Here is a 56,613-nt window from a genome sequence, read left to right as displayed (position 1 = left end):
CTCGGTGCAGTCGGTGGCCGACGCCGGCAGCAAGGCGAAGATCGCCACCTTCGACCTCAACAAGGACCTCACCGGCGCCATCAACAAGGGAACGATTCAGTTCGCCGTCGACCAGCAGCCGTACCTCCAGGGCTACTTGGCGATCGACTCGCTGTGGCTCTACAAGAACAACGGCAACTACAGCGGCGGCGGCGAGCAGCCGGTGCTGACCGGTCCGGCGTTCGTGGACAAGAGCAATGTCGACGCCGTCGCCAAGTTCGCGGCGAACGGCACCCGGTGATGAGCACGGCCGAGCCGGCCGGACCGACGGTGACCGCGCCGCCGGCTCCCGGTCCCCGGACGACCGACGGACGGACGGCCCGGCGCCCCCTGGCGCTGCGGCTGCTCGCCCGGCCCGAGGTCGGGGTGTTCCTCGGCGCGGTCGCCGTGTTCGTCTTCTTCCTGATCGCGGCACCCTCGGTACGCTCCGGCGGTTCGATGGCGACGGTGCTCTACCAGTCGTCGACGATCGGCCTGATGGCACTGCCCGTGGCGCTGCTGATGATCGGCGGCGAGTTCGACCTGTCCTCCGGTGTCGCGGTGGTCAGCTCGGCGCTCACGGCGAGCATGCTCAGTTACCAACTGACCATGAACGTCTGGGCGGGTGTCGTCGTCGCGCTCGTCGTCTCGCTGGCGATCGGGGCGTTCAACGGCTGGATGATGGTCCGCACCGGGCTGCCGAGCTTCCTGGTGACGCTCGGGACCTTTCTGATCCTGCAAGGGGTGAACCTCGCCGTCACCAAGCTGGTCACCGGCAACGTCGCCACGGACGACATCAGCGACATGGACGGTTTCGCGCAGGCGAAGAAGATCTTCGCCTCGTCGTTCGACGTCGGCGGCGTCCAGCTGAAGATCACAATCGTGTGGTGGCTGGTCTTCGCGGCCCTGACCACCTGGGTGCTGCTGCGCACCAGGTACGGCAACTGGGTCTTCGCGGTCGGCGGCGACCAGGACAGCGCCCGCGCGGTCGGCGTTCCGGTGACCTTCACCAAGATCACGCTGTTCATGACGGTCGGCTTCGGCGCCTGGTTCGTCGGCATGCACGAGCTGTTCTCCTTCAACACCGTGCAGTCGGGCGAAGGCGTCGGCCAGGAACTGATCTACATCGCCGCGGCGGTGATCGGCGGCTGTCTTCTCACCGGCGGCTACGGCTCCGCGATCGGCCCGGTCTTCGGCGCCTTCATGTTCGGCATGGTGAACCAGGGCATCGTCTACGCCGGTTGGAACCCCGACTGGTTCAAGGCCTTCCTCGGCGTGATGCTGCTCGGCGCCACGCTCGTCAATCTGTGGGTCCGCCGCACGGCGACCCGGAGGTGAACCGTCCCATGACACACAACGGATCCGGAACCGCGGGCGCCGTCCTCCCGGACATCCCGCCCGGGGACGGCAGCGCCGCGATCGTCGAACTGCGCGGCGCCGGCAAGTCGTACGGCCATGTCCGCGCCCTGCACGACGTCTCCCTGTCCGTCCACCCCGGCCGGGTGACGTGCGTCCTCGGTGACAACGGGGCCGGCAAGTCCACCCTCATCAAAATCATCTCGGGGCTGCACCAGCACAGCGCGGGCGAGTTCCTCGTGGACGGCACGGCGGTGCGCTTCGCCACCCCGCGCGAGGCTCTCGCCAAGGGCATCGCCACCGTCTACCAGGACCTCGCGACGGTGCCGCTGATGCCCGTGTGGCGGAATTTCTTCCTCGGCTCCGAGCTGACCAAGGGGCCCTGGCCGGTACGCCGTCTCGACATCACGCGGATGAAGCGGACCGCCGACGAGGAACTGCGCGCCATGGGCATCGTTCTCGACGACCTCGACCAGCCGATCGGCACGCTCTCCGGAGGCCAGCGGCAGTCCGTGGCCATCGCCCGCGCCGTCCACTTCGGCGCCCGCGTCCTCATCCTCGACGAACCGACCGCCTCGCTCGGCGTCAAACAGTCGGGTGTCGTCCTCAAGTACATCGCCGCCGCCCGCGACCGAGGCCTCGGGGTCATCTTCATCACCCACAACCCGCACCACGCCTACATGGTCGGCGACCACTTCAGCGTCCTGCGGCTCGGCACACTCGAACTCAGCGCCGACCGCGGCGAGATCGGACTGGCGGAACTCACCGACCACATGGCGGGCGGTGCCGAACTGGCCGCGCTCAAGCACGAGTTGGCGCAGGTACGCGGGGTCGACGTACAGGAGCTCCCGGAAGCGGAGGACCTCCGGGCGCCCGCGCCCGCCTCCCCCGAAGAGACCTCCTGAACCGACTCGGTCCGTCCGCCGATGCCGCACAACCGGCGCCGCGGAGCCGGTGGACCGCCGTGCCTCGCCGAGCGCCGGAAGCCACGTCACCGGTCGGACGGTCGTCGTCGACGGGGGCTGGACCGCCCGCTGACCTTGGGCCGTGCGCCACTGCCCGGGCCGTGGCGGCGCCTCCCGCCGGACCCTGGCGGCACCCCCCGGCCCCGGACCGCACGCCTCCTGTCCTGAATCACCCTCCTGGAGGGGCGACGGTTACGGTAAAGGAGGAACGGTTACGCTGAGATCATGCCGTCCACACGTCGCACCGCCCGCCAGACCGACCTGCTCGAACGGCTGGTCGCGTTGCTGGTGGCGGAGGGCTTCGCGGCGTTCACCCTCGACGAGCTGACCGAGCGGCTGCACTGCTCGAAGACGACGCTGTACCAACTGGCGGGCAGCAAGCAGGAGTTGGTCCGGGAGGCCGTGAAGCACTACTTCCGGGAGGCCGCCCAGGCCGTCGAGAAGCGGGTCGCGGACACCTCCGCACCCTCCGAGCGTGTGGTGGTCTACCTGAACGCGGTCGCCCAGCAGCTGCGGCCGCTGTCCCGGCGGTTCCTCGACGACATGGCGCAGTTCGAGCCGGCCCGCGAGGTGTACGAGGCCAACACACGCCTCGCCGCGGGCAGGATCAGGCAGCTGATCGCGGACGGCGTGGCCGCCGGGGCGTTCCGTGATGTCCACGCCGCGTTCGTGGGCGAGGTCGTGGCCGCCACGATGCAGGAGATCCAGCGGGGCGAGGTCGCCGCCCGCACCGGGCTGAACGACGCCGAGGCCTACGCCGAGCTGGCGTCGCTCATCGTCCACGCCGTTTCGCCCTGACACCCGCCTGACGTCCGCGCGGCCCACGCGTTACGCGGCCCGCGCGTCCACGCTCCCGTCCCGCGGCAGCGGCGCAGCCATGTCCACTCCCGGCTCACCCAGGGCGGTCGCCCGCGGACCGGGCGTGCGGGTGAACCGCGGTCCGGGGGTGCCGGAGAACCGCGGGCCAGCGGTCCCGGGGAACCGCGGGGCGGGTAAGGCCGACCACTCCGGCCGGGGAGCCGGGCGGGGTCGAGACCGGCCGGCGCCATGACCGCGCGGGGAGGCGGCCCGAGCCTGCCGAGTTCCAGGACGCGCAAGCCGGCCGACGGCCCGGCAGGCCCACGGACCGGCAGGCCCACGGACCGGCAGGCCCACGGACCGGCAGGCCGACGGAACGGTGGATCCGTCGAGGGTCGGGGTCGCCATGGCCGGGCGGTACCAAAAACGATACTGTTGTATCGCCTGGCGTATCAAAATCGTCCAGCGAACTGCCACCACCGAGGACATGCCATGCCCGCGACCCGCACGCTCCCCACGCCGGAAGCCGTCGACCTGATCGCCCTGACCCGCGAGCTCGCCGAGAAGGAGCTCGCCCCGCGCGTCGCCGAGGCGGAGGCCGAGGGGCGTTTCCCCCGCGAGGTCTTCCGCACGCTCGGAAGGGCCGGGTTGCTGAGCCTGCCCTACCCCGAGGAGTTCGGCGGCGGTGACCAGCCCTACGAGGTCTACCTCCAGGCTCTCGAGGAGATCGCCGCCGTGTGGGCGAGCGTGGCGGTCGGTGTCTCGGTGCACGTGCTGTCCTGCTTCGCCCTCGCCTCGTTCGGCACCGAGGAGCAGAAGAAGGAGTGGCTCCCGGACATGCTCGGCGGCGAGCTGCTCGGCGCCTACTGCCTGTCCGAGGCCCACGCGGGCTCCGACCCCGGCGCGATGCGCACCCGCGCGGTCCGGGACGGCGACGACTACGTCCTCAACGGTGCGAAGGCCTGGACGACGCACGGTGGGTACGCGGACTTCTACACGGTCATGGCGCGTACGTCCGACGAGGGCTCACGCGCCATCTCCTGCTTCCTCGTCCCGGCCGACACTCCGGGTGTGGTGGCCGATCCCCCGGAGCAGAAGATGGGCCTGACCGGGTCCGCCACCGCCACCGTGCGCCTGGAGAACGTACGCGTCCCGGCCCGCCGCCGGCTCGGCGAGGAGGGCGACGGGCTCAGGATCGCCTTCGCCGGGCTGGACTGCGGACGGCTCGGCATCGCGGCGGTGGCCACGGGCCTTTCCCAGGGAGCGCTGGACCACGCGCTGCGCTACTCGCGGGAGCGGGAGACGTTCGGCCGGCCCATCATCGAGCACCAGGGGCTGGCCTTCGTCCTCGCCGACATGGCCGCGGCGGTGCAGGTCTCCCGGGCCACCACGCTGGCCGCCGCCCGCCTCAAGGACGAGGGGCTCCCGTTCCAGTCGGAGGCGTCGATCGCCAAGCTGATCTCCACCGACAACGCCATGAAGGTCACCACCGACGCGGTCCAGGTACTGGGCGGGGCCGGCTACACCCGCGACTTCCCGGTCGAGCGCTATATGCGCGAGGCCAAGGTCATGCAGATCTTCGAGGGCACCAACCAGATCCAGCGCCTGATCATCGGCCGGGCGCTCAAGGAGAACGAGCGCGGCAGCCTCCGGGTGCGGAACGCGGGGAAGTAGGCGCGGAGGTGGTACGCCCTCGGTCGTGGGAAGACGTACGCCCGCGACCGAGGGGAGGGAGTGCGTCAGGGCGCGTGGAACCGACGGGTGCGGCATGCGCAGTCACCGGAAGAACGTCCGCGCGGGTGACCATCGCCGTCCGAGCGCCGACACCTCACGGTGTCAGCGCCCCGCACGGCCGATCCGCTCGCCGGCCGGGCAGGCCGGTCGGCGAGCGGATCGGCGAAGCACGGACCCGGGCTCCGTCGCCCCGCTCGCCGAAGCGGTACCGCGCGGATGTCGACGGCCGCCCGGACCGCCTCCTGACGTCGGCATACCGGACAATGGCCCGGCGGCCGCCGGCATCCGTGTCATGGACGAACCGACCAGGCCTACACCTTGCCGAATCGCCCACCTGTTGACTCTCCTCGACCGTCTCGTCGACGCGGGCAGATCGATGACGGCATGATGGCCGACGCCGCTGACCGTCCGCTGCCGGCCTGACGGTCCGGGCCTACTTCAGGTGCCGGGCGAAGAAGCGAGCCCCGTCCTCCATCTCGGACCGCGGGACGCCGGTGTGCCCGCCGAGGTTGGCGTGCAGGGACTTCTCCTTGGAGCCGAAGGCGTCGAACAGGTCGAGGGCCGCCTGCCGGTCGTTCCCCTCGTCGTCCCACTGCAACAGGACCCGGAGCGGAATGGTGACCTGGCGGGCCTCCTCGAAGATGGCGGCGGGGATCAGACTCCCGGCGAAGAAGCCGGCAACCGCGATGCGCGGCTCGACCACCGCCAGGCGGATGCCGATGGAGATCACTCCTCCCTCGAACCCGACCGGGCCGCCGATCTCCGGCAGCGAAAGCAGCGCGTCCAGTGCGGCCTGCCATTCCGGGACCGCCTTTTCGACCAGCGGCAGGACGAGGGCGTCTACGATCTCCTCGCCAACCGGCTCGCCGGCCTGCATCGCCCGGCGCAGGTCGGCGCGGGCCTGCTCGACGGCGTCCCAACGGGGCCGGTCACCGCTGCCGGGGAGCTCGATGGTGGCCGCGGCGAAGCCGTACTCCGCCGCGTAGTACCGGGCCCGCCCCGCCAGCCGGGGGTACATCCTGCGCAGTCCCAGGGGAGGGTGGCCGATCAGGATCAGCGGCGCCGGCGCGGATGCGGATGGGGGCGTCCACAGGATGCCGGGGATCTCGCCAAGGGTGAACTCGCGCTCGAGGACGCCGTCATCGAGGCGCTGCTCAGACGTGAAGTGCATGGTCGTGCCTTTCGAGAGTGCGCATGTACGGCGCTCCCGGACGACCTATCGCCCGACCGTGACTCCGGAGGAGAGCACCCATGTCAATACGTTCACGGGTACCACCTCCTCGTTCTCTCGCACGGCCTCCCGAAAGCTAGCAGTGGTCCTCGTGATCCACCAAACGGTTTGTGCGGAGGCTCTGTGACCGGACGCCACGGAGCCACTCGACCAAGGACCAGAAGTTCCCCGCGCTGTATCCCCGACGGCGGGCAGGTCACGAGGGCGGTCACCGACACCGACCGCGAGGCCCCACACTCCGGCGCGCCGGAACACCCAACCGGGTCCGGCTGGAATCCTGTGCGGGATGACCGTCAGTTCGCCGTTGCCGCGCGCCGATTGGCGGCTGCCGCACCTGAAAACCGCGCGCGCAGCCTTCCAGCCGGTGGCGGACGGAGCCGGCTCTGCATCTTCGAAGCCCCATCGGATCCGGAATCCCTTCGCCTTCTGGGAACCCGATCCGAGGCGGCGCCCACGCCGAGGCGGTCGCGCCACGGCTGCCTGATGCGACCCGGCCGCGGCGGCAAGCGTCCCGGCCGCCGGACCTGTGGCACGGTGGCGCGCCCGGCTTCCATGCCCGCCCGGAGGGTGGCCCGTGGGTCACGACGGCGCTCCCGTGCCCGAACTGCGACAGGCTCACGCAGATGACGATCCGGCCATTCGGAAGAGCGCGCTCCGTCCGCGGATGTGCCGGTGTCCGGGGGCGCACGGGCGCTCGCCGACCTGCGGGCCCGCGAGCCGGGGCGCGCGCTTCCCGTGGACAGCTCAGTCAAATCGGCCTGTCCGTCCAGGCGTTCGCCGCCCCGGAGACGACGCCAGGTGCCAGGGCGGGCCTCCTCGGACCGCGCGAGGGCTGCGCCCGGTACGGGGGCGAAAACGCCGGCCCGGTGTGGGGCGACAACGCCGGCCCGGTGTGGGGCGAGAACACCGATCCGGTGTGGGGCTAGAACACCGATCCGTTCACGAACGCGGTGGCGGTGCACCTCGGTTGGCCGCACCCCACACTGAGCCGCCCGCCGTAGATCACGACCACGCAAGGGGTGGGGCGCCACATGAACGGGGGCCCGGCACGGCCATCGGTCGTGCCGCCCCGGCTCGCCTCAACGTCAGCGTTTCCAAAGGTGTCTTGAAGTCATGTCCTCGATTCTTCACTCCTGCCACGCCGTTGATCATGCATCCCTCACATCACATACTGCGCTGACCGGCGAGCGACGTTCCGTTCCACGGCCGGAAACGACCACTCGCCTTCATCTCAAGCTCCTGGGGGAGACTTGCGCTCAACAGTGCAGAGAGCACGGGCCTTCACGATCGCGGCGGCCACGTCGGTGGCCCTCGTGGCAGGCATGACCGGCCCCACGACAGCGATCGCCGCGAACACGACGACCACACCGGACAACGCGCGCTTCGACGGCGGCCAACGGATCCAGCTCATCACGGGCGACCGTGTGGTGGTCGGCACCAAGGGCCAGGTGGTGGGCTTCGAGCCCGCCAAGGGCCGTGAGCGCATACCCGTACAGGTGCAGCGCATCAAGGACCACACGCTGGTGGTGCCCAGCGACGCGCAGCGCCTGATCGCCACGGGGAAGCTGGACCAGCGGCTCTTCGACGTCGGTGAGCTCACCGCCCCGCTGCTGCGCAAGAGCCAGCGCGACGGGCTCAAGCTGATCGTGCAGTACGACGGGGGCGCCGGCGCCGCACGGGCCGAGGTGCGTTCGGCCGGTGACACCCAGCTGCGGCGCACGTTGCCCACCATCGACGCCGACGCCATCCGTACGTCGCGGGACGATGTGGCCAAGGTGTGGGAGGCGCTGACCGACGAGCGGAGGAGCGGCGTGCGCGCCACCGCCTCCGGCATCAAAAAGGTCTGGCTGGACGGGGTGCGCAGGGCCAGCCTGGACAGCAGCGTCCAGCAGATCGGCGCGGACAAGGCCTGGGAGGCCGGGTACGACGGCACCGGCGTCAAGATCGCCGTCCTCGACACCGGCGTCGACAGGACCCATGACGACCTGAAGACCCAGGTCATCGCGGAGAAGAACTTCTCCGGCTCGCCCGACACCGTGGACCACGTAGGGCACGGCACGCACGTCGCCTCGATCGCCGCCGGAACCGGTGCCAGGTCGGGCGGTACGTACAAGGGCGTCGCACCGGGTGCCAAGGTGATCAGCGGCAAGGTGCTGAACGACGAGGGATTCGGGGACGACTCCGCCATCATCGCGGGTATGGAGTGGGCCGCCGACGAGGGCGCGGACGTGGTCAACCTCAGCCTGGGCAGCTCGGACTCCCCGGGCGTCGACCCGCTGGAGGAGGAGGTCAACAGGCTGTCCGCCGAGAAGGGGATCCTGTTCGCCGTCGCGGCGGGCAACGACGGCGAGTACGGCGAGTCGACGGTGGGCTCGCCGGGCAGCGCTGACGCCGCGCTGACCGTCGGCGCCGTCGACAAGGACGACAAGCTGGCGTCCTTCTCCAGCATCGGGCCGCGCGTCGGTGACGGCGCCGTGAAGCCGGACGTGACCGCCCCCGGCGTCGCCATCACCGCGGCCGCCGCCTCCGGCAGCCAGTTCGACACCGACCCCGGTATCCCGCACCCGGCCCCCGGCTACCTGCAGCTCGACGGCACCTCCATGGCCACCCCGCACGTCGCGGGCGCGGCGGCGATCCTCAAGCAGCAGCACCCGACCTGGACGGCGGCCGAGCTCAAGGGCGCGCTGATCGCGTCGGCCAAAGGCGGCGACTACACCGTCTTCCAACAGGGCTCGGGCCGTATCCAGGTCGACAAGGCGCTGGCCCAGAGCGTGATCGCCGATCCGGTCTCGCTGAACTTCGGCGTCGCGCAGTGGCCGCACACCGACGACCAGCCCCTCACCAGGAAGATCGGCTACCGCAACCTCGGGAGCAGCGACGTCACCCTCGATCTGTCGGTGTCCGCGCTGGACGCGGCGGGAAAGCCGGCCCCGGCCGGGTTCTTCGCGCTCGGCACCACCCGGGTGACCGTGCCCGCCGGCGGCAGGACCGACGTCGACCTGACCGCCGACACCAGGATCGGTGACGCCGACGGCACCTACTCGGGCTACGTCACCGCCACCGGCGCGGGCCAGTCCGTCCGCACGGCCGTGGCGGCCGCCCGCGAGGTGGAATCGTACGACGTCACGCTCAGGACCATCGGCCGCGACGGCACCGACGCACAGAACTTCTCCAACACCCTGATCGGCGTCGCCGGCCCCGCCAAGGGCTTCCAGGCCCGTATCGGCAACGAGCCGGGCCCGCACACGATCCGCGTGCCCAAGGGCTCGTACATGTTCGACACGGCCGTCTACCAGGATCCGTCGGACTTCACCAAGGGCACCGACTGGATCTCCCAGCCGAAGCTGGACGTCTCCGGCGACACCACGGTCACCGCCGACGCGCGTACCACCGAGCCGGTGGACATCACCGTGCCCGGCCTCGACACGGCGGACCTCGGGGGGACCTACTACGAGCGCGCGACCGAGATCGGCTCCGTCGGCAACGGCTGGGTCCTCCGAGGTTTCACCGGCTTCCGCACCGCGCACATGGGTCCGGCCGTCACGGACGGCTCGCTCCTGCAGACCTGGGACGCGCACTTCCTCAAGGACACCACCACTCAGTACTCGGTGGCCTACGGCGGCAAGACGCGGGAGGTCGCGACCGGTTACACCAAGCATGTGAAGGCGGACGAGCTGGCGACGCTCAAGGTCGGCATCGGTGCCTCCGCCGCCGGGAAGACCGCTCTCGTCTCCCCTTACGCCCATCTGCCGGGTGCGCCGGAGGGCAACGGGTTCACGGCGCCGCAGGCGGCACCCGGCACGCGCACCTTCTACGTCTCCACCGCCGACGGCGTCAAGTGGCTGACCAGGATGAATCAGTTGGGCGAGCCCGACGAGTGGGGCTACCCGGCCCTGGACGGGTCCTACCAGACGTCTGAGCCGAGGCGCTTCGAGGCCGGCAGGACGTACCGCGAGAAGTTCAACACCGGCGTGTTCGGCCCGCTTCTGGGCGAGAACATGGGTGTCTTCCGCACCGCGCCCGACCCGGCGACGGGCGAGCAGCGGATCATCGGCTCCCTGCCGCTGTTCGCGGACGGCAAGGGCCACGTGGGTTCCTCGACGTACACCTCGGCCACGTCGGCGCTGTACCGCGACGGGGTCGAGGTCGGCGACAACGACGACCCGCTGAGCGGCGAGAAGCCTTTCACGGTCGACTCCGCCGACGCCGAATACCGGTTGACGGCCTCCGTCGAACGATCGGCGAAGGTCGCGGCTGCCTCCACCCGCATCGACACCAGCTTCACGTTCCGCTCCAAGGAGGTCGCGGCCACCACGGCGCTGCCGGTGTCCACGGTCCGTTTCGCGGCCCCCGTCGACCTCGCCTCGCGCGCCCCCGCGGGCACGTCGGTCCAGGTCCCGGTGACCGTGCAGGGCTCGGCGGCCGGGAAGAACCTCAAGTCGCTGGTCGTGTCCGTGAGTTACGACGGCGGAACGACCTGGCAGCCCGTGAGGGTCGAGAGCGGCAGCATCTCCGTGAAGAACCCGGCGAAGGGCGAGGGCATCTCGTTCCTCGCCGATGTCACGGACAAGCAGGGCAACGAGTCGACGCTGACGATCCACAACGCGTACTACGGCAAGTGACGTCGCCCCGGTGACGCATTGCGCGTGACGACGTGCTGGAAGGCGTTCAAGAACGCCTTCCAGCGCGTTCGTTCACCCGGCCCCGGTCACGTCCCCGACCATCACGACGGCCGGGTCGGCGCGCGGCCCACCTCCTGCGCGTCCGGAGACGGCGGAGACAGTGTCCGTCGTCGGCGTAGAAGGCTTCGAAGCCCTCTCGCATCACCATCCGATCGATCCGGCGAAGCACGTCTGCCCCGCCGTTGGTCTCGATGAGGGCATGATCGTCCGAGAATTTCCGCCATCCGGCGGTGCCGGGTGGAACCGCCGTGCGCCCGGCCACGAGCACATGTCACCCCTCGTCGCGCCCCACCCCCGGACGTGGACGGCAGAGAGCGGTTCAGGTACGCGCGCACCGCCCCGAGCGTCCACGCACGTGACCTTCGCTACCGCAAGGTCGATACTGGGGAGGACAGCACTCCCGCCGACCCGCATCCAACCGCCCCGCACACCTGGCAGACCGTCACGCACGTCGGCATCGGCTCAGCATGGCTACCGCCGCGGTCCGACGACGAGCACCGTGAAACGCCAAGATCAAGAACGACCCGCACCAGGCTTGACCAGGGAAAACGCAGATCAGAAACCCGACTGTTGATCTCGCCAGGAGGTTCCCATGAAGATGCTCATCAACGTGGCGGAGACGGTGGTGGCGGACGCTCTGCGGGGCATGGCGGCAGCCCATCCGGAGCTGACGGTGGACGTCGAGAACCGCGTGATCGTACGCAGGGACGCCCCGGTCGCGGGAAGGGTGGGCCTCGTCTCCGGCGGCGGCTCCGGGCACGAGCCGCTGCACGGCGGATTCGTCGGCCCCGGAATGCTGTCGGCCGCCTGCCCCGGCGAGGTCTTCACCTCACCGGTGCCGGACCAGATGCTCCGGGCGGCGGCCGCGGTGAACAGCGGCGCGGGCGTCCTGTTCATCGTGAAGAACTACACCGGCGACGTCCTCAACTTCGACATGGCGGCGGAGCTGGCCGAGGACGAGGGCATCCGGATCGCCAAGGTCCTGGTCAACGACGACGTGGCCGTCACCGACAGTCTGTACACGGCCGGGCGGCGCGGAACGGGCGCGACCCTGTTCGTTGAGAAGATCGCGGGCGCCGCCGCCGAGGAGGGCGCACCGCTGGAGGCGGTCGAGGCACTGGCCCGGAAGGTCAACGAGAGCTCCCGAAGTTTCGGCGTCGCGCTCAGCGCCTGTACGACCCCGGCCAAGGGCAGCCCGACGTTCGATCTGCCGCCCGGAGAGCTGGAGCTCGGCGTCGGCATCCACGGCGAGCCGGGCCGGGAGCGGCGCGCGATGATGACCTCGCGCGAGATCGCCGACTTCTCGGTGCACGCCGTCCTGGAGGACCTCGCACCACGCAATCCGGTGCTGGTCCTCGTCAACGGCATGGGCGCCACCCCGCTGCTGGAGCTGTACGGCTACAACGCGGAGGTGCAGCGCGTGCTGACCGAACGGGGTATCCCCGTGGCACGCACCCTGGTCGGCAACTACGTCACCTCCCTGGACATGGCGGGCGCATCGGTGACCCTGTGCGAGGTGGACGAGGACCTGCTGCGCCTGTGGGACGCGCCGGTGAAGACACCGGGACTGCGCTGGGGCGTGTGAAACCGGCCGACGGGCCGCGATACGCGAACCCGGCCGACGGACCGGCGCACGTGATCCCGGCCTGTGAACCGGTGCGGGTGAGCCCGGTCGACGAGAGGCCGGCCGCCGCTCGGCGTCAGCCGGCAGGCGCCAGGTCAACTTTCGTACCACGCAAGGAGATTCCGTGCTCGACGCCGATTTCTTCCGCCGTTGGATGACGGTGACCGCCGCCTCCGTGGACCGCGAGGCGGAACGGCTCACCGAACTGGACTCGCCCATCGGTGACGCCGACCACGGCAGCAATCTGCACCGCGGATTCACCGCCGTGACCGCCACCCTGGAGAAAGAGGCCCCGGACACCCCGGGCGCCGTCCTCATGCTCGCCGGGAGGCAGCTGATCTCGACGGTCGGGGGCGCGTCCGGGCCGCTGTACGGCACCCTGCTGCGCCGGACCGGCAAGGCGCTCGGGGACGCCGCCGAGGTCACCGAGGAACAGTTCACGGACGCGCTGCGCACCGGCGTCGACGCGGTGATGGCGCTGGGCGGAGCCGCGCCCGGCGACAAGACCATGATCGACGCCCTGGTGCCGGCGGTCGACGCGCTGGCCGAGTCGTTCGCCGCGGCGAAGTCCGCCGCCGAGGAGGGCGCCGTCGCGACGACGCCGCTGCAGGCCCGCAAGGGCCGGGCCAGCTATCTGGGCGAGCGCAGCATCGGGCACCAGGACCCCGGCGCCACGTCCTCGGCGCTGCTGATCGCGGCACTCGTGGAGGCGGCCGGTGAGTGACACCGAGGAACGACTCGTCGGCATCGTGCTGGTCTCCCACAGCACCGCCGTCGCCACGTCCGTCGCCGCACTGGCGACGGGCCTGGCGGGTGGCGGCGCGCTCGCTCCCGTCGCCGCGGCGGGCGGCACGCTGGACGGGGGGCTCGGCACCAGCGCCGAGCTGATAGCCGCCGCGGCGGCCTCCGTGGACCGCGGCGCCGGGATCGCCGTACTCACCGACCTGGGCAGTGCCGTGCTCACCGTCAAGGCGTTGCTCGCCGAGGGCGACGAACTCCCGGACAACACGAAACTGGTGGACGCCCCCTTCGTCGAGGGGGCGGTGGCCGCGGTCGTCACGGCCTCGGCGGGCGCCGACCTCGCCGCGGTGGAGGCGGCGGCAGCGGAGGCGTACTCCTACCGGAAGGTGTGAGGACGGAGGAATCCGCGGTCCGGGAGGTGGGACGAGCGGAGGTGCGTGGAGCGGGAAGCGTGAGGACCGAAGCGGGCGGGCGCCGAGGAGCGTGGACCGGGATCAGGAGATCCCTTCCGCCGCGACGATGAGAGCGGAGCGGATGGTCGCCGCCATCTCCGACTGGGCCGTCACGGGATCGGGCTCGTCCTCGTCGGCGCCCCACGCGTAGTGCTCGACCGCCGCGCGCAGAGCCGCGTTGAGCATGGCGGCCCGGATCTCCGAGCGCAGATCGACGGCGCCGAGCCCCGCGCGGTCGGCGAGGGCGCGGGCGAACGCCGGCTCGGCCTCGTCATGGGCCTGGAGCCAGACGGCCCGCAGTCCGGGCTCGGTACGGGTGAGTCTCAGCAGGGTGCGGACCCTCGGCGGCTGCGGCATCGCCATCGGGCCCTCGGCACTCGTGGACGCGCGCTCCAGGGCGTGCTCCAGGGGAGTGTCCAAGGGCCAGGCGCGCAGCGCCGCGGCGATCGCGTCGATCCCGGCCGCGAACATGGGGCTGACGCAGCTCTCCTTGCTCGGGAAGTAACGCCACAGGGTCCGCGTGGACACGCCGACGGCCTGCGCGATCTGATCCCCGGTGGTGGCGGCGACGCCCTGGTCCACGAAGAGTTCCACCGCGGCGCGGGCGATGTCCAGCCGGATCTCGGCCCTGCGCTCGTCGGTCAGCGGTGGCCGCCCGGTACGACCGCGGCCCGGGCCGGGGTGTTCGCCGATCGCGCTGTCCGGCACTGATGGCTCCTTGGTTCCGTCTGCGGATGCTGCACGGGACTGCGGCGATTCTAGCGATCTCCGTCATCACCCCCGAGACTTTCTGTCATTCAGCGACATTAAGTCGTACTGTGGCAGCGCGGCATCTCGGCCGCACCTGTACGCACCTCTGGGAGAACGTCATGACCACCACTGGACTGGACGGCCGCAGCGTCATCGTCACCGGCGCGGGCTCGGGCATCGGCCGTGCCACGGCCCTCGCCTTCGCGGCCCAGGGCGCGCGCGTGGTCGTGGCCGATCTGAACGCCGACGGCGCCGCGGAGGTCGTCAAGGAGATCGAGGCGGTCGGCGGCAGCGCCGTGGCCGTCACGGGCGACCTGAGCGAGCAGGAGGTCGTCGACCGGGTGGCCGCGACCGCGGTGGAGCGGTTCGGCGGAGTCGACGTGCTGGTGAACAACGCCGGGATCATGGACCGTATGTCGGCGGTGGCCGAGGTCAGCGACGCGGAGTGGGAGCGGGTCATCCGGGTCAACCTCACGGCCCCGTTCCTGCTCACCCGGGCGGTGCTGCCGCACATGCTCGCCGCCGGCAAGGGCGCCGTCGTGAACACCGCCTCGGAGGCGGGCCTGCGGGGCAGTGCCGCCGGCGCCGCGTACACCGCCTCGAAGCACGGCATCGTGGGGCTCACCAAGTCCCTCGCCGTGATGTACCGGGACAAGGGCATCCGCACGAACGCCATCGCCCCGGGCGGCACCAGGACCGGCATCACCGTGGACCTCGATGCCGGTGCCCACGGCCCCGCCGTCCTCGGCGCATACATGGGCAACGTGGGCCGGCCCGCCGAGGCCGAGGAGCAGGCCGCCGCGATCGTGTTCCTCGCCTCGGACGCGGCGAGCAACATCAACGGCGTGATCCTGCCCGTCGACAACGGCTGGGCCGCGGTCTGACGTCCGGGCCCGGGACCGGACGGCCGGTCCTGGGCGCCCGGGGTGCGGGGCGGGGTGCTCCGCCGCCCCCGGCCCGGCGTCGGCGGCGGCGCCGAACTCCGGACCTCGACACCGGACTTCGGCGCCGGACCTTGACAGCGGACTTCGGCGCCGGACCTTGACAGCGGACTTCGGCGCCGGGCTTCGGCGCCGGACTGGCGGCTATCCCTCGCCCAGGAGCTTCCGGGCCAGCCGCTCCCCCGCCGCCACGGCGGCGGCGTGGTCCTCGATGGGGGACACCCGGGAGTTCTTGAAAACGACATAGGTGACTCCGGAGGGCGTACCGCCGCCTCGCGGATCGGGACGGATACCGAGCGCGGCGGCCGTCGCGTACGAGGCCTCGCCGATGATGTCCTGAGGCCCGGTGTCACCGACGACGGCGTACTCGACGCGGTCCTGGTAGATCACGGCCGCCACCGAGCCGGGCTCGATGCCGTGGTCCCGGTAGTTCCAGATGTCACTGGTGGCCGGGACGACGATGTAGGGCAGGGTCTCGGCGCTCAGGTAGCGCCCGTCCGACTGCTGGAAGGCCGTGGATTCGGAGAAGAGCGGATCGGTGCGGCTGTTGCACAGGGGGCCCGGTCTGCCGTCGCAGTCGATGTCCATGTCCGCCTTCCAGAAGACGGCGTCCGGGGTACCGCAGACCGGGATGTCGGCACGGGTGCCGTCGTCGCTGCGGTAGCGCCCGTTCGAGACGGCGGCACAGCCACCCAGCCTCGCCAGCAGGTCGACGGCCCGGACGGAGCCCTCCCGCCCGGGCGCGACAGGGCTTCCGGGGCGGCCCGTGGTGGGGGTGGTGGTCAGCATCGCCGGGGCCGACACGAGCAGGGCGGCTGTCGCGGCCGCGGCCAGCGTCAGCGACTGGACACGCACGATGGGAGACCCTCTCCTGGGGGACTTGGACGCTCATTTGCCCAAATCTGGTGGGCGTCCGGCAGTGCGTCCACCGGGAGGGGGCCGGACGGTGCACGGCCGCATCCGCGGGAGCCGCGCGGCCGAGGGCCCGAGCCACAGTCGGCTCCGGCCACTCGACCGCACGGGTCGGCGCGGGATCAGCGACGACAGCGTTCCGCGCCGTGGGCAGGAACTCCCCTTGGATTGGGGCGAGTTCACACCACGTCAGGGATCAGCATACGTACCTCCGGGACGGACCGGCGAACGACGTCCAGCCTCTTGATGTGACCGCGTCACCCGTGTCTTATAGGTACAGACCAATCCCGTCGAGGGAGGGCTGACCCGTGCGACGCGTTCCCCCCACCGTCCTGCGCGCGCTGGTGTGCGGCGCGCTGCTCGCGCTCACGTCCTGCGGATGGGGCGCCTCTCCGTCCGGTCAGGGCGAACGGCTGCCCGCCGCGCCGATGGGCGTGACCGCCGCCGCGGGGAGTTCCACGAGCGTGCACGTCATGTGGAACCTGGCCACCGAGGACCCGAGGATCACCCGCTACGAGGTATATCGCGGCACCACCAAAGTGAAGGAAGTGCCTGGTTCGGAGCACATGGTGGACGTCACCAGACTCGTACCGTCCACGTCGTACGTCTTCAGGGTCCGGGCCCGGAACGCCGCCGGAGTCCCGGGGCCGCCCAGCAAACCGGTGCGCGCCACCACCCCGGCCGCGGTCGCGGCCGACGCCACTCCGCCCAGCCGTCCCGGCAGCCCGCGCGGCAGGGCGGTCGGCAGCCGGGCGGTCCAGTTGTCCTGGGCGAGGTCGTCCGACGCGCGGGGCGTGGTGTCGTACAACATCTACCAGGGCAGTTCGAAAATCCACAGTGTGGGTGGCTCACAGACGGCCACCGTCGTCACGGGGCTGCGGCCGGGCACGGCCTACGCCTTCACCGTGCGGGCCCGCGACGCCGCGGACAACCTCTCGCCGCCGAGCGGGACCGTCCGGATCACCACCGCGCCAGGCGCGGACGACGGCCGGGGCACGGCGCCGACCGGCTTCCGGGCGACGACCCACCGGAGCGACGGGGCGTACTACATCGACCTGGCCTGGACCGCGCCCGAGGTCGACGGGGTGATCACGGAGTACCGGATCCATCTCGACGGGCAGGCCGTGACCTCACTCGTCTGGGGCGGCAGCCCGCCCCGCGGCACCTGTACGTACAGCTTCTACATCGGCCGGGAGGCGGACGTGACACACCGGGTACGGATCCGGGCGAAGCTGCCCGACGGCACCTGGGGCGGTCTCTCCCCGGAGCGCTCTGTGACGACGCGGTAGCGGCGACCCCGCCGGGACAGCGGACCGGCCCCTGCGTCCGACGTGTCGGCTTCCTCGGCTGCGTCGGCAGTCCGCCGGACGATGGAATTCATCACCTGCCCGGTCCCCGTCCGCATGCGGGCCGGGCCCGGGGCGCATTGGCTCGCACTGAGGCAGCACGGGCCCTCCGATCCTCGGCGGCGCATGGGATGTACCGCCAACCGTGCCGCTGGAGGGCAGTTCCTATGCGTACCACTCAGTCTCTTCTCCGCTCCGGCCTGACCGTGGCCGCCACCGCTGCGCTTCCGCTCGCCCTGGCCGCCCCGGCGGCCGTCGCATGGGGTTCCGGGATCTCCGTGAGCACCAGTGGCACCTCGGTCTCGGTCACCACCAGCGCCTGCCCGAGCAACGGAAGCAGCTTCGGCGATGCCTCGCTGCTCTCCAGCGGGCAGTCGAACTTCGCCCAGGGGCGGCAGATGTCGCTCACCGGGACGAGCAACAACCAGTCGGCGGCCTGGACCGGCGTGAGCCCCGGCACCTTCACGGTCATCGTCGTCTGCCAGGACGGCACGACGGCGGGCACCCAGTCGATCATCGTCGCGCCCAGCGCGGCCCCCGCGACCCCCACGATCTCGACGACGGTCTCCCCCTCGCCCTCCCGCGGTGTCATGGGCGGCCTCGGCGGGGCCGTGAAGGACTACGGCACGGCCACGGTCGTGGGCGGCGCGGCCCTGGTCGTGACCGGCACGGTGGCGGCGGCCTGGTTCCTGCGCCGCCGGTCCAAGCCCCACCGGCTCTGATCCGGAGTCTGTGGCCACGAGCGGCCGTCTCGTCGACCCCGGTCGAGGGCGGCCGCCCAGGGCCGTCCGGCCGATCGTGGCGCGGAGGTCCTAGTCGCGCCCCGGCATGCCGTCGAACTCCGTCAGGGCGTGGGTCAGCCACTGGGTCCAGAAGGTCTCCAGGTCGATGCCGGCCCGCAGGACGAGGTGGCGCAGACGGTCCTCAGGGGTGCTCTTCTCCGGGGGGAAGTCCCGGTCCTGGATCTCCTCGTACTCGGCCAACTGACGCCGGTGCAGAGCGAGATGGCGGCGCAGGTCGGCCTCGACGCCCTCGGTGCCGACGACGGCCGCGGCGCGCAGACGCAACAGCATGGTGTCGCGCAACGGCTTCGGGTCCTGCGAGGTGGCGGTCCAGCGGGCGAGTTCGGCGCGGCCTGCGGGCAGGACTTCGTAGCTCTTCTTCTGTCCCCGGGCGTGCTGCTCCGGGGGCAGGGCCCGGATGTACCCCTCGGCCTCCAGTTTTCCCAGCTCGCGATAGATCTGCTGATGCGTCGCCGACCAGAAGTAGCCGATCGACTTGTCGAACCGCCGGGTCAGTTCGAGGCCGGACGAGGGCTTCTCGAGCAGGGCGGTGAGGATCGCGTGCGGGAGTGACATGGGGTCATCCTAGGGAGGGCCGCTGGCGCCGCCCGGTGTCCGGCCGAGCTCGGCCGGACACCGCGACAGCCCTCACGCGGTTCGCTTCTTACGGTGTCCTAGAGCGCCGCCGCCAGTTCGGTGCCCTGCTTGATGGCGCGCTTCGCGTCCAGCTCGGCGGCCACGTCGGCGCCGCCGATGAGGTGGACCCCGCGGCCGGTGGCGCGCAGCGCGTCGTACAGGTCGCGGCGCGGCTCCTGGCCGGTGCACAGCACGATCGTGTCGACCTCCAGGAGCTGGCTGTGCCCGTCGACGGTGACGTGCAGTCCGGCGTCGTCGATCCGGTCGTACTGGACGCCCGGAACCATGGTGACGCCGCGGTGCTTGAGCTCGGTGCGGTGGATCCAGCCGGTGGTCTTGCCGAGTCCGGCTCCGACCTTGGACGCCTTGCGCTGGAGAAGGTGCACGGTGCGCGGCGGGGCGGGCCGTTCCGGAGCGGTGAGACCGCCGGGCGCCCGGTAGTCCATGTCGACGCCCCAGTTGCGGAAGTACGTCTCCGGGTCCTCGCTCGCCTTGTCGCCGCCGTCGGTGATGAACTCGGCGACGTCGAAGCCGATGCCGCCGGCGCCGAGGATCGCGACGCGGTCTCCGACGGGGGCACCGTCGCGCAGCACGTCGAGGTAGCCGACGACACTCGGGTGGTCGACGCCGGGGATCTCCGGGGTGCGCGGGCTGACGCCGGTGGCGACGACGACCTCGTCGAAGGCCTCCAGCGTCTCCACGGTGGCCCGGGTGTTCAACCGGACGTCCACGCCGTGCAGTTCGAGCTGCGTGCGGAAGTAGCGGATCGTCTCGTCGAATTCCTGCTTGCCGGGGACCTTGCGGGCCACGTTGAGCTGGCCGCCGATGTCGCCCGCGGCGTCGAACAGGGTGACGTCGTGGCCGCGTTCGGCGGCGCTGACGGCGCAGGCGAGTCCGGCGGGCCCGGCACCCACGACGGCCACGGACTTGCGCAGCCGGGTCGGCGCGAGGACCAGCTCCGTCTCGTGGCAGGCGCGCGGGTTGACCAGACAGGAGGTGATCTTGCCACTGAAGGTGTGGTCGAGGCAGGCCTGGTTGCACCCGATACAGGTGTTGATGGCCTCCGGGCGTCCGGCCTCGGCCTTGGCGACGAAGTCGGGGTCGGCGAGCATCGGCCGGGCCAGCGAGACCATGTCCGCGTGGCCGTCGGCGAGCAACTGCTCGGCGATCTCCGGGGTGTTGATGCGGTTGGTGGTGACCAACGGGATCGAGACCGAGCCCATGACCTTCTTGGTCACCCAGGCGTACGCGCCGCGCGGCACCGAGGTCGCGATCGTGGGGATGCGCGCCTCGTGCCAGCCTATGCCGGTGTTGATGATCGTCGCTCCGGCGGCCTCGACGGCCCGCGCGAGCGTGATCACCTCGTCGAGCGACGAGCCGCCGGGCACCAGGTCGAGCATCGACAGGCGGTAGATGATGATGAAGTCGTCGCCGACGGCCTCACGCACGCGGCGGACGATCTCGACGGGGAAACGCATCCGGTTCTCGTACGAGCCGCCCCAGCGGTCGTCGCGCCGGTTGGTCTGCAGGGCGATGAACTCGTTGATGAGGTAGCCCTCGGAGCCCATGATCTCGACACCGTCGTAGCCCGCCTGCCGGGCGAGCCGGGCGGCGCGCGCGTAGTCGTCGATCGTCTGCTCGATCTCGGCGTCGCTGAGCGCGTGCGGCGGGAAGGGGCTGATCGGGGCCTGCAGGGCGCTGGGGGCGACCAGGTCCTGGTGGTAGGCGTACCGGCCGAAGTGCAGGATCTGCATCGCGATCCTGCCGCCCTCGCGGTGCACCGCGGCGGTGATCCCGGCATGCTGCTCGGCCTCGGCCTCGGTGGTCAGCTTCGCGCCGCCCTCGTACGGCCGTCCGGCGTCGTTGGGCGCGATGCCGCCGGTGACGATCAGGCCGACGCCGCCTCGCGCGCGGGCGGCGTAGAACTCCGCCATGCGCTCGAAGCCGCGTTCGGCCTCCTCCAGGCCCACGTGCATGGAGCCCATGAGCACGCGGTTGGGCAGGGTTGTGAAGCCCAGGTCGAGCGGGTTCAGCAGATGCGGGTAACGGCTCATCGGGCCCTCCGTGCACGGTGTCGTACGTCTGTTGTAGACGACGGGCGAGCCATTGTGCAACTAGTTGCACAATGAGGAGGATCACTCGGCGCGGAGCGGGCGGATCACTCGGCGCGGGGCCGAGAGATCAATCGCCGCGGGGTCGGGCGAAGGCTCAGTCGAGTGTCACCTGGGCCACGAGTTCGGCCACCGCCACGGGCTGGTCGACCATCACCAGGTGGCCCGCGTCGGGGATCGAGACCATGGTCACGTTGGGACTGGCCTGAAGTCCGGCCCTCTCCTCCGCCGACAGACCGACGTCGTCGTGATCGCCCCGTACGACCCAGGCGGGCACCCCCGAGTCACGGAGCCGGGCGACCAGGGCCCCGTACCGGTCCAGATAGTCGAAGTAGTGCCGGATCACCTGGCGGCAGAACGCCGGATCGTTCTTCTCGAACTCGGCGGTCAGCGCTTCGCGGCGAGCCGGTGGCAGATTGCTCACCATGACCCGGGGCGTCAGCTTGAGCAGGCCCGCCCAGGCCAGCATCCCGACGCCCGGTACCCGCCCGAGGCTGTTGGCGATCGCGAGCGCCTTGTCCTCGTCGGACGCCGAGAACGCCGGGGAGAGCAGGACGACGGGGCCGGCGAAGTGTCCACCGGCCCCCATCTCCAGGGCGACATTGGCACCGATGCTGTGGCCGACCACGACGTCACAGCCCCGCTCGGCTGCCAGGGCGCCCGCGAGCGCCGCGTAGCTCTCCATGGAGAGATCGTGCGGAGGCGTGGTGCCCGCGTGTCCCGGAAGGGTCGCGGCCACCAGCCGCACCGGCGCGGAGGCGAGCGGCGGCGCGGCCATCAGGTCGTCGTAGAACGCGGTACTGCACATCCCGCCGGGCAGCAGCAGCACCCTGGCGACCGCGTCGGCGGGCCCCGACTCCTTGATGTCCCACGCGTCGAACTTCTCGGGGGCACTGCTCACGTCCGGGCCTCCCTCTGGCAACTGCGGTCAGCCAGAGTGTGGCGCGCGGGGCGGGACAATCGGCCGATCCAGGTCCGAACGCGGCATGTCGGCCGCGCCGGACCGCCGGGTCAGGCCTGCGTTCAGGGCTTCACGCCGATCACCACGTTGGCGTACCTCTCCTCCGAGACGGCCAGTCGCGCGATCAGTCCGGCACGGGCGAAGGCCTCGACGGCCGTGGGGGCCTGGCGCTCGCTCGTCTCGACGAGGAGGCAGCCGCCGCGGGCCAGCCAGGGCGGCGCCTCGGCGGCGACCCGGCGCACGAGGTCGAGTCCGTCGGTGCCGCCGTCGAGGGCGACCAGGGGCTCGTGGTCGCGGGCCTCCGACGGCAGCAGGCCGACCTCGTCGGTCGGGACGTACGGCACGTTGGCGGCCAGGACGTCGACGCGGCCGCGCAGGGTGACGGGCAGCGCCGCGAAGAGGTCCCCCTCGTGGACCTGGCCGGCGAACGGCGCGACATTGCGTCGGGCGCAGGCCACCGCGGCCGGGTCGATGTCGGCAGCGTGCAGTTCGGGGCCGCCGAGGGACGCGGCCAGCGCCGCGCCGACCGCGCCCGAGCCGCAGCACAGGTCCACCACGACGGACGCGCCGCGCGCGAGCGCGACGGCCTGCTCGACGAGGAACTCGGTACGGCGGCGCGGCACGAAGACGCCGGGGTCGAGGCTGATGCGCAGTCCGTGGAACTCGGCCCAGCCGAGGACGTGTTCGAGGGGCAGTCCCGCGACGCGACGGGCCACCATCGCGGCGGCCTCGTCCGGGGTGCGGGCGGCGGAGAGGATCAACTCCGCCTCGTCCTCGGCGAAGACACAGCCTGCGGAGCGGAGCGCGGCGACCATGTGGTCTGCCGCGCCAGGGACATCAGGAGAGAGAGGAGGCATGAAGCCGAGGGCCTTTCGACGAACCGAAGGGCGCTCCCACGGTCACCTGGTGACGGTGACCGCGTTGCCTGGAGAGGAGAGCACCCGACCTGACACAGCGGTAATGGGTCTCACCTCCTCGGCAACTCATCGGCCGAGACGGTCCTCGGCCGGGACGGCCACCTTAACAGGAGCGATCAGCCGACGAGTGCGATCCGGTGGACATCGCTTCCCCTTGGGATGACCTGCGCAACTCTCTCCACATCGCCCCCGAGTTGTACTATGCAACCAGAGCAATGCCGGGAGGTCCCGTGATGACAGCCGAAGAGTCGAGCGGTGACGTTCTCGCCGCCGGGACACCGGCCGAGGGCGCGCGGATCGACGGGATGCCCCCTACCGGGGTGACGGCCACCGGGGTGGCCGACGCCGTGACGGCCGATGCGGCCGTGGAGATCATCCAGCGGGAGATGACCGTGTTCGCCCGGCGGGCCCGCGCCTCGGCGGGGCGCATGCATCCCGAGCTGTCCCTGGTCTCGTACACCCTGCTCGGTCATCTGGAGGAGGTCGGCGGCTGCCGTGCCACTGATCTCGCCGCGCACTACGCGCTGGACAAGTCCACGGTGAGCCGTCAGGTGGCGGCACTGGAGCGGGCCGGGCTGATCGAGCGGCGGATGGACCCCGAGGACCACCGTGTCCAGGTACTGCATCTGACGGCGGCCGGCACGGAGATGCTCGCCCAGGTGACCCGCAGCCGCCGGGTGGCGTTCCGCGAACGGCTCACGGGCTGGCCGGAGGAGGACCTCGCCCGCTTCGCCTTGTATCTGCTGCGCTACAACGCCACGTCCACGGCCGCAGAGAAGGCGGGCGCGCGGCCGCCGACATCGCCGGGGGACTGATCCCGGGCGTCCGTCCCCGCGGTCTCCCGAAGCTCAGCGGCCCGGTGACGTCGTCCGGCGGCGTGCTGCCGTACGACGTCGTGATGTGTCGTACGACGGCGCGCGAAGTCAGCTCACGCCCACGGCCCGGCCGTCACCCAGGTGCTCCGGGACCCGCGCGGCCATGAAGCGGGTCCTGCGGCGCAGCCGGAAGCCCAGCGACTCGTAGAGCCGGATGGCGCCGGTGTTGCCGGCGGCGGTGTGCAGGAAGGGGGTCTCGCCGCGTTCACGGATGCCGTGCGCGACGGCCAGGATCAGGCGTGAGGCAAGGCCCTCGCCCCGGTGGTCGGGGTCGGTGCAGACCGCGCTGATCTCGGTCCAGCCCGGTGGATGGAGCCGTTCGCCCGCCATGGCGATCAGGGCGCCGTTCCGTCGGATCCCGAGGTACGTGCCGAGTTCGACGGTGCGCGACAGGAAGGGTCCGGGCCGGGTGCGCTCCACCAGGTCCAGCATCTCCGGCACGTCCGCGGTGCCGAGCCGCACCGCCTCGGGGTCGGGCGCGGCGGCGAGGCCGTCGTCGACGAGCTGGACGCCGTCGAGGCTGAAGATCACCTCCCAGCCGTCCGGGGTGCGTCCGCCGAAACCGGCCAGCGGCGCCTCTCCCCCGGGCCCCACCAGGGCCGCCAGATCCGCCCAGTCACCGGCGTCGGGATCGTCGGGCAGCGCCAGCCACGGGGACACGTCCACCGGGTAGCGCAGGACGCGACCACGCCGCTCGGCGAAGTGGGCGTGGGGCCCGGTGAGGGACCCGAGGGCCGGGTTGTCCAGGGGGTGACGGCCAGGAGGGTTCCCCTCTTCCTCCGGACCCCCGGACCCAGTGGAGACGTACGCCTCGGCCATCTGCTCCCTCACTCTCCCTCACTCGCCTTCGCTGTCGTCACCCTGGCCACGGCCCGGCTCACCGGCTGTACATGTACGGGCCATCGGACTCGACTCCAGGAGCAAGGAAGATCGGGGCCCGGCTATTCCCGGGCGCCGGGAGAGTTCATACGTCCGCAATGATCAGCGCACCGGCACCGGCTGGGAGCACGGTCCGCTTCCCCGTACGGTTGAATGGTTGAGCACTGGCGCGTGCCCGGGACACCGACCCGCGCGTTCGCGCCGATCACGCTCGATCCGCGGGCCGCAGTCCCCGGCGGTCCTGGAGGCACCACCCGTATGAACGTCACGCGAGGCTTCACCGGGCGCCCGCGCGCCCACAACGCCGGACTGCCGCCCGGCCAGTACGACGCGGGCGACGACTGGCCCGTCCTGTCCGCCGAGGTCACCCCGGAGCTGGCGCCCGCCGACTGGACCCTGCGGATCGACGGCCTGGTGGCCGAGCCGCGCACCTGGGACTGGGAGCAGGCGCACGCGTTGCCCGCCTCGGCGTACGAGGGCGACATCCACTGCGTGACGAGCTGGTCGAAGTTCGGGGTGCGGTTCGGGGGTGTGTCCCTGGACGCCTTCCTCGACGCCGTACGACCGGACGCGGCCGCCACTCACGCGGTCGCGTACGCCCACACCGGGTACACCGCGAACCTCCCGCTGGCCGACCTCACCGGCGGTCGCGCCTGGATCGTGTGGGACTACGACGGCGAACCGCTGCCGGCCGAACACGGCGGCCCGGCGCGGCTGGTCGTGCCCCATCTGTACTTCTGGAAGAGCGCCAAGTGGATCGCGGGCATCCGGATCCTCGACCACGACGAGCCGGGCTTCTGGGAGCAGAACGGCTACCACGCCCGCGGCAACCCCTGGGAAGAGCAGCGCTACTCCGGTGACTGAGACCATGAACGGGACCACTGAGACCCGTAGGACCCCTGCGACCCCTGGGACCCCTGGGACCCCTGGGACCCCTGGGACCCCTGGGACCATGATCGGGACGTTCGTACCGCCTACACGGTTCGCCGTGCCCGGACGCATCGCCGTGAACACCCGGACGGCCACCACCTGGCAGACCGCCACGCTGACCGAGATCCGCCGTGAGACCCCCCAGGCGGCGACCTTCCGATTCGACGTGCCCGCCTGGGAGGGCCATCTGCCCGGCCAGCATCTGATGCTGCGGCTCACCGCCGGGGACGGATATGTGGCGCAGCGCCACTACTCCATCGCCTCCTCGCCCGACGACAGCGGTCACATCGAACTGACCCTGGACCATGTCGACGGCGGTGAGGTCTCCGGCTGGTTCCACACCGTGGCCAGGACCGGTGACTCCGTCGAGGTCCGCGGTCCGCTCAGCGGCTTCTTCGCCTGGCCCGGGGACCGGCCCGCGCTGCTCGTCGGCGCCGGCTCCGGTGTCGTACCGCTGATGTCGATGCTGCGGCACCACCGCGCGCGGACCCTGGACGTTCCGCTGCGCCTGCTCGTCTCCGCGCGGAGCCCCGAGGAACTCATCTACGCACGGGAGTACGGCGACGAGACCACCGCCGTGTTCACGCGCAGCGCCCCGGACGGTGTGCGCGTCGGACGTATGGCCCCCCGACATGTGGCGCCGCTCCTGGCCGAGCAGCCGCCCGGTGGATGGGAGGCCTACATCTGCGGTTCCAACGGATTCGCCGAGCACGCCTCGCGACTGCTGGTGGAGGCGGGACAACCGGTGGACCGGATTCGGATCGAGCGGTTCGGGTAGGACCTGTCCGGCCGATCGGGTCGCAGGAAGGCGACGGTGCCGTATCAGTACCGGTGAGCGGGGTCTGGTGCGTGCAGCTGCAAGGCGGAGGAGGGCGTCGACGCGATGGGGTCCCCCCGCTCGATCGAAGCCGAGAGCGGGGGAGTCGGCAACCGACGACAACGCCGCTGGGGGTCCCCCTGCTCGAAGAGCTCGGCGGAGTGCGTGCCAGACCCCGCGTCTGCGGCATGAGCGGCCGGACAGGTCATCGACGTCGCCCTCCGTCGTGTCGGGCCCGGATTCCGCCGGAAAGCTGCCGGAGTGGGGTCAGCCGTGCGGCACCACGACGACCGGGCACGTCACCTGCCGGATGAGGGTCCGTGCGACGCGGCCCAGACGCTCGCCCGCGGGACGGCCGACGATGAGAAGACCCGCGCCGGTGGACGCCTTCAGCAGAAGGTCTCCGGGGTGACCGCGGACGACCTGTTCCGAGACCGGGGTGTCCGGGAACTTGTGGCGCCAGGGCCGTAGCGTGCCGGTCAGGGCACGCTGTCGGCCGGCCTCCTGATCGTCCGCGTCGCCGAGCGACGGCACGGTGGCCGACGGGACGGCGGACGCGCCGCGCTCGTGTCCGGATCGGGTCCAGGCGTGCACCACGAGGAGTGGTGCCGAGCGGACGGCGGCGGTGTCGAAGGCGTAACCGATCAGGTCCTCGGCGGGATGCTCCAGGTCGAGGCCGAGGACCACCGGACGGTAGGGCGCGGCGCTCGGTGGTGTGCCGCCAGGGGTGAATGCCCTTTCGTCCTCGGGGAGTTCACCCGCGCGGACGAGGACGACCGGGCAGGCGGCACGGGCCGCGACGGTCAGGGCGACGGAGCCGGCCAGGAAGCCGGCCGCCGCGATGTGGCCGGTGTGGCCGCGGGTGCCGACGACGAGTGTCCCGGACTCGGCGGCGGCCCCGAGCAGCGCGGGCACCGCGGGCGTCTCGGTGTCGCGCGCGACGATGTCCAACGCCGGGTGGGCGTAGGACAGTTGGATCGCCGCCCGGTCGAGCGCCGACCTGGCGCACCCGGCGGCCACGTCGACGTCCGGAACGCGCGCGGCGACGCGGTGCCGGGTGCCCGCCTGCAGGAGACGCAGCGGCAGACGACGCCGTCCGGCCTCGCGGGCCGCCCAGTCGGCGGCGTCCAGACTGGCGCGCGAGCCGTCGATTCCTGCGGTGATGGTGGAGCCGGTGTTCATGACCGATGCCTTTCGTGGTTTGGACGGCTGATGCGCGACGCCGGTTGATGCGTGATGCCGGTGTCGAGGAACGGGTACGCGCCCCGGACCGCTTTTGCGCGCGCCGTCGCGGCGGATTTCGGCCGACGGACGTGTCCGGCGGGTGTATGCGGCCGGTGGCGGGGCAGTCGGGGTGCGCCCGGGTGTCGCGGGCGGAGACCACCGGTGCTTCGCCATCGGCGCTCCCGATCGCCGACGCGGTGGTGCCCGGGTTCCACGGCGGGCGGGGATCAGTCGTACGGCGCGGAAGTCCGCGCGGACCGGCGCCGGAACGCCGGCGCGCGCGGTAGGCGCGGGCGAGGTGAACCGGTGGCGTACGGCACGCGGGGCGCGGCGAACCGGTCGCGGCCCGCATGCCGGACGCGCCGAACGGCTCGCGTACGGCGGGCAGTTCGACGTCCGGAGCCGTGAGGCGCCGGTCGCCGGGGCGTCCGGGCGCCGACGCGGCGCGCGGCAGGGAGGAGGGGACATGCGAACCCGGGTGCACGGCTGGCGTTGGCGCCGCAATCCGCTGCGACGCCGCTCCGATGTCGTCGAGGCATGGTGGGCGCTGGCGGTCGGCGTTCTCCTGTCCGTCGGGGCGCCGCTCGCGGGGGCGGGAGCGGCGTGGTGGACGTACGACGGCGCGCGGGAGCAGGCGGCGGCGCAGCGTGCCGCCCAGCACCATGTCCGTGCGGTGCTCGTGAAGGACTCACCGCCGGCGGTGCCGACGACGCCCGGCAACGGCCTGCGTTCCTTCCCCGTGCCGGTCCGCTGGACGGGGTCCGACGGGATTGCGCGGACCGGCCTGGTCCGCGTGCCGGCGGGTCTGCGGCGGGGTACGCGCCTCTACGTATGGACCGATGCCCGGGGAGGGATCGTGCGTCCGCCGTCGAACGCTTCGGTGATCCGGCAACACACGCTGGCCATGGGCGTGTTCACCACGACGGGCGCCCTCTTCGCCGTCTTCCTCGCGCACCTCTGCGTACGCCGGGCCCTGGCGCGCCGCCGACTGGCCCAGTGGGAGTGTGACTGGGCGCGGACCGAACCGGAGTGGACCCGGCGGACGGCCTGAGGGGCGTGCCGTGAGCCGGGGCCCCCGCGAGGGAGTCCGTGAGCCAGGACCCCGCGAGGGAGAACGAAGGGGCCGGACGACTGCCCGGAGAGGGAGCGGGCCGCCGGTCGGCGCCGAGAATGTCTTCGCCTCGGCGCGGCCGTGACGGGCCGCCGACGGCGGACGTACCGTGTGATCATCCGCGCCTCCGTTGCCGAAAGGTGGTCCTTGATGGCCCTGTTCGACCTCCCTCTCGACGAACTCCGCACCTACCGCAGCGCGTCCACCGAACCCGAGGACTTCGACTCCTTCTGGGACAAGACGCTCCAGGAAGCCCACGAGTACGACCTCTCCCCCACCTTCGAGCCGGTCGAGATCCCGCTGAAGACCGTCGCGGTCCACGACGTCACGTTCGCCGGGTTCGGCGGGCATCCGATCAAGGGCTGGCTGACCGTGCCGGCTTGGGCGAACTCACCGCTGCCGACGGTCGTCGAGTTCATCGGGTACGGCGGCGGGCGCGGGCTGCCGCACACGCATCTGCTGTGGGCCTCGGCCGGCTTCGCGCACTTCGTGATGGACACGCGCGGCCAGGCGAGTGCCTGGGGCGGCGGCGAGACGCCTGACCCGGTGGGCAGCGCGCCCGCGTTCCCCGGGTTCATGACGCGGGGGATCGAGGACCCCGAAAACTACTACTACCGGCGGCTGTTCACGGACGCGGTGCGCGCCGTGGAGGCGGCCCGTTCGCATCCCCTGGTCGACGCGGCGCGGGTCGCGGCGCTCGGCGGGAGCCAGGGCGGCGGCATCACCATCGCGGTGGGCGGTCTGGTGCCCGACCTGGCGGCGATCGCCCCCGATGTGCCGTTCCTGTGCGACTTCCCGCGCGCCACGGTGCTCACGGACCGCACCCCCTACCGGGAGATCGGCAACTACCTCAAGACCCACCGCGGCCGCACCGAGCAGGTGCGGCGCACCCTCTCCTACTTCGACGGGGTGCACTTCGCCGCGCGCGGCCGGGCTCCCGCCCTGTTCTCGGCGGCGCTGGAGGACCAGACCTGCCCGCCGTCGACGGTCTTCGCGGCCTTCAACGCCTGGGCGGGCGAGGAGAAGGAGATCGAGGTGTACGACTTCAACGACCATGAGGGCGGCGGCCCCTACCAGCAGGCCGCGCAGCTGCGCTGGCTGCCCGCCCGCGTCTGAGGCCCGCGATGGACACGACCACCGCGGCGCGACGCTTCGTACGGGTGTGGGAGCGGGCCTGGGCGGACCATGACGTCGAGGCGATCCTGGAGCTGTACTCGGACACGTGCGTCCACCGCTCCATGCCGTTCCGGGAGCCCCATCGCGGCCGGGACGAGCTCGCCGCGTACCTCCGCTGGTCCTTCGCGTCCGAGACCACGAGCGACGTCCGCTTCTCCGAACCCCTGATCGGCCAGGACGGCCGCGCGGCCGCCGAGTTCCGCGTCCTGGCGGAGGAGGACGGCCGCCCGTCGACACTCGCGGGCTGCGTCTTCGTCCGCTTCGACGCGGCGGGACGCGCGGTGGAGACCCGCGACTACTGGCACAGCACCTCGGCGCACGCGCCCTCCCTCCCCTGGGAGGATGGCTGACATGGGGATCATTCCGGGACTCGGCGTCGACACGGTCAGCATCGGTGACCGGCGTTCGCGGGTCGAGGAGCGCATCGGTCCCCCGTACCGCCCCTGCGGACAGCGGGGCGTCCACGCCGGCACCCCCACGCTGGTGATCACCGTGCTCACCAGCCCCTTCCTGAATCAAGCCATCACCTACGTGGGCGCCAAGTGCCGGGCGAGCAGCTTCACTTGGCGCGCGCCGCGTCCGGCCGTCTTCGCCCTGAGAAGACATGACCGACGATCACGGCGTGCGGGCATCATCGGAGCCCGACGTTGGAGGCGTGACGCCCATGAGACTGATATCCGACCCCCGGTACGGCGAGGTGGATCTCTCCGCATCGGCGGAAGAACTGACGTGGTTGGCACGCGCGGTGGCTCAAGGTGAGGGGCTGCTCAGGTCCACCTCCTCGTCGGACGGCGGCGCCCTGGCCGGGGTCGAGGTCGAAGGGACGCCCGGCCCCGGCGTTCTGATCCGCCGGGACGCGGAGCGCCAGATCCTTGTGATCAGCGGTGACGCTGCCGGAAGGGCAGTTCTCGCCGCGAATCTGCGGGAAATGACCGAAGCGGAGGACGGCGGTCACCTCCACATCGACCACTTCCCCGGGCACGACTACCTCGCCGAAGGATCACTGCCCTTGGTGGTCAACAGCCCGCACGGAGGCATGCCGACCCGGTGAGCTGAAGGTTGGCCGCCGCCATCGGTGCTCGTGGGCGACCGGGAGGTTGCCGCGCTCGCCGTCCCCGCACGCCCGGCAAGCACCCGCTCGGGCGTCAGGGCACATACGGCACCGCCCGGACCCGGACGGATGCCGGCCTCATGAGACGGAAGGACACCGCCCTGTGCCTGCTTCTCCTGCCCCTGCCGACGAGGCCATCGCGCTCCTGCGCACACTCGGTGCTGCGGACATCGCCCATCCCGGCGGCACTCTCGTCGCGCACCTCCAGCGCGTCCAGGGCCAACTCGCCGCATGGGGCGCTCGCCCCGCCCTCCAGGTCGCCGGCCTGTGCCACGCGTTCTACGGTACGGACGGCTTCCCTACCGCCTTGCTGTCTCCGGACAGCCGCGCCGAACTCGCCGAGGTGATCGGCGCCGAGGCTGAAGCCATCGTGTATCTCTACGCGTCGTGTGACCGCGGGGCCACGTATCCGAAGCTCGCGCTTCCCGACGGAGCCTTCCGGAATCGGTTCACAGGCCAACTCCACACTCCTGAGCCGCACCTTCGCCGGGACTTCGCCGAGCTGTCCGCCGCCAACGAACTCGACCTTGCCCGCATCGACCCCGTCTTCCGGGAGAAATGGGGAGCCGAACTCCTGGCTCTGTTCACACGATTCCGGCCCCTGCTGAGCCGACCCGCCTGGTCCGACTGCCGCGCGGTGCTCGCCGCGACTCCGCGGGACTGAGCCGGCTCCTCGCCGTCGGCCGGGAACACCTGCGGACCAGGCCGGCCAACGGCAGGCAGCGGGGGCAGACGCGGATGAGTTCGCCACCACTCCCACCAGCCGTCCTCCGGGCCGAGCCGCCACGACCATTACGCAACACAAGGTTGCGGATCACCAGGGTCGCCACTATCGTTATACGCAACCGATGGTTGCTTATTGGAGGCCCGTGGTGGAGTTCGGGAAGCTGGAGCGCGAGATCCGCATCGATGCTGCGCCGGAGATCGTTTTCGATGTGGTGAGCCGCCCCGAGCACATCCGGATGTGGTGGTCCGATGACGCCTCGTTCGAGTCCGCGCCGGGCGCCGTCGGCGAACTGGTGTGGGGCGACCGCGCCGCGGTCGAGGCGATCACGGTGATGCACGTGGATCCGCCCCACACGTTCGCGTTCCGCTGGGTCGCCCCTCAAGGTGAGCGCCCCGACGCGGACAACTCCCTCCTCGTCACCATCGAGCTCGAACCCTCCGGCGACGGCACGATCCTGCGCCTGACCGAGAGCGGCTGGCGGGAGAAGGGCTGGGAAGCGGCCGTACTCGAGGAGGCCTTCCACGACCACGAGCGCGGCTGGGACCTGTTCCTGCCCCGGCTGCGGAGCTACGCCCCTTCGGTGGTGGCGCAATGACCGTGGCCTTCGACGACGAACTCTGGTCGGCGATCGGCGACCCGGTCAGGCGCCGCCTGCTCGACCTCCTGCTCACGGAAGGAGTCGGTACGCCGACCGGCCTGAGCGATCGTCTCCCGATCTCACGCCAAGCGGTCACCAAACACCTGGGCGTCCTGGACCGCGCAGGGCTCGTGCACGCGACACCGCTGGGCCGCGAGCGGCGCTACGAGGTCGACGAGGCGCAGCTCGCCCGCGCCGTCCGGCAACTCAATGAAGTGGGCAGGAGCTGGGATGCGCGGCTGAACCGCATCAAGCGCATCGCGGAACAGATCCAGCGCCAGAAGAACGGCTGACCGACAGACCGGCGGAACAGATCCCTGGCGGCCTCCTCGACCGATGCCGGTGCCGCCGTATTCGTTCGGAAGAGTCATTCACCTTTGGAGGAGACATGAGTGGATTGCTGCTCGACGACAAGAACGCCGTGGTCTACGGAGGCGGAGGCGCTATCGGCGGCGCCGTCGCACGGGTGTTCGCCCGGGAAGGCGCGAAAGTCTTCATCGCCGGACGGACGCAGGCGAAGCTCGACGCCGTGGCGCGGGATATCGCCGCCATGGGCGGAACGGTGGAGACCGCTCAGGTCGACGTACTCGATCAGCAGGCGGTCGAGAAGCACGCCGCCGAGATCGCGGCGACGGCCGGCGGCATCGACATCGCCCTCAACGCCGTGAGTGTCCCGCACGACCAGGGAACTCTGCTGGCGGACCTCTCGCTGGAGGAGTTCATGCGGCCGGTCGACGGGTTTCTGCGGACCCTGTTCATCACCAGCAAGGCCGTGGCCCAGCACATGGGTCACGAGCGTCCTGGCGTCATCCTGACGTTGTCCGAGCCGGGGTCCAAACTGGCCGCGGGCGGCATCCTGGGGCACAGCGTGAGCGCGGCCGGCAAGGAGGCCTTCTCACGGGTCCTGGCCGCTGAGCTGGCGCCCGGCAACATCCGGGTCGTCTGCATCCGGCCACACGCTGTCGTCGATGCGCCGGCAGCGGGTTCGTACACCAAGGACCTCTTCACGCCGGCCGCCGCGGCGGCCGGGCAGTCGGTCCAGGAGATGCTCGAAGGCGGCGGAATGGTGCAGGGCACGCTGTTGAAGAGGCTGCCCACCCTCTCCGAAGTCGCGGAGACGGCCGCGTTCCTGGCTTCGGACCGAGCCGGAGCGATGACGGGAACGATCGCCAATCTGTCCGCCGGCGCACTTGTCGACTGAGGCGATCATGTCCACTCGGACCGAGACCGATACGGCCGACAAGGCCAGGTTGCTTCGTTCCCTGCACGTCCCGGGCGCTCCGCTGGTGCTGCCGAACGCCTGGGACGTGGGCAGCGCCCGCACGGTCGTCGACGCGGGCTTCCCGGTGGTCGCGACCGCGAGCAACGCGATCGCCGCCGCTCTGGGCTACGACGACGGCGAGGGCGCCCCCGGCGAGGAGATGATGTTCGTCGCCCGACGCATCGCGGCCTCTGTCGACGCGCCCGTCACCGTCGACGCCGAGGCCGGCTACGGAATGGCGCCGGAGGAACTGGTCGAACTGCTGACCGGGATCGGAGTCGCCGGCTGCAACATCGAGGACAGTGATCACGCCAACGGCGGCCTGATCGACGTCGATGTCCGCGCCGGCTACATCGCGCGGATGCGCGCGGCCGCCGACCGCATCGGGGTGCCGCTCGTCATCAACGCCCGGATCGACTCGTTCTTCCCCACCTCGCCGGTGGCCGAGAACCAGAAGCGCGCCGACGCGATCGGCAGGGCCGAGGCGTACTGGTCGGCCGGTGCCGATTGCGTGTTCCCGCCCGGAGCCGGGCCTGACGACCTCCGGGCCGTCGTCGCCGAGGTCGGCGCGCCGGTGAACGCCGGTCTTCCGCTGAAACAAGGATCGCTCGCCGAACTGCGTGCGATCGGCGTGGCCCGGGTCTCCGTCGGACCCCAGTTGTACCGCGGCGCGCTCGACCACCTGCACTCCGATCTCCGGGCTCTCGTCGAGGCACGGAAGTAGCGGGACCGCTCGTCCGTCACGAGCCGGGGCGCGACGCGGCCCGTCCGCTCGCCTGGCCCGAGACGGTGATGTTCATCAGATGACACCAACACCGTCACCAACGCGGTACGTTGCCTTCGCCCGGGTCCCCTCCGGCGCGAGCGGGCGGGTCAACAGCCCGTACGCGCGCGGTCCGAGGGGTTTCGGACACGGCGGCTTCGGCGGGTCTCGCGATCTCCTGGGCCCGGAAGCGGGATGTCGCCGGGGTGCGCGATGAGCCGCGCGGACCCGCGCATCGCAGTCGACCCAAGGGAGTCGGCGTTCGTCGGCGCCCTGGGTCGCGGGCTCACCGAACGCCCCTGGCCGACCAGGGGCGCGGACTGAAATCGGCCGAAGTATCCGGGCGCTCTTTCCTGGTGGTTTAGACCAATGCTAGATGTGGTGGCGCACTGAGCCCACGCGGCTACGTTTTGTCACCACGCAGGAGGCGCGGACATGGCCCGCACCACCCATCCGTCCGACCACGAACCGCTCTACGCACGGCTCGCCGCGCAACTGCTCGGCGAGCTGCGCGACGGGAGCATCCCGCCCGGCGAACGCCTGCCAGGAGAAAGAGAGTTGGCCACCCGATTCGGCGTCAGCCGGGAGACCGTACGGCAGGCGTTGCAGCTGCTGCGGCGCGACGGCCAGGTCTCCACCGACCGGCGTGGCAGCCATGCGACGCTGTCCGGCACCGGCGCCGAGCACGTCCCGTCCCTCGACTTCCCCGTCGGCGCGCACACCGGCGAACCCGACGGATGCCGGCGGGCCACCGTGACCTGGGAGGCTCCCCCACCGGATCACGCCGAGGCCCTCGGACTCGCCCCGCTGCGGGCGACGTTGGTCCACCGCTACGAGTCCGCCGCCGCCGACGGCAGCGGGCTGCGCTCGGCCGTGACGTCCTTCTCCGCGATCGCGGTGACCGAGGTCGAGGAGCTCGCCCGCTACCGCGACCGCGCGGACGGCCACGCCTCGGCGCAGCTGTCACGCGCCTACGACTGGATGCGCAAGGCGGGACTGACCCTGCATCACCGGGACGCGATCACCCGGCTTTCGCAGTCGGTGCGGGTCACCCGGCGCGTGCACGACCAGTACGACCGGCCGCTGGAGATCACCGACCTGACCGTGGACGCCCAACAGGACGCGCTGGTCTACGAGTTCACGCTTCCGGCGGCCGAGTGAGTTCCCGCGGCCGGGGACAGGGGTGGGAGCGACGGGAGAGGCGGAGGCCGTTGCGGGGCCGCCCAGCCGTCCGGAGCGGGAGCGCGGTCATCTGACCGATCCCGGAAGGGCTGTTCGCGTCTGAGGGCTGTCCCGCCATGACCTCAAACGACGTACGACGGATCGAGCGGGCCGATGCCACGGCCCGCGTACCGGTCGTCTTCGTCCACGGTCCGTGGCTGCTGCTCGCGTTCATCCGCACCTGACGGGCGAGCGCCCGCGCGGATGCCGGATGCCGGTCCCACCCCCTCCTCGGCGCGTCCGGCGAGAGGGCGTGGACCGGCGTCCACCCCGGGCGCGAGAGCCCGGGCCTGCCCGTCAGGCGACCCCGGTGGGCCCTCCGGAGGTGTCCACACGCGTGGCCACGACCATCCGGGCCCGCGGGCTGCCGTCCCGTCGGCGGCCGAACTCGGTCAGTGGGTGGAGCTCGGTCCGGAATCCGGCCCGCGCCAGCTCCCGCCGTACGTCGCCGAGCCGGAACGCGCGGTAGTACATGACGAAGGTCGGCCGCCGGACGGCGTTGCGCACCCGCATCACCGTGTCGAAGCCCAGCAGGGCCCAGTACCAGGGCGAGCTGGGCCGCGGCGGAGCCGTGACCGGGAACGCGAAGCGTCCGCCGGGGCGCAGCACGGCGTGGACCCCGGCGAACAGGCCGGGCAGCTCGCTCGGCAGGAAGTGCCCGAAGGCGCCGAAGCTCACCACCAGGTCGAACGCGGGCCCGAAGGGAAGAGCCCGGGCATCTCCACGCACCCAGGCGACCGACGGTGCCCCCTCGCCGGACCCCGTCGCCGGGAAGGGGGACCCGCCGTCGCACCTCGCCGCCGTGGACGGTGCCCCCTCGTCGCCTGTCACGTCCGGGGAGGGCGACGCGGCGTCGCGCCTCCCGGCCGGGGACGGTGACCCGGCGCCCGACCCGGCCGAGGACGGCGACCCGCCATCGCGCCTCCCGGCCGGGGACGGTGACCCGCAGGTGCCCGTCCCGGCCGAGGACCCCAACCCGCCGTCGCGCGTCCCGTCGAGGGAAGGTGACCCGCCATCGCCGGTCGCGACCCGGGACAGTGACCCATCGGCCCATACCCCGGCAGGGGACGGTGCCCCGCCGTCGCGCGCCGCTGCCGGCGTCGGTGCGCCGATGGCGCCGAGCCGGGCGCGTCCGACCGTCAGCATGCCCGTACTGATGTCGACGCCGGTGACGCTCTCCCGGCAGAGGTCCCGCAGGACCTCCATGCCCGCGCCGGTGCCGCAGCACAGGTCGAGTCCCGCGCCGAACGGTCCCCTCGGCGCGAGGGCCCGCCCCACCGCTTCGAGGATCGCGTCCGGGGTCCGGAACGGCGTGTGGTCGAACTTGGGCGCGAGCAGGTCGTAGCCGTGCTCGATCGACGAGAGGGCCTGCACGGCCAGTTCGCGGAGCGTGGGACCCTGCGGGGTGAACATCTCGCCGAGCTTAGGGGCTGTTGCGCGGATCGGGTCGCAGGATACGGAGGATGCCTGCCCGGCCGGGGTGACTCCCGCGGCGGTGACATCGGTCGAACGACAGCCGAACGGCGGCCCGTGGGGCAGCGGGCTCCGGGGGCGCTGATCTATCGTCCCGACCATGACCTCGTTCCGCCCCGCCCCCGACTGGCTGGCCGACGCCGTCTTCTACCAGATCTACCCGCAGTCGTTCGCCGACTCGAACGGCGACGGCATCGGCGACTTCGACGGAATCGCCGAGCGCCTCGGCCACCTCGCGTGGCTGGGCGTCAACACCGTGTGGCTCAACCCGTGTTTCGTGTCCCCGTTCGGCGACGCCGGATACGACGTCGCCGACTACCTGGACGTCGCACCCCGCTACGGCTCGTCCGACGACCTCGCCCGCCTCGTCGACGCGGCGGGCCGCCACGGCATCCGCGTGCTCCTCGACCTCGTCGCGGGTCACACGTCCGACCAACACCCCTGGTTCCGGGCCGCGATGGACGATCCGGCCGACGACCGGTACATCTGGGCGCCCGAGGGCGCCCCGGACGGCTTCGTCCCCTCCCCCGGAACACGCCCAGGGGCGTATCTGCCGAACTTCTTCGCGTTCCAGCCGGCTCTCAACTTCGGTTACGGGCGCACCGATCCGGCCGAGCCCTGGCGCCTGCCGGTCGACGCGGAGGGCCCGCGCGCCAACCGCGCCGCACTGCGCGCGGTCATCGACCACTGGCTCGGCCTCGGGCTGTCCGGCTTCCGCGTGGACATGGCCGCCTCGCTCGTGAAGGACGACCCGGACAAGAGGGAAACGGCCGCGATCTGGACGGAGTTGCGGCACTGGCTGGACCGCGCGCATCCGGACGCCGTGCTGCTCTCGGAGTGGGGTGAACCCGAAGTGTCCGTCCCCGCCGGGTTCCACGCGGACTTCTTCCTCCAGTTCGGCGGTCCCACCGACGGGCTCGCCCTGCGCTCGCTCTGGAGCAACGGCGAGGGCACGGTCAACGAGGCCTGGGACCCGCTCGACTGCTTCTTCGACGCCGAGGGCCGCGGCTCCCCGCTCCCCTTCGTGGAAGCCTGGCGCAACGCGGTCTCCGCGCTCGGCGAGGACGGGTTCGTCGCGCTCCCGACCGCCAACCACGACTTCTCCCGCCTCAACTGCGGCCCCCGTAAGGCCGATCAGCTGCCCGTCGCCTTCGCCTTCCAGCTGACCTGGCCGACCCTTCCGGCGATCTACTACGGCGACGAGATCGGCATGCGCTTCGTTCCGGGACTGCCCGGGAAGGAGGGCAGCGTGCTGGGACCGCGCTACAACCGCGCGGGTTCCCGTACCCCGATGCAGTGGGACGACAGCCCCAACGCCGGTTTCTCCAGCGCCCCCGCCGATCGTCTGTACCTCCCGCTCGACCCGTCCCCGGACCGCCCGACGGTCGCCGCCCAACAGGCCGACGACACCTCGCTCCTGCATCTCGTACGACGCCTCGTCGCGTTGCGCTCCGGCACCCCGGAGCTGGGGCCGGGCGGCTCGGTCGAGGTGGTGCACGCCGGATATCCGTTCGTCTACGTGCGGGGCGGCCGGTATCTCGTCGCGGTCAACCCACGCCGGGAACCGGCGAGTTGCCGCCACGACGGCGCCGCGGGCGCCCGCTTCCTGGAGGCCGCCGGCATCCGGATCGACGCCGACACCGTGTACACCGAGGGATTCGGTTACGGCGTCTTCGAGCTCGTCGGGCGACGGGCGGGACACTGAGCACGGGCAGGGTCAGCTCCCCAGGCGAAGGCCGGCAGCCAGACGTCCGGCGCTCCCGGGACCGCCTCCGTGTGGGGGGCGGGCCGCGCGGGGCCCGCGTCCTTCGGTCGTGCACGGCGCGCGAGCAGCAGGCGAAGCGCTCTCCTGCTTCGCGACTTGGGGACTTCGGCGGTCATGGAACCCTCCTGGGACGTCGGGTGGCTGCTGCCGACTCCCGACGACCATCGGGAGGTTCCTCAACCCCACCGACGAAGGGACCCTCGTCAGAACGTTGCCCCGGGTTTCCCCGAACACCCCTTCCTTTCCTCTTCTGTGCAGGTCAGCAGGTGTGGTGCTATCCCGTCGGCGTTGATCATTCACGGGGTTTCACCGTCCTTCCGGACCCAGATCGGGCCCGGAGAAGCCCCGCCGGGGGCCTGTCCCGGCTCCAGCGGGCGGGCTTCCGGCTGAAACGCCGGACGCGGAAGCACCTCCAACGCAGACCCCTTGCGCCGCAAGAGGCCCTACCCCCTCCAGGGGCAGGGCCTCTTGCGGCCGTCTTATTGGCCCTCGTCGGGTCGCTAAGGAAAGGCCGGCTAGTCCGCGGAGGCGACGGCGTCGGCGTGCCGGGCCTCCATCGCGGCGATCACCCGCTGCCGAGCCACCCGCCGGGCCAGCTTGAGCCTTCCGTCGGCCAGCAGGAGGGGCGCGTACCAGATCCAGCCCCACACGCTGTACGAGACAGTCCCGCTCAGTACCAGCGCTCTGTTGGTGGCGAGGACGAGCACGAACGTGGCGACGTATGCGGCCACCCGATGACGGACCATGAGCCGGAGCGGGGCCCGCCACGGACCGGCCAGCAACTCCAGCGCGGCCGGCACCTCGGCGGCCCTCAGGTCCTCGGGATGCGCGGGCGCCTGCCCACCCCGCTCCAGCGCTTCTGGGGAATGTGCCGGTGAGTTGGTGGAGCCCTGATCAGGTCAGGGAGGCGCTGGACGGGGCGGTCGCTTACCCGGACGGCGTTCCCGCCCTGGCTGCCGTGACCGTGCACGGGCGCACCGGGCCCCAGGTCGAATGGGACGGCATCCCGTTGATCGGCCGGAAGGTCTCCGAGGTCGACGCAGAGGTGATCCGACACATCGAGGAGCACGGCCTGGGCTGGCTGGTCCACTGCGACGGCGGTCCGGGACCGGAGGAGCTCAACATGTCCGTGCGAGCCGCCCGAGCCGGAGACACCGTCGTCAGCGGGGCCCGTTTCTTCGCACCGGACTGGGAGAACCACTGACACCGCACGGCTGGCTGCCTGGCCCCTTGAGGTGAGCCTCTCGCGGCAAAGCCCGCACGCGGCGGCGCATGTTGCCCGGCCTCACGGCGTCGGCACGGTAGAGGGGTCAGGGAGGCAACCCGCCTCCCACATGCACCCTTCACCGGCAAGGCAGGCGCCGTGTCACACGGCACCGATCTCGGCTTTCCCATGATCAGTTGCCCCCACCTGCAACCCTGCCGAGGCCGTCGGCGCCCCCTCGTCTGCCGCTTCCCTGCCCGCCCGCCCGCCGGCTGACTGCCGGGCGGGGGGGCCGGGGCCTTCATCGCGTAGGCGAGGAAGGCGAGGTCGGCAGTGGTCCGGGAACCGGTCCGGTGACCCGCTCCGGTGCTTTCGGCCGGGGCGGTGATGGTACGCGGCATCGGTCGGCCGGCCTGTCGCCGCCGCCTTCGACAACGGCGAGCAGCCGTCGTAGCCGGACTGCAGGTGGCTGAGAAGCCTCTCCAGACGGGCCGTCAGGTTCTTGTGACGCCATAGTTCACGGATCCGCTCGACAGGCAGCTCGCGCCAGTTGCCGCCGAGAGCGCCGGCGTCCGCCCGATCCGCACGGCACTCGACGATCTTCGCTCCAGGCCGTAGGCATACCGAGACCGACGACCGTTTGCTTGCGGGAACGCCTGTCGATCCGGGCGAGCTCATCCTCAGCGCCGGCGAGACCGGCGCGCAGTCCTTCGGCTTCGCCGGGCAGCAATAAGGTCGACCGAATGGCCCATTTACCGGTCGTTGGTGAACTGCGGGTCCTTCTCCTGGTTGTAGACCTCCTCACCGGCTGCGTTGTAGGCATGGACGTAGGGACTCGGGCCCGCATAGTGCGAGCCGGGGTTGTCGACGGAGAGAGCCGCCGCGTAGACGAACGCGCCGCCTGCCATGACAGCCGGGTACTGCTTCGGATTATCGCCGTAGCTGATGGCGATCTTGGCAATGTCGGATGTGTAATGCCCGGCGCCCAACATGAGATATCGCCCCTTGCCGGTGGCCTCGCTAATGGAGTCGAAATACTCGATCGTACGACCGGTGCCCCACAGGCGATTGTTGATGAACGTGGGCGGGGAATCCTGACTGTTGCCCTTGTCGCCCTTCGACTGGCATTGCACGTACTGATCGGCGGAGTTGACGGCGACGACCACACCGTCCCCGTCCCGCGAGGCGACGGGAGCGCGGGCCGCGACCACCGCGTGGTAGCTCGAGGCATCCGAGCCCAGGCAGGAGGCCAGGATCTTGGCGACGGTCCCCGCGTCGATCGGGCTCGTCGTCCCGCTGGTGACGGCGAACGCGTCCGGGGTGGAAGTCGTGCGAGTCGACGACGGCGCCGACCCGGCTCCGGCCGACGTGGAGCCACGCGTTGTGATCGGACTCGGTGGCGCGGCGACGCTCGTCGGGTTTCCGGCAGGACCGGCGAGCAGCGGCTTGGCATCCCCTACCCCGCTGAAGGCGGCCACGGCCGCGACGCTCACCGCCGCGACGCCGGTGGCAACACCCAGCGGCACTCCCCACCTGCGTCGCAGCGAAGCACGGTTGTCCTCTGGACCGATCTTCATCAGTAGCTCCTCTCGGGTCCGCCGGTGGTTCGGCAGATCACGATCGGAAGGAGCCGCGGGAATGCCCGGCATGTCATTCATCGTGCGACCTCTTCCGCGTTGACGGGACTCCTCGAACTGAATGACGCCGGCACCGTGGATCTGCCGACGAGGTCGGCCCCCAGCCTCCGCCGCGCCCGGTGCAGTCTGGACTTCACGGTCCCGACCGCCACCTCCAGCGCTGCCGCAGCCGCCTGCTGATCCAGGCCCGACCACACGCAGAGCTCGACGACCTCGCGTTCGTGGCGCGGCAGCCGAGCCAGCGCCCGGTGGATCTCCGACATACGACGCTCGTCGTCGACCAGGACGGCGACGCGGTCCGCGTGGTCGCCCACCGACTCGTCGTGCGAGACGAGCCGGCGCAGCAACGCCTCGGCCCGCCTCAGCCGCCGCCTGGTGTTCGACAGCAGGCGGTCGGCGATGCCCAGCAACCACGGCAGGGCCGAGTCGCGGTCCAGCACCGTCTCCGACCGCCGACGCCAGGCATGCAGGAACACGGTCGACGTGAGGTCTTCGGCCTCGGACCAGTCGGCCGTCCGCCGGAACAGGTGGTTGTAGACGGTCTTCCCATGACGGTCGAAGATCCGACCGAACGCCTCCCGGTCACCGTCGACGGCCCTCGCCCACAGTTCTCGATCAGATATCCCTCCGACCGGTACGGCGGGACCAGCGTCATTCAGTTCCATGCCCTATACGTGTCCGGCAACCGGCCGAAGGTTCCCGCTGAACCAGATCCGCTTTGACGGACTCGGATCCAACCGGCCAGAGCGACGGTGCCGGTCGGAGGCAGACGGCGCTGCCCCTGCTGCCGGAGGAGTGGTCGCCCGAACAGATCGTCGGGCACCTGCGTCTGCGTCACGGGGACGACCCGCGGACGCAGATCACCCACGAGACGGTCCACCGGACGATCCACACCACCCGCTGACAGGTGGTCCCCCCGCGAACTGTGCAGTCGCGTTCGAACCAGCCGCCCGATCCGGAAGAACAAGCGCCACACGGTGAAAGGCCAGTGGCGTTCACAGATCACCGACGACCGGCCGATCGAGAAGCTGCTCCGGCAGTATCTGCCCAAAGGAACAAACCTGTCGACGTTCGGCCAGGACGAGCTTGACGCCATCGCGACGAAGCTCGACAACCGGCCGCGCGAGTGCCCGGGATTTCGCACATCAGCCGAGAGTGTCGCCTTGACCGGTCGAATCCAAATCAACACCTGCCGCCTCACCGGCAACACCCTGAAGGGAGCCGTCACTCGTCCCTGTCACTCAACATCCGGCATTACAACGCCACTTGCTCTAATGAAGACTGAGTCACTACAGTCGCCACCCGAACCTTTGCTCGGTTGTTCACTCGCCGGGGTGACAGCAAAGGATCACCGCTCGTCGGCGCATTCGGCAGGCGGCCGAAAGAAGAAGGAGCTCGCTTTCGTGGCGTCCCACCGTCGACCCAAGCAGCCGAGCCGCACCCGTGTGACCGTGCTCACCACAGCCGCCGCTGCCGCCGTAGCCCTCAGCGCCAACGTCGCCAATGCAGCGCCGTCCGAGAAGCCGAACAAGGACGAGGTCAAGTCCAAGGTCGACAAGCTCTACCAGGAGGCCGAGCAGGCCACGGAGAAGCTCGACGGCGCCCAGGAGAAGCAGAAGGAACTGCAGAAGGAGATCAACTCCCTGCAGGACAACGTGGCCCGCGGTCAGGAAGAGCTCAACGAGCTGCGCGACGGCCTCGGTTCGATGGCCAGCGCCCAGTACCGCACCGGCGGCATCGACCCCTCCGTGGCGCTCTTCCTCTCCTCGAACCCGGACGACTTCCTGGACAAGGCCTCGGCCATGGACCAGCTGACCGCTCAGCAGGCCGAGTCGCTCAAGAAGGTCCAGGAGAAGCAGCGTTCGCTCGCCCAGCAGCGCTCCGAGGCCTCCGCGAAGCTCAAGGACCTCGCCGACACCCGGACCAAACTCGCGAGCAAGAAGAAGGAAGTCCAGAGCAAGCTGGGCGCGGCGCAGAAGCTCCTGAACACGCTGACGACGCAGGAGAAGGCGGCGCTGGCCACCCAGGACCAGGAGCGGGCCACCCGCGCCGACGAGCGGGTCGGCCTCGGCACCACCAAGGCCGCCTCGGGACGCGCCGCCGCCGCGTTCGCCGCCGCCCAGAGCGTGATCGGATCACCGTACGCGTACGCCCACTCCGGCCCCAGCACCTTCGACTGCTCGGGCCTCACCTCCTGGGCGTACGCCCAGGCCGACGTGACCATTCCGCGCACCTCGCAGGCCCAGGCCAACGCGGGCACCCGCATCTACTCGCAGAGTGATCTACGGGTCGGCGACCTGGTCATCTTCTACGGCGACCAGCACCACGTCGGCCTCTACGCCGGCAACGGCCAAGTGCTGCACGCCCCGCACACCGGCGCGTTCGTCCGCAACGAGTCGATGGCCGACATGCCCTTCCAGTTCGGCGTCCGGATCTGATCCGTGCCTCGGTCCGGGGCTGCGGTGCGGTCTTGGTCCACGGGGTTTCACCGTCCTTCCGGACCCGGATCGGACCCGGAGAAGCCCCGCCGGGGGCCTGCCCCGGCTCCAGCCGGGCGGGCTTCCGGCTGAAGCGCCGCACGAAAGCACCTCCACCGCAGGGCCCCTACGCCGATCGGCACTCCGCGAGCCGCTTCACCAGAAACCTCCGCTCGGCCGCGTTCTCCACCAGTTCGAGTGCCTTCTCGTACGCCTCGGCGGCCTCCGTCGTGCGTCCGGCCCGGCGCAGCAGGTCCGCGCGGGTGGCGGACAGCAGGTGGTACGCGTCCAGCTCGCCCTCCGCCTCCAGTTCGGCGACCAGGGCGAGCCCGGCGTCGGGACCTTCGGACATACCCACGGCGACCGCCCGGTTGAGCCGGACCACGGCGGAGGGAACGAAGCGCCTCAGTTCGCCGTAGAGGGCCGCGATGTCGGCCCAGTCGGTCTCCTCGGCCGTCCGGGCGGTGGTGTGACAGGCGGCGATGGCGGCCTGGATCTGGTACGGGCCGGGGCCTCTGCGGCGAAGGGCGCTCTCCAGCAGCGCGGCGCCCTCGTCGGCCTCGGACCTGTCCCAGGCGGTACGGTCCTGGTCCTCCAGCGTGACCAGGTCGCCCGCCGCGTCGACGCGCGTGCCTCGCCGGGCGTCGTGCAGCAGCAACAGCGCGAGGAGGCCGAGGACTTCGGGCTCGTCGGGCATCAGGCGGGCCAGGACGCGGGCGAGGCGGATCGCCTCGGCGGAGAGGTTCGTGCGCACCAGATCGGCCCCGGCCGTGGCGGCGTACCCCTCGTTGAAGAGCAGGTAGAGCACGCCGAGGACGCCCGTGGTGCGTTCGGGCAGGAGGTGCGCGGGCGGTACGCGGTACGGGATACCCGCGTTGCGGATCTTCCGTTTGGCGCGCACCAGACGCTGCGCCATCGTCGCCTCGGGGACGAGGAAGGCGCGCGCGATCTCGGGCGTGGTCAGCCCGGCCAGGGTGCGCAGGGTGAGCGCCACCCGGGCCTCGATGGCCAGCGCCGGGTGGCAGCAGGTGAAGAGCAGCCGCAGCCGGTCGTCGTGGACTCCGCTCCCGTCGTCGCGTCCCGGGCCGTCGGGATCGTACGGGCTGTACGGGTCGTACAGGTTGTACGGCTCCTCGTCGCGCGTCGACACCGCCACCTCCCGCAGCTTCCGCGCACCGACCGCCTCCCGGCGCAGCACGTCCAGGGCGCGGTTGCGCGCGGCCGTGGTCAGCCAGGCGCCGGGGCGGCGCGGTACTCCGTCGCGCCGCCACCGGTCGAGCGCCTGGGCGAAGGCGTCCTGAGCGCACTCCTCCGCGAGGTCCCAGTCGCCGGTCACCCGGATCAGGGTGGCGACGACCTGGCCCCACTCCTCGCGGAAGGCGGCCGCGACCGCCTCCTCGACGCCGTCGTTCACTCCCAGAGCGGCCGCACCTCCACCGAACCGCCGCCCAGCGCCGCCGGATGCCGGGACGCGAGCGCGATGGCCTCGTCGAGGTCGGCGACCTCGATGATGTCGATGCCCGCGACGTACTCCTCCGCTTCGACGAACGGTCCGTCGCTGAGCAGGACTTCGTCGCCCCGGACCCGTACGGTGGTGGCGTCGGAGGCCGGCCGCAACCGGGCGCCGCCCGTCACGATGCCGCGATCGCGCACCACGTGGACGTACGAGGTGAACCGGGGGTCGCCGGCGATCTCCTCGGGACCGATCTCCTCGCCGCCGACGGGCGTGCAGAGGAACAGGGCGTACTTCACGGCCGGAGGCTCCCGGTCCCCGGGAGGTCGGCGGCCGATGCCACCGACGCGTGCTGGTGGACGATCCGCCAGCGGTCGCCTGCCGCGCGGTATCCCGTGGTGACGCGTGCGGTGACGTCCAGCGTTCCGCCGTCGACGAGCGGTGCGCGCAGGCGGACCAGGGCGTGGCTGAAGGCGACGCTCTCGTCGACCCGCAGCCGGAAGTCGAGCACCTCGCGGTCGGCGGGGCCGGCGAGCGTCGAGAGCCACAGTTCCCCGGCCTTGCGCAGGGCGTCCACGCCGCTCTGTTCCCGGCCGCTCGCGGGGTAGACCTCGACGTCCGGGGCGTAGCAGGCCATCGCCCGGTCGACGTCCCGTTCGCGGGCGGCCTCGGTGAGCTCCGCGTCGAGGCGGCGGATCTGCCCCTCGGCGTCCTCGTCGTCCCAGAACGCGCGGACCTCCATGGCGCCGATGGCGGCCACCGGATGCTTGGCGGCGGCCTCGATCGCCTCCTCCATGTCCGCGCAGTCGAGGATGTCGAAACCGGCGACGTACTCCTTCGTCTCGGCGAACGGCCCGTCGGTGCGCAGCACTTCGCCGTCACGCACCCGGACGGTGACCGCCTCGGCGGGCAGCCGGAGCCGGTGCCCGTGCAGCCGCACGCCCCGCTCGACGCCCAGCTCCTCGACCCAGGGTTCGACGGGCGCCATGCCGGAGGCGTCAGCGGTGTCGTCGCCGCAGACGAGCAGCATGTACTTCATGGTTCCTCCCGGTGCTCATGAGCTTCCTACACCCCACCGACGGACGGCGCCCCGGCGAATCGACAGGCGGCGACATCCTTTTTTCAGGAGCGCCGTCAGACACGGGAGGTGCCGGGCCGCACGGGGAGGACCTGGACGCTGTTGCCGACGAAGCTGGCCTGCTGGGTGAGCTCCGCTTCGGGCACGGCGAGGTCCAGGTCGGGGAAGCGGGTGAACAGCCGTTCCAGGGCGATGGTGGCCTCCATCCGGGCGAGCGGCGCGCCGAGGCAGTAGTGGGCGCCGTGCCCGAGGGAGATGTGCCGGACGGAGCCCGGCCGTCCGGGTCGGGTGACGTCGAAGAGGTCGGCGTCCGGCCCGTGCGCGGCCCGGTCGCGGCCGGCGGCCGAGTACCCGGCGAGGACGGGCGTGCCCCGGGGGATGACGGTCCCGTCGATGGTGAGGTCCCGTACCGGATAGCGGAAGGGGAAGTAGCTGACGGGGGCGTTCCAGCGCAGGGTCTCCTCGACGACGTCCGCCCAGCTCGACTCGCCCTTTTGGACCGACTCCAGTTGGTCCCGGTGCCCGCACAACGCCCGTACGGCGTTGGTTATCAGGTTCAGGGTGGTCTCGTGCCCGGCGATGATCATGAGGACCAGGGTGCCGATGAGTTCCTGCTGGCTGAGCCGGTCGCCGTCCTCGTCCCGGGCGGCGATCAGCGCGCTGGTGAGGTCGTCGCCGGGGTTCTCCGCGCGTGCGGCCGCGACGGCGCTCAGCACGGCCACCAGTTCGCGGTTGGCGGCGACAGCCTGCTCGGGGCCGATGTCGGTGGCGACGACCTGGTTCGTCAGATGATGGAGCCGGTCGCGGTACTCGGCGTCGACACCGAGGAGTTCACCGATGACGCCCATCGGCAGCGGGAGCGCGAAGTGGCGGCGCAGGTCGGCCACTCCCCCGCCCGTCTCCGCCGCCGCGTGCAGCCCGTCGAGCAACCCGGAGGTCAACTCCTCTATGCGCGGGCGCAGTTGCTCGACCCGTCGCACGGTGAAGGCTTTGCTGACGAGGGATCGCAGCCGACGGTGGTCGTCACCGTCGGCGGTCGTCATCCCCTGCACGGTGGCGAAGGTGAGCAGCGGCCAGCCGGCGGCGATCGTTCCCTCGCGCAGGGCGGTGAAGTGCCGGGCCCCCTTGGCGACATCGGGGTGCGCGAGGAACTCCTTCAGCGCCTCGTGCCCGAGCACCGCCGCGCCCTCCACCGCACCGGGCAGTACCACCGTCGCGACGGCGCCCCGCGCGAGCAGCCGCGCGTTGTCGGCGTGCGGGCAGCCGCCCGCGGGGTCCATGCGGTGCGGCGTGACGGGCGAGGTGTCCACCGTGTTCTCCTTGCTGCTGGGCCGAGTTGGCGGTCGTACGACATCATCGGGCGCCGTACGACGATCGATTGTGCCTGCTCAGAGCAGCATGCGCAGCAGCTCGGCCAACGGCTGTCGCCGGATGTCCCGGAGCACAGCGCCGACGTCATGTCCCGTCGGTCCTGCGGGCCGTGAGGGAGTGTCAGCTGTCGAGGTCGTCGGCGAAGTGCCGGAATCCGTGCCGTTCCCGGTGCATACCCCACAGCGCCTCCGCGAGCGCGTCCGGGTCCTTCCGCGGGTGCCCGGGGATGATCTCGCCGGGAATGATGAGCTGCCCGACATGGATGCCGTCGTCGGCGAGGGTGTCGTGCAGGAGATGGCCGTACGCGCTCTCGGCGGCGAACGCGATCGAGGTGCCCGCCCGGTCGGCGTGCGGGATCACCGCGCTGCCCCCGTTGACGAGGAGGACCGTGCCACGGCCGAGCGAGCGCATCCCGGGGAGCACCTGGCGCACCGCGGCGACGGGCCCGTAGACGGAGAGCTCGATCGGGCCGATGAGGTCGTCGGGGCGGGTCTCTAGGACCGGCCGCATGAAGTCCGGGTGCGGGAGCGGGCTGTACTGGAGCACCTCGATCGGGCCCAGGGCTCCGGACGCGGCGTCCAGGGCCGCCGCGAGGGCCTTCGGGTCGCGTACGTCGGCGGCGAAACCGCGTGCCGTGACCGAGGCGTCGGCGAGTTCGGCGACGAGACCGTCCACCCGCTCCTGACTGCGCGAGACGAGCGCGACGTCGAAGCCCTCGCGGCCGAAACGCCGGGCGACGGCGGCGCCGAGACCGGGGCCCGCTCCGATGATGGCGATCGTGGTCATGGTCCTCACCTCGGTGATCCGATCGGGCCGAAGGAACCGGCGAGCTGCTCGAAAGCCGCTCCGTTCAGGGTAGGGGCGCCGACGGGGAACCGAAACCGCACGGCCGGAGCACGGGTATCGCGTACGCGTGCGGCTCACCCCTACGCCCTGGCGGTCTTCCCGTCCGAGCCGTGCCCAGGGGCGCGACCTGCGCGTTCGCCCGTTGCGACGGGTCTTCCGCAGGGGGCGGTACCAAGACGTTGCGCGTGACCGGGACGCGGATCACTGTCGAAGCGGCCGCAAGAGTGGTACTGTCACATCAGCACTCGTGTACGCCTCTTTGTTCAGGCGCCGGTGCCAGTTCCTTTCTCCCGCTGTCACGCCGCGGTTTCCGACCGGCTGAACAGCTTCTCGGCACCACCTCCCGAGTACGGCCAGGGATCGATCCCGTCGTACCCGAGGCGATGCTCCCGCCGCACCGAGGCGCGCCCCGTGCCTCCCTTCGCGGCCTCTTCCCTCCTCGCGCATGTCACACGCCTTCCCGTCCGTGAAAGGACATCCCATGACCACCACACTCGAACACCCCCCGGTACAGCAGCGGCCCCCAGCCCAGACCGCCACCGGTGTCCTCGACATCGACGGCAACGGGAAGGGGCACCTGCGCTCCGCGAACTGCCTGCCCTCGCCCACCGACCTCCAGGTCCCCCCCGCGCTGATCCGCCGTCACGGACTGCGCAAGGGCGACACCGTGGAAGGTGTGCGCGGCGGGCCCCGGACCCTCACCGAGGTCGAGCGGATCAACGGCCGTACACCCGAAGAGCTGCGCCGCCGCCCGCACTTCGCCGACCTCACGCCACTGCACCCGCGCGACCGGCTCCGGCTGGAGCACCCGGCGAGCGGACTGACCGGACGCCTCGTCGACCTGGTCTCACCGGTCGGCAAGGGCCAGCGCGGCCTGATCGTCGCCCCGCCCAAGACCGGCAAGACGGTGCTGCTCCAGCAGATCGCCGCCGCCGTGGCCGGCAACCACCCCGAATGCCATCTGATGGTGGTGCTGGTCGACGAGCGGCCCGAGGAGGTCACCGACATGCGGCGCTCCGTGCGCGGCGAGGTCTACGCCTCCACCTTCGACCAGACGCCGAAGGAGCACATCGCGCTCGCCGAGCTCGTCATCGAGCGGGCCAAGCGGCTCGTCGAAGCGGGCCAGGACGTGGTGATCCTGCTCGACTCGCTCACCCGGCTGTGCCGGGCGCACAACAACGCGGCCGCGGCCGGCGGGCGCACCCTCAGCGGCGGTGTCGACGCCGCCGCGCTCCAGGGGCCCAAGCGGCTGTTCGGCGCCGCGCGCCTCGCCGAGGAGGGCGGCTCGCTCACCATCCTCGCCACCGCCCTGGTGGAGACCGGTTCCCGCGCCGACGACTTCTTCTTCGAGGAGCTCAAGGGCACCGGCAACATGGAGCTCCGGCTCGACCGGACCCTGGCCGACCGGCGCGTCTTCCCCGCGGTCGACATCACCCCCTCCGGCACCCGTCGCGAGGAACTCCTGCTGTCCGCACCCGAGTTGGCCGCCGTACGAGGACTGCGCCGCGCCCTGCGGACGCGCGACGGGCAGGCCAACCTGGAAACCCTCCTGGAGCGGCTGCGCGCCACCCCGGACAACGCCGACTTCCTGCGCCGGATTCAGCCCACCCTGCCCTCCTGACCCCCGCGCCTGTGGCATCCGGGTGCTCGACGCCGCCGCTCGGCCCGGCCACCCCGGCGTGTCGCGCGTCCGTTCCTACGTTTGCGGTATGACCATCGGATTCTCATTCCGGGCCGCCGCTTCTCGCTCCGCGGTCACCCGCGCCGCCGTCTCCTGCTCCGCCGTCTGCGTGGCCGGTGTGCTGGCCCTTGCGCAGAGCCCGGCCGCCGCGCTCACCGACGCGGACCCCGGGGCGCCGCAGCCCGCCGCGTCGCCACCCTCGTCGCTCTATCGACCAGGGACACAGGTACGGCCCCGGGCCGGGGCACCCGAAGTCCCCGAGGACATCTCCGCGCTGTCCTGGGTGGTGGCCGACGCCGGCACCGGAGACGTGCTCGCCGCGCACAACGCCCACCGCAGACTGCCGCCCGCCAGCACCCTCAAGACGCTGTTCGCCCTCACCGTCCTGCCGACGCTGCCCGGCAGCCTCCGGCACACCGTCAAGGAGGAGGAGCTGGAGGGCATCGGCGCCGGCAGCAGCATGGTCGGCGTGGCCGAGGGCATCACCTACCGCGTGGCGGACCTGTGGCGCGGTGTCTTCCTCAACTCCGGCAGCGACGCCGTGCACGTGCTCGCCTCGATGAACGGCGGCTGGACGAGCACCGCCGCCCAGATGCAGGCCAAGGCCCGCGCCCTCGGCGCCCGCGACACCCACGTCGTCTCGCCCGACGGGTACGACACACCCGGGCAGGTCTCGTCGGCGTACGACCTGGCGGTGTTCGGGCGGGCCGGGCTGCGCAACCCGGACTTCGCGCGGTACTGCTCCACCGCCGAGGCGATGTTCCCCGGCGAAGGGGATTCCTCGTACGGGATCCAGAACACCAACCGGCTGCTCACCGGCGCGAACGGGGTCGAACCGTACCCCGGTCTGATCGGTGTCAAAAATGGCTACACCACCAATGCGGGCAACACCCTGGTCGCCGCCGCCAAGCACGGCACGCGCACCCTCGTCGTCACGGTGATGAACCCTCAGGCGGGCGGCGGGTTGACCGTGTACGACGAGGCGCGCTCACTGCTCGACTGGGGCTTCGAGGCGGACGGCCGTGTCGATCCGGTGGGGACGCTGGTCGACACGCGTTCCGTGCCGGCGGCCGGTCCCTCCGCCTCGGGCGGGCCCGCCGCACGGCCGGGTCGCGCGCCGCGGCCGGCGACGACCGCCCGGCCCGTGACCGGCGCACCGGCCGTGTCCGCCGCGTCCGGGGACGACGCGGGGCTCGGCTGGTCCGACGCGGCGGAGATCGCCGGCGCCGCCGCGCTGGGCGCCGCGGGTGTCGCTCTCGCCCTGCGGGTCAAGGCGGGCCGGGCCAACCGCGGCTGACCGACGGGCAGCCGGAGCAGCAGGCCGAGCGTGATCCACGTATAGGTGTTGCTGCCGAGGAAACCGTCGAGGCCCGAGGCGTCGTCGAACCACAGCCACACCACGCTGCTGCACAGCACCGCGTACAGGGCCGCCGCCACCCGCAGCCGGCGCCGGTGCAGCAGCACGGCGAAGGACGGCAGCAGCCAGACGAGATGGTGCACCCAGGTGATCGGGCTGACGAGACAGGCCGCGAGTCCGGTGAGGGCGAAGGCGGCGGTCCAGTCCTCGTCGGCCAGGGCACGCGAGGTCCGCCACGCCCAGACGCACAGGACCAGCAGGGCCAGGGTCGCCCACAGGGCCCTGCTCGGTTCCTCCGGAGCCACGAGCCGGGCCAGCACTCCCTGCAACGACTGGTTGGAGACGTACGCCAGGCGCCCGATGCGGCTCGTGTCCCACAGCGCGTCGGTCCAGTAGAAGCGCGAGGCGTCCGGCGCCACCCAGGCCGCCAGCGCGGTGGCCGCCAAGGCGACGGCCGTGGCGACACCGGCGGCGCGCCAGCGGCGGCCGAGCAGCAGCAGCGCGATGAACAGGGCCGGGGTGAGCTTGATCGCCGCGGCGAGGCCGATGCCGACGCCCGCCCGGCGGCCCCGCCCGCTCGACAGCAGCCAGGCGTCGCTCAGCACCAGGGCGAGCAGCACCAGGTTGACCTGGCCGAAGCTGAAGGTGTCGCGGACCGGTTCGAGCAGCGCCAGCAGACAGGCCGTCAGGGCGAAGCCGAACCAGCCGTAGCGGCGCAGCTCGGGACCGACCAGGATGCCCACCACGGAGGCCAGGGCAGCGAGGTTGAGGAGCAGTCCGAGGGCGATCGCCGCACCCAGCCCGACCAGCGCCATCGGCAGCATGCCGACGGCCGCGAACGGCGGATAGGTGAAGCCGTACGTCGTTCCCGGCACCCGGTAGTCGTAGATGCTGCCGCCGTGGTGGACCCAGCTGTCGACCGCCCCGTAGTACACGCGCAGGTCGAACCAGTCGCGCAGCAGCGGCACGGTGGCCGTGAACACGCCGACGACGACGGCCAGTCCGAGCACGAAGCAGAGCCGTCGGCGATCGGTGCTCAGCACTGCCGCCAAGCCGCCGGCACCCTGCCTGCCGCCGGGGCCCTGCCCGCCGCTCGGCACCTTCACTCCCGTCGTCCCCCTCTTCCCGCTCGTTCCGCTCATCTCCGTCGTCCCGCTGGAGCCCGGCCCGCTCGTCGTGCCCCCCGTCATGCCGTTCGCTCCAGTCCCGGCGCCGGGGGCTGCGCCGCCTGGTGGGCCTGCCAGAGGACGACGAGGGCGAGCACGCCGCCGGAGACGGCGAGGATCACCTGTCCGGCGTCCGCGGGCGACCCGCTCGGCAGGACCGCGAGTGCGAGCACCGCGCTCGCGGCGGCGACCCGGCTCCGCACCGAGCCGGTGGGGGCCGCCGCCGCGATGAGGAACAGGCCCCACAGCGCGTACCAGGGGCGGATCGCCGGTCCGAACACCGCCACCGCGGCCAGACTCAGGCCGAGCGCGTAGACCGGGTGCGGGCGCAGCCGCAGCCATATGAAGAGCAGCAGACCGACCGTCGCCACGAGTCCGGCGGCGTGCCAGGCGGGCATCGCGAACGGCGCGAGTCCGCTGCCGAGCTTCTGGAGCAGAGCGCCGGTGGCGCGCCCGAGGACGCTGGTGGGTGACCAGTTGTGCGGTGAGACGGGGGTCTTCAGCGCGGCTATCCAGCCGTAGCCCGTACCGGCGATCGCCGTCGCGGCGACCGTCGTCACGACGGCGACCACCGCGGTCGTCAGGGTGGCCCGCGCGATCCCCAGACGTCCCTGTCCGTGCCCGCGCAGCGCGATCACCGCCACCAGGCCGAGCGCGGCGGGCGCCTTGACGAGTGCCGCGAGGGTGACCAGGACGATGCCCGCGACGGGCCATCGGCCGCGCGCGGCCACCAGGCCGACACCGAGCAGACCGAGCATGATGGCGTCGTTGTGCGCACCGGCCACCAGGTGCAGCAGGACCAGCGGGTTGAGCGCGCCCAGCCACAGCGCGGCGGCCGGATCGGCGCCGCTGTGCCGGGCGAGGCGGGGCAGGGCCGCAGCCATCAGGGCGACGCCGAGCAGGGCGACGATCCGCATACCGAAGAGTCCGGCGGGTATCTCGCCGCGGGTCAGCGCCGACAGGCCGCGGGCGACGGCGAGGAAGACCGGGCCGTACGGCGTCGTCGTCTGCTGCCACACGGGCGCCACCTCGTCGGCCAGCGGGCCGCCGAGCTGCGCGGGTCCGTGCGCGTACACGTCTATGTGGGCGTCGACCATGGCGCCCTGCGCGAGATAGCTGTAGACGTCCCGGCTGAACAGCGGCGGCGCGAGCAGCAGCGGCGCCGCCCAGGTGGCCAGAACGAGCAGCAGGGAACGCGGAGTCGGCGGTTCGGGCCCGCGTACGACGGTACCCAGCAGCGCCCACGCGGCTATCAGCAGTACGACGCCGAAGTACACCCCGACCAGGCCCAGTACGGCCCGCCCCGACTCGGGGGAGAGGAGGTCGCGCGCGGGCAGGGCTCCCGCGGTCTCGCCGCCCAGCGCGAGGAAGGCGGTACCGGCCAGGCCCAGAGCCTGGCAGCGGCGGAGATCGACGGGGAAAGCCATGGCCAACACTCCGCAAGCGTGTCAACGCCGGGTGGCCGGAAGGCGACGCGGCGCTCTCCTCACGGGGTCCGGCGCATGACCTCCGTGTGGTGGACACGAAATCCGGGGTGCCGGGTCGGCCGCGGGGCCGCGCTACGGGCTCGGGCCGGGCGGAGCGGCTAGAACACCGACACTCCGGTCAGGGTCGTGAAGCGGTCCAGGGCGGCCACGCCCGCCACCGAGTTGCCGCGTTCGTCGAGACCCGGGCTCCACACGCACAGGGTGCAGCGGCCCGGCACCACGGCGATGATGCCGCCGCCCACCCCGCTCTTGCCCGGAAGCCCGACCCGGTAGGCGAAATCGCCGGCGGCGTCGTACGTCCCGCACGTCAGCATGATCGCGTTGATCTGCTTGGCCTGGCTCTGGGCGAGCAGCCTGCTGCCGTCGGCACGGATGCCGTGCCGGGCCAGGAACCCGGTGGCGAGGGCGAGGTCGGCGCAGGACGCGGCGATCGAGCACTGCAGGAAGTACTGGTCGAGCAGGACCGGCACCGGGTTGTCGATGTTGCCGTACGACGCCATGAAGTGGCCGAGTGCCGCGTTGCGGTCGCCGTTCGCGGTCTCCGAGGCGGCGATGCCCTTGTCGAAGGCGAGCTGCGGGTTGCCGCTCTCGGCCCGCAGGAACTCCAGCAGGGTCCCGGCCGCGTCGCCGGTCCGGGTCTGCAGCCGGTCGGTGACGACGAGGGCTCCCGCGTTGATGAACGGGTTGCGCGGGATGCCGTTCTCGTATTCGAGCTGGACCAGGGAGTTGAACGGGTTGCCGGAGGGTTCCCGCCCGACGTGCTCCCACAGCGCGTCGCCCTCCCGGGCCAGGTCGAGGGCGAGCGTGAAGACCTTCGTGATGGACTGGGTGGAGAACGGCTGCCGCCAGTCCCCCACGCCGTACACCGTGCCGTCGAGCTCCGCGACGGCCATGCCGAAGCGGCGCGGATCGCAGGCGGCCAGCGCCGGGATGTAGTCGGCGGGCCGCCCACGTCCCGGCGTCTGCGCGATCTCGGTGGCGATGCGCTCCAGGACCGGCTGGAAGGTCAGGGAGGACGGATACGACGAATTCGCGGGCATGATCGCCATTGTGCCGCCCGCCCGGTCTCACGGCCCCTCGATCGGGACACCCCCGGGGGCCTCTCCCTCTGCGCCCGGCTGCTCTCGTACCGACGCTCGTACCGGCATTCTTACCAACGCGGCGTTCCCGGCACCGCCGTCCCTGGTTCCGCCGCCGTCCCTGGTCCCGGCCGGCCCCGGCACCACAGCGGGACACCCGGCCATTAGAGCGTCAACAGGCTCCTATCCAGCACGAGTTGGGCAGGTCCGCCGTGAACAACCAGGAATACGGTTGCTCCGCGTCGAACGTGACGGCACCGCGGCACCGCAGCTCGTCCAGGAACGGTACGACGCCGGGTTCCCGGTCCCCGACCATGCGGGCGGTGCCGAAGGAACGAAGGGCGTGTGCGTACTGCTCGGCTGTGGTGACCAGGTCCAGTTGGGGCCAGGGGATGCTCTTCCAGTCGGCCAGATCACGCATGATCGCCCGCGCCCGCGTCAGCGCGCTCGGGGCGTCGGGAAAGGACTCGCACACTCGATAAAGCGTCGAGGACAAGGAACGTGCCTTTCGCGCGGGGGCAGAGGAAGGGACACGGACAGGGGCGGACGCGCCTTCACGGTACGCATCCGTCCCTGTCCCGGATCACGGCCTTGGGTCGGACAGCGGCCGCCTGTTCGGCAGGAGTACCCGTTCGATGAATAGTTGGGTATGGGTACGTGCGTCGGGGGGCGTCGAGCAACCCGCGCCGTGCTACCGGTCTCCCGCTCCATCCCGTCGAGCAGCCGGGCGAGGTGGTCGAGGTCCTCCGGGGTGCGGCGCACGGCCGCGTAGCCGTCGACGGGGATCTCGACACGGCGCCGTGCTTCGAGGAGGTCGCCGGCCGCGTAGTCGCCAAAGGTAGGGTCCCGG

The 56,613-nt window shown here is 71.6% G+C and carries 51 protein-coding genes and 4 pseudogenes (1 of these 55 cut by a window edge); 31 read left to right on the top strand and 24 right to left on the bottom strand.

The annotated features are described in order from the left end of the window. The 5 genes from ACIQRL_RS18115 to ACIQRL_RS18095 form a co-directional block, all read left to right on the top strand. Positions 1-280, top strand: partial view of a sugar ABC transporter substrate-binding protein gene (locus tag ACIQRL_RS18115; protein ID WP_401332323.1) — the end only. 740 nt of this gene lie to the left of the window's left edge; 280 of the gene's 1,020 nt are visible here — the last part of the coding sequence; its start codon lies beyond the left edge, outside the window; its stop codon occupies positions 278-280. Beyond that, a complete protein-coding gene (locus ACIQRL_RS18110) occupies positions 280-1,356 on the top strand; it encodes an ABC transporter permease (RefSeq protein WP_401332321.1) in 1,077 nt (358 codons plus the stop codon). The genes ACIQRL_RS18115 and ACIQRL_RS18110 overlap by 1 nt, the downstream gene beginning before the upstream one ends. 8 nt (positions 1,357-1,364) lie before the next feature. Continuing rightward, positions 1,365-2,279: an ATP-binding cassette domain-containing protein gene (locus tag ACIQRL_RS18105; RefSeq protein WP_401332319.1), complete on the top strand. Its 915-nt coding sequence runs from the start codon at positions 1,365-1,367 to the stop codon at positions 2,277-2,279. A 285-nt stretch (positions 2,280-2,564) separates the two neighbouring features. Continuing rightward, on the top strand, positions 2,565-3,137 hold the full coding sequence (locus ACIQRL_RS18100; protein ID WP_401332317.1) for a TetR/AcrR family transcriptional regulator: 573 nt from the start codon (positions 2,565-2,567) through the stop codon (positions 3,135-3,137). Between the two features lie 492 nt (positions 3,138-3,629). Further along, the gene (locus tag ACIQRL_RS18095) at positions 3,630-4,811 is read left to right on the top strand and encodes an acyl-CoA dehydrogenase family protein (RefSeq protein ID WP_401332315.1); all 1,182 of its coding nucleotides are present in this window, start codon (positions 3,630-3,632) and stop codon (positions 4,809-4,811) included. Between the two features lie 493 nt (positions 4,812-5,304). Here the strand turns inward: ACIQRL_RS18095 and ACIQRL_RS18090 are convergent, their stop codons facing one another. Continuing rightward, a complete protein-coding gene (locus tag ACIQRL_RS18090; protein WP_401332314.1) occupies positions 5,305-6,042 on the bottom strand; it encodes an alpha/beta hydrolase in 738 nt (245 codons plus the stop codon). Between the two features lie 1,322 nt (positions 6,043-7,364). Here ACIQRL_RS18090 and ACIQRL_RS18085 point away from each other — a divergent pair. From ACIQRL_RS18085 to ACIQRL_RS18070, 4 genes are all read left to right on the top strand, one after another. Further along, positions 7,365-10,724, top strand: a complete 3,360-nt coding sequence (locus ACIQRL_RS18085) for a S8 family peptidase (protein ID WP_401332312.1) — start codon at positions 7,365-7,367, stop codon at positions 10,722-10,724. A gap of 652 nt (positions 10,725-11,376) precedes the next feature. Beyond that, positions 11,377-12,369 carry a dihydroxyacetone kinase subunit DhaK gene (dhaK, locus tag ACIQRL_RS18080; RefSeq protein WP_401332310.1) on the top strand — a complete coding sequence of 331 codons (993 nt, stop codon included), beginning with the start codon at positions 11,377-11,379 and terminating at the stop codon, positions 12,367-12,369. A gap of 163 nt (positions 12,370-12,532) precedes the next feature. Beyond that, on the top strand, positions 12,533-13,132 hold the full coding sequence (dhaL, locus tag ACIQRL_RS18075; protein WP_401332308.1) for a dihydroxyacetone kinase subunit DhaL: 600 nt from the start codon (positions 12,533-12,535) through the stop codon (positions 13,130-13,132). Beyond that, positions 13,125-13,541 (top strand): PTS fructose transporter subunit IIA, encoded by a 417-nt coding sequence (locus tag ACIQRL_RS18070; protein WP_401332306.1) that lies wholly within the window; start codon positions 13,125-13,127, stop codon positions 13,539-13,541. Before dhaL ends, ACIQRL_RS18070 begins: the two co-directional genes overlap by 8 nt. 102 nt (positions 13,542-13,643) lie before the next feature. Here ACIQRL_RS18070 and ACIQRL_RS18065 read toward each other — a convergent pair whose 3' ends face one another. After that, entirely contained in the window at positions 13,644-14,309 is a 666-nt protein-coding gene (locus ACIQRL_RS18065) for a TetR family transcriptional regulator (RefSeq protein ID WP_401332304.1), read from the bottom strand. A gap of 161 nt (positions 14,310-14,470) precedes the next feature. On the opposite strand from ACIQRL_RS18065, the gene ACIQRL_RS18060 reads away from it, so the two are divergent. Then, complete coding sequence (locus ACIQRL_RS18060; RefSeq protein ID WP_401332302.1) at positions 14,471-15,235, top strand: SDR family NAD(P)-dependent oxidoreductase; 765 nt, start codon at positions 14,471-14,473, stop codon at positions 15,233-15,235. 201 nt (positions 15,236-15,436) lie between these two features. Here the strand turns inward: ACIQRL_RS18060 and ACIQRL_RS18055 are convergent, their stop codons facing one another. Next, on the bottom strand, positions 15,437-16,147 hold the full coding sequence (locus tag ACIQRL_RS18055) for a glycoside hydrolase family 75 protein (protein WP_401332300.1): 711 nt from the start codon (positions 16,145-16,147) through the stop codon (positions 15,437-15,439). A gap of 365 nt (positions 16,148-16,512) precedes the next feature. On the opposite strand from ACIQRL_RS18055, the gene ACIQRL_RS18050 reads away from it, so the two are divergent. Next, on the top strand, positions 16,513-17,493 hold the full coding sequence (locus tag ACIQRL_RS18050) for a fibronectin type III domain-containing protein (RefSeq protein ID WP_401332298.1): 981 nt from the start codon (positions 16,513-16,515) through the stop codon (positions 17,491-17,493). A gap of 224 nt (positions 17,494-17,717) precedes the next feature. After that, positions 17,718-18,272, top strand: coding sequence for a hypothetical protein (locus ACIQRL_RS18045; RefSeq protein ID WP_401332296.1), 555 nt, complete (start codon positions 17,718-17,720; stop codon positions 18,270-18,272). Between the two features lie 90 nt (positions 18,273-18,362). On the opposite strand, the gene ACIQRL_RS18040 is transcribed toward ACIQRL_RS18045, so the two are convergent. From ACIQRL_RS18040 to ACIQRL_RS18025, 4 genes are all read right to left on the bottom strand, one after another. Then, entirely contained in the window at positions 18,363-18,908 is a 546-nt protein-coding gene (locus ACIQRL_RS18040; RefSeq protein ID WP_401332294.1) for a PadR family transcriptional regulator, read from the bottom strand. Between the two features lie 98 nt (positions 18,909-19,006). Then, positions 19,007-21,022 carry an FAD-dependent oxidoreductase gene (locus ACIQRL_RS18035; RefSeq protein ID WP_401332292.1) on the bottom strand — a complete coding sequence of 672 codons (2,016 nt, stop codon included), beginning with the start codon at positions 21,020-21,022 and terminating at the stop codon, positions 19,007-19,009. Positions 21,023-21,176: 154 nt separating this feature from the next. Further along, on the bottom strand, positions 21,177-21,980 hold the full coding sequence (locus ACIQRL_RS18030) for an alpha/beta fold hydrolase (RefSeq protein ID WP_401332290.1): 804 nt from the start codon (positions 21,978-21,980) through the stop codon (positions 21,177-21,179). A 122-nt stretch (positions 21,981-22,102) separates the two neighbouring features. Continuing rightward, on the bottom strand, positions 22,103-22,897 hold the full coding sequence (locus ACIQRL_RS18025; RefSeq protein WP_401332288.1) for a putative protein N(5)-glutamine methyltransferase: 795 nt from the start codon (positions 22,895-22,897) through the stop codon (positions 22,103-22,105). Positions 22,898-23,262: 365 nt separating this feature from the next. On the opposite strand from ACIQRL_RS18025, the gene ACIQRL_RS18020 reads away from it, so the two are divergent. Then, on the top strand, positions 23,263-23,772 hold the full coding sequence (locus tag ACIQRL_RS18020; protein ID WP_401332426.1) for a MarR family winged helix-turn-helix transcriptional regulator: 510 nt from the start codon (positions 23,263-23,265) through the stop codon (positions 23,770-23,772). A 108-nt stretch (positions 23,773-23,880) separates the two neighbouring features. Here ACIQRL_RS18020 and ACIQRL_RS18015 read toward each other — a convergent pair whose 3' ends face one another. Beyond that, positions 23,881-24,651: a GNAT family N-acetyltransferase gene (locus ACIQRL_RS18015; protein ID WP_401332424.1), complete on the bottom strand. Its 771-nt coding sequence runs from the start codon at positions 24,649-24,651 to the stop codon at positions 23,881-23,883. A gap of 318 nt (positions 24,652-24,969) precedes the next feature. Here ACIQRL_RS18015 and ACIQRL_RS18010 point away from each other — a divergent pair, with 318 nt between their 5' ends. Both ACIQRL_RS18010 and ACIQRL_RS18005 read left to right on the top strand, forming a co-directional pair. Continuing rightward, the gene (locus ACIQRL_RS18010; protein ID WP_401332286.1) at positions 24,970-25,575 is read left to right on the top strand and encodes a sulfite oxidase-like oxidoreductase; all 606 of its coding nucleotides are present in this window, start codon (positions 24,970-24,972) and stop codon (positions 25,573-25,575) included. A gap of 88 nt (positions 25,576-25,663) precedes the next feature. Continuing rightward, entirely contained in the window at positions 25,664-26,419 is a 756-nt protein-coding gene (locus tag ACIQRL_RS18005) for a ferredoxin reductase (RefSeq protein WP_401332285.1), read from the top strand. A gap of 306 nt (positions 26,420-26,725) precedes the next feature. Here the strand turns inward: ACIQRL_RS18005 and ACIQRL_RS18000 are convergent, their stop codons facing one another. Next, positions 26,726-27,640 carry a universal stress protein gene (locus tag ACIQRL_RS18000; RefSeq protein ID WP_401332283.1) on the bottom strand — a complete coding sequence of 305 codons (915 nt, stop codon included), beginning with the start codon at positions 27,638-27,640 and terminating at the stop codon, positions 26,726-26,728. A gap of 508 nt (positions 27,641-28,148) precedes the next feature. Here ACIQRL_RS18000 and ACIQRL_RS17995 point away from each other — a divergent pair. The 10 genes from ACIQRL_RS17995 to ACIQRL_RS17950 all read left to right on the top strand — a co-directional run bounded on the left by ACIQRL_RS17995 (position 28,149) and on the right by ACIQRL_RS17950 (position 35,629). Next, positions 28,149-28,733, top strand: a complete 585-nt coding sequence (locus ACIQRL_RS17995; RefSeq protein WP_401332281.1) for a hypothetical protein — start codon at positions 28,149-28,151, stop codon at positions 28,731-28,733. A gap of 210 nt (positions 28,734-28,943) precedes the next feature. Beyond that, complete coding sequence (locus ACIQRL_RS17990) at positions 28,944-29,909, top strand: acetylxylan esterase (protein WP_401332279.1); 966 nt, start codon at positions 28,944-28,946, stop codon at positions 29,907-29,909. Positions 29,910-29,917: 8 nt separating this feature from the next. Further along, positions 29,918-30,319: a nuclear transport factor 2 family protein gene (locus ACIQRL_RS17985; protein WP_401332278.1), complete on the top strand. Its 402-nt coding sequence runs from the start codon at positions 29,918-29,920 to the stop codon at positions 30,317-30,319. 314 nt (positions 30,320-30,633) lie between these two features. After that, positions 30,634-31,020: a hypothetical protein gene (locus ACIQRL_RS17980; RefSeq protein ID WP_401332276.1), complete on the top strand. Its 387-nt coding sequence runs from the start codon at positions 30,634-30,636 to the stop codon at positions 31,018-31,020. Positions 31,021-31,183: 163 nt separating this feature from the next. After that, positions 31,184-31,744 carry a DUF6817 domain-containing protein gene (locus tag ACIQRL_RS17975; RefSeq protein WP_401332274.1) on the top strand — a complete coding sequence of 187 codons (561 nt, stop codon included), beginning with the start codon at positions 31,184-31,186 and terminating at the stop codon, positions 31,742-31,744. A gap of 184 nt (positions 31,745-31,928) precedes the next feature. Beyond that, a complete protein-coding gene (locus ACIQRL_RS17970; protein ID WP_401332273.1) occupies positions 31,929-32,402 on the top strand; it encodes an SRPBCC domain-containing protein in 474 nt (157 codons plus the stop codon). After that, complete coding sequence (locus tag ACIQRL_RS17965) at positions 32,399-32,737, top strand: ArsR/SmtB family transcription factor (protein ID WP_401332271.1); 339 nt, start codon at positions 32,399-32,401, stop codon at positions 32,735-32,737. The genes ACIQRL_RS17970 and ACIQRL_RS17965 overlap by 4 nt, the downstream gene beginning before the upstream one ends. A 95-nt stretch (positions 32,738-32,832) precedes the next feature. Beyond that, positions 32,833-33,645 (top strand): SDR family NAD(P)-dependent oxidoreductase, encoded by an 813-nt coding sequence (locus tag ACIQRL_RS17960; protein WP_401332269.1) that lies wholly within the window; start codon positions 32,833-32,835, stop codon positions 33,643-33,645. Between the two features lie 7 nt (positions 33,646-33,652). Further along, positions 33,653-34,429: an isocitrate lyase/phosphoenolpyruvate mutase family protein gene (locus ACIQRL_RS17955; RefSeq protein WP_401332267.1), complete on the top strand. Its 777-nt coding sequence runs from the start codon at positions 33,653-33,655 to the stop codon at positions 34,427-34,429. A 474-nt stretch (positions 34,430-34,903) separates the two neighbouring features. After that, positions 34,904-35,629: a GntR family transcriptional regulator gene (locus ACIQRL_RS17950; RefSeq protein WP_401332265.1), complete on the top strand. Its 726-nt coding sequence runs from the start codon at positions 34,904-34,906 to the stop codon at positions 35,627-35,629. A gap of 357 nt (positions 35,630-35,986) precedes the next feature. Here ACIQRL_RS17950 and ACIQRL_RS17945 read toward each other — a convergent pair. Together ACIQRL_RS17945 and ACIQRL_RS17940 are read right to left on the bottom strand one after the other, a co-directional pair. Then, positions 35,987-36,433 (bottom strand): annotated as a pseudogene (locus ACIQRL_RS17945) (class I SAM-dependent methyltransferase); the annotation flags it as partial. A gap of 363 nt (positions 36,434-36,796) precedes the next feature. After that, positions 36,797-37,102: pseudogene (locus ACIQRL_RS17940) on the bottom strand (methyltransferase domain-containing protein); the annotation flags it as partial. A gap of 160 nt (positions 37,103-37,262) precedes the next feature. On the opposite strand from ACIQRL_RS17940, the gene ACIQRL_RS17935 reads away from it, so the two are divergent. After that, on the top strand, positions 37,263-38,867 hold the full coding sequence (locus tag ACIQRL_RS17935; RefSeq protein ID WP_401332263.1) for an alpha-amylase family glycosyl hydrolase: 1,605 nt from the start codon (positions 37,263-37,265) through the stop codon (positions 38,865-38,867). Positions 38,868-39,442: 575 nt separating this feature from the next. On the opposite strand, the gene ACIQRL_RS17930 is transcribed toward ACIQRL_RS17935, so the two are convergent. Further along, a complete protein-coding gene (locus ACIQRL_RS17930; protein ID WP_401332262.1) occupies positions 39,443-39,727 on the bottom strand; it encodes a hypothetical protein in 285 nt (94 codons plus the stop codon). A gap of 74 nt (positions 39,728-39,801) precedes the next feature. Here ACIQRL_RS17930 and ACIQRL_RS17925 point away from each other — a divergent pair, with 74 nt between their 5' ends. After that, on the top strand, positions 39,802-40,131 hold the full coding sequence (locus ACIQRL_RS17925; RefSeq protein WP_401332260.1) for a hypothetical protein: 330 nt from the start codon (positions 39,802-39,804) through the stop codon (positions 40,129-40,131). Between the two features lie 752 nt (positions 40,132-40,883). Here ACIQRL_RS17925 and ACIQRL_RS17920 read toward each other — a convergent pair. Then, positions 40,884-41,708, bottom strand: a complete 825-nt coding sequence (locus tag ACIQRL_RS17920) for a hypothetical protein (RefSeq protein ID WP_401332258.1) — start codon at positions 41,706-41,708, stop codon at positions 40,884-40,886. Positions 41,709-41,785: 77 nt separating this feature from the next. Then, positions 41,786-42,433 (bottom strand): RNA polymerase sigma factor, encoded by a 648-nt coding sequence (locus ACIQRL_RS17915; RefSeq protein ID WP_328665042.1) that lies wholly within the window; start codon positions 42,431-42,433, stop codon positions 41,786-41,788. A 53-nt stretch (positions 42,434-42,486) separates the two neighbouring features. Here ACIQRL_RS17915 and ACIQRL_RS17910 point away from each other — a divergent pair, with 53 nt between their 5' ends. Together ACIQRL_RS17910 and ACIQRL_RS17905 are read left to right on the top strand one after the other, a co-directional pair. After that, complete coding sequence (locus tag ACIQRL_RS17910; RefSeq protein ID WP_401332256.1) at positions 42,487-42,672, top strand: hypothetical protein; 186 nt, start codon at positions 42,487-42,489, stop codon at positions 42,670-42,672. A gap of 499 nt (positions 42,673-43,171) precedes the next feature. Next, entirely contained in the window at positions 43,172-44,206 is a 1,035-nt protein-coding gene (locus ACIQRL_RS17905; protein WP_401332254.1) for an NlpC/P60 family protein, read from the top strand. A 166-nt stretch (positions 44,207-44,372) separates the two neighbouring features. Here ACIQRL_RS17905 and ACIQRL_RS17900 read toward each other — a convergent pair whose 3' ends face one another. The 5 genes from ACIQRL_RS17900 to ACIQRL_RS17880 all read right to left on the bottom strand — a co-directional run bounded on the left by ACIQRL_RS17900 (position 44,373) and on the right by ACIQRL_RS17880 (position 48,933). Then, the gene (locus ACIQRL_RS17900) at positions 44,373-45,665 is read right to left on the bottom strand and encodes an RNA polymerase sigma factor (protein ID WP_401332422.1); all 1,293 of its coding nucleotides are present in this window, start codon (positions 45,663-45,665) and stop codon (positions 44,373-44,375) included. Next, the gene (locus ACIQRL_RS17895; protein ID WP_401332252.1) at positions 45,656-45,997 is read right to left on the bottom strand and encodes a YciI family protein; all 342 of its coding nucleotides are present in this window, start codon (positions 45,995-45,997) and stop codon (positions 45,656-45,658) included. Before ACIQRL_RS17895 ends, ACIQRL_RS17900 begins: the two co-directional genes overlap by 10 nt. Then, complete coding sequence (locus ACIQRL_RS17890; protein ID WP_401332251.1) at positions 45,994-46,737, bottom strand: nuclear transport factor 2 family protein; 744 nt, start codon at positions 46,735-46,737, stop codon at positions 45,994-45,996. The genes ACIQRL_RS17895 and ACIQRL_RS17890 overlap by 4 nt, the downstream gene beginning before the upstream one ends. Before the next feature lie 95 nt (positions 46,738-46,832). Then, entirely contained in the window at positions 46,833-48,086 is a 1,254-nt protein-coding gene (locus tag ACIQRL_RS17885) for a cytochrome P450 (protein ID WP_401332249.1), read from the bottom strand. A gap of 181 nt (positions 48,087-48,267) precedes the next feature. Beyond that, positions 48,268-48,933, bottom strand: a complete 666-nt coding sequence (locus ACIQRL_RS17880; protein ID WP_401332247.1) for an SDR family NAD(P)-dependent oxidoreductase — start codon at positions 48,931-48,933, stop codon at positions 48,268-48,270. 505 nt (positions 48,934-49,438) lie between these two features. Between ACIQRL_RS17880 and rho the strand changes: the two genes are divergently transcribed. Continuing rightward, entirely contained in the window at positions 49,439-50,614 is a 1,176-nt protein-coding gene (gene rho / locus ACIQRL_RS17875) for a transcription termination factor Rho (RefSeq protein ID WP_401332245.1), read from the top strand. Between the two features lie 88 nt (positions 50,615-50,702). After that, positions 50,703-51,563: pseudogene (locus ACIQRL_RS17870) on the top strand (D-alanyl-D-alanine carboxypeptidase family protein); the annotation flags it as partial. Between the two features lie 59 nt (positions 51,564-51,622). Here the strand turns inward: ACIQRL_RS17870 and ACIQRL_RS17865 are convergent. The 5 genes and pseudogenes from ACIQRL_RS17865 to ACIQRL_RS17845 form a co-directional block, all read right to left on the bottom strand. Then, positions 51,623-53,173: a glycosyltransferase 87 family protein gene (locus tag ACIQRL_RS17865; protein WP_401332421.1), complete on the bottom strand. Its 1,551-nt coding sequence runs from the start codon at positions 53,171-53,173 to the stop codon at positions 51,623-51,625. Positions 53,174-53,217: 44 nt separating this feature from the next. Then, positions 53,218-54,624, bottom strand: coding sequence for a polyprenol phosphomannose-dependent alpha 1,6 mannosyltransferase MptB (gene mptB / locus ACIQRL_RS17860; RefSeq protein WP_401332243.1), 1,407 nt, complete (start codon positions 54,622-54,624; stop codon positions 53,218-53,220). 158 nt (positions 54,625-54,782) lie between these two features. After that, a complete protein-coding gene (locus tag ACIQRL_RS17855; RefSeq protein ID WP_401332241.1) occupies positions 54,783-55,733 on the bottom strand; it encodes a glutaminase in 951 nt (316 codons plus the stop codon). A gap of 202 nt (positions 55,734-55,935) precedes the next feature. Next, complete coding sequence (locus ACIQRL_RS17850) at positions 55,936-56,238, bottom strand: hypothetical protein (protein ID WP_401332435.1); 303 nt, start codon at positions 56,236-56,238, stop codon at positions 55,936-55,938. 155 nt (positions 56,239-56,393) lie between these two features. After that, a pseudogene (locus ACIQRL_RS17845) lies at positions 56,394-56,613 on the bottom strand (GntR family transcriptional regulator); the annotation flags it as partial.

Origin of the sequence: Streptomyces sp. NPDC091209 (assembly GCF_044757755.1) — a bacterium.
GTDB lineage: Bacteria > Actinomycetota > Actinomycetes > Streptomycetales > Streptomycetaceae > Streptomyces.
This window is presented reverse-complemented; position numbering and strand designations above follow the sequence as displayed.

Excerpts from the sequence above, each read along its gene's own strand:
- ACIQRL_RS18040 (WP_401332294.1), bottom strand. The coding sequence starts at position 18,908 with ATGTCACTCCCGCACGCGATCCTCACCGCCCTGCTCGAGAAGCCCTCG.
- ACIQRL_RS17995 (WP_401332281.1), top strand. The coding sequence starts at position 28,149 with ATGCGAACCCGGGTGCACGGCTGGCGTTGGCGCCGCAATCCGCTGCGA.
- ACIQRL_RS17920 (WP_401332258.1), bottom strand. The coding sequence starts at position 41,708 with ATGAAGATCGGTCCAGAGGACAACCGTGCTTCGCTGCGACGCAGGTGG.
- ACIQRL_RS17990 (WP_401332279.1), top strand. The coding sequence starts at position 28,944 with ATGGCCCTGTTCGACCTCCCTCTCGACGAACTCCGCACCTACCGCAGC.
- ACIQRL_RS18045 (WP_401332296.1), top strand. The coding sequence starts at position 17,718 with ATGCGTACCACTCAGTCTCTTCTCCGCTCCGGCCTGACCGTGGCCGCC.
- ACIQRL_RS18060 (WP_401332302.1), top strand. The coding sequence starts at position 14,471 with ATGACCACCACTGGACTGGACGGCCGCAGCGTCATCGTCACCGGCGCG.
- ACIQRL_RS18020 (WP_401332426.1), top strand. The coding sequence starts at position 23,263 with ATGCCCCCTACCGGGGTGACGGCCACCGGGGTGGCCGACGCCGTGACG.
- mptB (WP_401332243.1), bottom strand. The coding sequence starts at position 54,624 with ATGGCTTTCCCCGTCGATCTCCGCCGCTGCCAGGCTCTGGGCCTGGCC.
- ACIQRL_RS17985 (WP_401332278.1), top strand. The coding sequence starts at position 29,918 with ATGGACACGACCACCGCGGCGCGACGCTTCGTACGGGTGTGGGAGCGG.
- ACIQRL_RS18035 (WP_401332292.1), bottom strand. The coding sequence starts at position 21,022 with ATGAGCCGTTACCCGCATCTGCTGAACCCGCTCGACCTGGGCTTCACA.
- ACIQRL_RS17980 (WP_401332276.1), top strand. The coding sequence starts at position 30,634 with ATGAGACTGATATCCGACCCCCGGTACGGCGAGGTGGATCTCTCCGCA.
- ACIQRL_RS17965 (WP_401332271.1), top strand. The coding sequence starts at position 32,399 with ATGACCGTGGCCTTCGACGACGAACTCTGGTCGGCGATCGGCGACCCG.
- ACIQRL_RS18095 (WP_401332315.1), top strand. The coding sequence starts at position 3,630 with ATGCCCGCGACCCGCACGCTCCCCACGCCGGAAGCCGTCGACCTGATC.
- ACIQRL_RS17955 (WP_401332267.1), top strand. The coding sequence starts at position 33,653 with ATGTCCACTCGGACCGAGACCGATACGGCCGACAAGGCCAGGTTGCTT.
- ACIQRL_RS18025 (WP_401332288.1), bottom strand. The coding sequence starts at position 22,897 with ATGCCTCCTCTCTCTCCTGATGTCCCTGGCGCGGCAGACCACATGGTC.
- ACIQRL_RS18105 (WP_401332319.1), top strand. The coding sequence starts at position 1,365 with ATGACACACAACGGATCCGGAACCGCGGGCGCCGTCCTCCCGGACATC.
- ACIQRL_RS18015 (WP_401332424.1), bottom strand. The coding sequence starts at position 24,651 with ATGGCCGAGGCGTACGTCTCCACTGGGTCCGGGGGTCCGGAGGAAGAG.
- ACIQRL_RS18010 (WP_401332286.1), top strand. The coding sequence starts at position 24,970 with ATGAACGTCACGCGAGGCTTCACCGGGCGCCCGCGCGCCCACAACGCC.
- ACIQRL_RS18090 (WP_401332314.1), bottom strand. The coding sequence starts at position 6,042 with ATGCACTTCACGTCTGAGCAGCGCCTCGATGACGGCGTCCTCGAGCGC.
- ACIQRL_RS17890 (WP_401332251.1), bottom strand. The coding sequence starts at position 46,737 with ATGAAGTACATGCTGCTCGTCTGCGGCGACGACACCGCTGACGCCTCC.
- ACIQRL_RS17960 (WP_401332269.1), top strand. The coding sequence starts at position 32,833 with ATGAGTGGATTGCTGCTCGACGACAAGAACGCCGTGGTCTACGGAGGC.
- ACIQRL_RS17970 (WP_401332273.1), top strand. The coding sequence starts at position 31,929 with ATGGTTGCTTATTGGAGGCCCGTGGTGGAGTTCGGGAAGCTGGAGCGC.
- ACIQRL_RS18005 (WP_401332285.1), top strand. The coding sequence starts at position 25,664 with ATGATCGGGACGTTCGTACCGCCTACACGGTTCGCCGTGCCCGGACGC.
- ACIQRL_RS17865 (WP_401332421.1), bottom strand. The coding sequence starts at position 53,173 with ATGAGCGGAACGAGCGGGAAGAGGGGGACGACGGGAGTGAAGGTGCCG.
- ACIQRL_RS17935 (WP_401332263.1), top strand. The coding sequence starts at position 37,263 with ATGACCTCGTTCCGCCCCGCCCCCGACTGGCTGGCCGACGCCGTCTTC.
- dhaK (WP_401332310.1), top strand. The coding sequence starts at position 11,377 with ATGAAGATGCTCATCAACGTGGCGGAGACGGTGGTGGCGGACGCTCTG.
- ACIQRL_RS18000 (WP_401332283.1), bottom strand. The coding sequence starts at position 27,640 with ATGAACACCGGCTCCACCATCACCGCAGGAATCGACGGCTCGCGCGCC.
- ACIQRL_RS17880 (WP_401332247.1), bottom strand. The coding sequence starts at position 48,933 with ATGACCACGATCGCCATCATCGGAGCGGGCCCCGGTCTCGGCGCCGCC.
- ACIQRL_RS17950 (WP_401332265.1), top strand. The coding sequence starts at position 34,904 with ATGGCCCGCACCACCCATCCGTCCGACCACGAACCGCTCTACGCACGG.
- ACIQRL_RS18100 (WP_401332317.1), top strand. The coding sequence starts at position 2,565 with ATGCCGTCCACACGTCGCACCGCCCGCCAGACCGACCTGCTCGAACGG.
- ACIQRL_RS17915 (WP_328665042.1), bottom strand. The coding sequence starts at position 42,433 with ATGGAACTGAATGACGCTGGTCCCGCCGTACCGGTCGGAGGGATATCT.
- ACIQRL_RS17855 (WP_401332241.1), bottom strand. The coding sequence starts at position 55,733 with ATGGCGATCATGCCCGCGAATTCGTCGTATCCGTCCTCCCTGACCTTC.
- rho (WP_401332245.1), top strand. The coding sequence starts at position 49,439 with ATGTCACACGCCTTCCCGTCCGTGAAAGGACATCCCATGACCACCACA.
- ACIQRL_RS18110 (WP_401332321.1), top strand. The coding sequence starts at position 280 with ATGAGCACGGCCGAGCCGGCCGGACCGACGGTGACCGCGCCGCCGGCT.